The organism is Deinococcus frigens DSM 12807 (genome assembly GCF_000701425.1).
GTDB lineage: Bacteria > Deinococcota > Deinococci > Deinococcales > Deinococcaceae > Deinococcus > Deinococcus frigens.
The window spans coordinates 1-56,190 of sequence record NZ_JNIW01000007.1 but is presented as its reverse complement, the minus strand read 5'-3'; the positions used below and the strand labels follow the sequence as shown (position 1 = coordinate 56,190).

The window sequence follows — 56,190 nt, the reverse complement described above, 5'->3', positions numbered from 1 at the left end:
AGGTCACGCTTAACGCGGCTCTCGGCGTTCTTGGACAGGTCGGCCATGAACTCGTCCAACTTGCCCTGCTCCTGCATGAAGCTCTCGTACTCACTCCATTTGACGCCCTGGCGGCCCAGGTCATCCTTGATCTCCTCCAGCATGGCGTCGCGGCGGCGGTCCAGGAGTGCGGCAGGAATCTCGGCGTCCATATGGTCGGTCAGATGGCCCACGAATTCCTCGCGGCGGGCGTTGTCGCCCTCCTGCGTGGCGCGGCGCTCCAGCTCGGACTTGAGGTCGGTGCGCAGGCGCTCCAGGCTGTCGAAGTTCAGGCTCTTGGCAAAGTCGTCGTCCAGCGCCTGGGTCTTCTTGACCTTGACGTCCTGGATGACCACCGTGACGCGGTGCTCGGGGTGCTCGTGATCGCCGTGCTGGTGCGCGGGAACCGTGATTTCCACGGTGTCGCCCTTGCTCTTGCCCAGCAGCGCTTCACGCACGTGCTCCTCGGCCACGTCCAGGTAGATGGGGTAGGTGCCGCCGTCCTCGCCCTGTTCCTCCACGGTCACCTGATCGCTGGCCTCAATGGTCCGGTCCGCTTCCTCGAAAGTGGCGTTGCGCTCCTGGAGATCGCCCAGGGTGCGCTCCATCACGTCGTCGGTGATTTCGGGAGACTCGGCGCTCAGGCTCAGGTTGCTCCAGTCGGCCAGCTTCACTTTGGGGTAGGTTTCACCCTTGACCGTGAACTCGAAAGCCTGACCGCTGACCACTTCCTGGGGGTCGATGTTGGCGTCCACCAGGCTCAGCTTCAGCTCCTGAGCGGCCTTGCTGTAGTTGGCTTGAAGCAGGCGTTCGCGCACTTCCTGTTCCACATAACCCTTGCCCACGCGGCCCTCGATGACCTTGCGGGGGGCCTTGCCGGGGCGGAAACCGGGGACGCGCACGTCGCGCGCCAGCCCGGACCACACCTGGTCGTACGCCCGGTTTACCTCAGAGGCGGGAACGGAAACCTTGAACTCCACCTTGTTGCCCTGTCTGCTGATCAGTTCTGCCACGTCATTTCTCCCGTTCGCTGTCCCCCGGCCCGGTCCAGTGGGGACCACCGCCAAAGGGGCGCATTCCAGCTTAGATTTCTGCCGTGTCGGTTGCGCTGCCCGCCGCAATGGGGCCAGCGCGCACGCGACATGCCGCCCGGTATCATAGTGCGTCCGGCCCCCCGGCGTACACCCACCCCAGTTGCCCGTCCCCTCATCTGCCACCCCAGGCAGGCCACCACAGGCAGCGGAGCGGCGGCCCTCCCGTGTGGGAAAGAGCCGCCGCGCCGCATCTGGTGCGAGGAAAGGGACTTGAACCCTCACATCCTATGGATACTAGATCCTAAGTCTAGTGCGTCTACCAGTTCCGCCATCCCCGCAGGTCTTTGAAGGTAAAAATCCGGCCCTGGCCTGTCAAGGCGGGGAGCCGGAAAAAAGTGGGGTGGATTAGGGGACTTGAACCCCCGGCCTCCGCTGCCACAGAGCGGCGCTCTAACCAACTGAGCTAAACCCACCGTACGCCGTGTCGCCCAACCTCTGATCTGGCCGCGCTTACAGGCCCACACATCCTAGACGCCCTCAGCCGGGGTGTCAATGACCACTGCGCCATCACTGGCTTCTTCCTCGCCGTGTGCGCGCTGCAACTTGCGCCAGCGCCCCTCCACCCGCGCCTCCCAGCCCTCGCCAGTGGGTTGATACAGGCCCAGGTGAACGCCGTCCGGCAGGTAATGCTGCGCGAAGGAGCCTGCCGGGTCATCGAAGTAATACGCGTAGCCGCCGCCGTAGCCCTGCTGCCGCATCAGGGCGGTGGGCGCGTTGCGGAGGTGCAGCGGGACGGGCAGCGTTTCGCCGTCCCGCACGGCGTCCAACGCCCGTTTCCAGGCCACGTACACGCTGTTGCTCTTGGGGGCCAGCGCCAGATACACCACCGCCTGTGCCAGGGCCAGATCACCCTCCGGGCTGCCCAGAAATTCGGCGGTGTCGCGGGCGGCAATGCACAGCCGCAGCGCCTGCGGGTCCGCCAGGCCGATGTCCTCGGCGGCCATGCGGACAATCCGGCGGGCCACGTACAGCCCGTCCGCGCCGCCCTCCAGCATGCGCGCCAGCCAGTACAGCGCGCCGTCCACATGCGAGGCCCGCACCGACTTGTGCAGCGCAGAGATCAGGTTGTAAAAATCCTCGCCGTTCTTGTCCATCTGCGGCAGGTGGCGGCCAAACGCCTCGGTGACGGCTTCCGGGGTCACCGGGTTGGCCAGCGAGCTGGCGACTTCCAGCGTACTCAGCGCGCGGCGGGCGTCCCCGTCGGCCAGCCGGGCCAGCAGGTCCAGCGCCTGCGATTCGGCCTCCACACCAGGCAGCCCGCGCGGGTCAGCCAGCGCCCGCTCCAGCAGCCCGCGCACCTCCTGCTGACTCAGCGCCTCCAGCACCAGCGTCCGCGCCCGTGAACGCAGCGCCGGATTGACCTCGAAGGACGGATTCTCGGTCGTCGCGCCGATCAAGGTCAGCAACCCGGATTCCACATGCGGCAGCAGCGCGTCCTGCTGGGCCTTGTTGAAGCGGTGAATCTCGTCCAGAAAGAGGATGGTCTTCTGCCCGCGCCCGCGCAGGCGCTCGGCCTCGGCGGTGGCCTCGCGCACGTCTTTGACGCCTGCCGAGACGGCGGACAGCGGAATGAAATGCGCGCCCACCTCCCCGGCCAGCAGCCGCGCCAGCGTGGTTTTGCCCACGCCAGGCGGTCCCCACAGGATCAGCGAACCCAGGCGGCCCGAGGCCAGCACGCGCGACAGCGGTTTACCCGGCCCCAGCAGGTGCGTCTGGCCCATCACCTCGGCGACGGTGCGCGGGCGCAGGCGTTCGGCCAGCGGGGCAGGGGGATCGAACAGGGTCATGGGGCCGAGGATAGTGGGTTGGGCGCGTGGCGTTGTGGACCGGACTCCGATTTATGCTGCACGTATGGACTTTGCCAGGCAAGTGCAACTCGCCCGCTTTCCCGCCGGGGTGGTGGTCACGGTGCGCGGGACTCCGGAAGGACGAATTTTCCAGGCCGCGCAACCGGGGCGCGGGCTGGAACTGCTGCTCACCACCGACGCCGTGAAGATGTACGGCGAGGGACCGACGGTGGCGCTGGCGCTGGAACGCCTGAAGAAGGTTTCGGAAACTGGGCTGCCCGCCGTGGGAGACGACGGCACGTACGTGCGGGCGGTGTTCGTGGGGGACTAAGAAAAGAGTTTTCAGGTCCAGTACACCGGATTGCCCACCTCGCTGGAAGCCGTGAACACTGTTCGCAACGCACCGATGATCCCGGCATATTCAGACGGCTGGACCCGTGCGGGTGCCACCAGCAGGAGGGAGGGCGCGCTCGACCCTTCGCCGATGAGCGACGCGGCGCATCTTCAATGGCCCCGCCGGTGTCCAGATTTTCGAACCGGGCCAACCGCCCGTCCGGCTGTACCTGCTGACGCACCCGCGTTCCGCGAAAGACAATCTGCTCATTCTGGCGCACGAAAAAACCCTGATCATCCAGCCCCAGATAACCGTCTGGCGAGTAGACAAAGACATCTTCCTCGCCGGGAAAGATGCTGTACAACTCCTGCCCACTTTCGCCGTCTGACAGCATGAGGGTAGGCAGCCCTGGCACCAGCGCTTCAAAGCGGTCCAGGTCACGCAGCACCCCGGAATTGTTCTGCACGGGAACATGCCCGCCGTTGAAGGTGGGCAAAACGCGCGCCAGCGTTGGAATCCGTTCACGGCCAATGGTGGCGATGGCCGCCCGCAGTGCGCCCAGCGCGGAGATATTGCCCAGATGCTCGTCGGCCAACCGCATGTTTCGGTGGAGACACGCTGTCTTCTGCCAGGCGTTCACCCTCCAGAAAAGCTCGTCGGTATCAATGGCTGGTTCAGGAACATACATGCCCTCCGCCTCATCCCAGACCACCGTGCAGGGGGGCGGCGCAGCAAGGCCGCCGGGCAGACAGTTGCAACGGACGAAGGCGTCGTATCCCACTGCGCTATTGAAGCATCCTGAGAGGAAGGAATGGACGGGTCTTTCTCCATTCCCCCGCTATCCTGCCCCGCATGACCCCATCCCCTGACATCGCCCAGCGTTACATCCGCCTGGCCCACGCCATCGACGTGCATTCGGGGGGCTTCGTGGACGGCTACGGCGGCCCACAGGAGTGGGCAGACCGGACCCGCCGTGAGCCTGCCGAACTCCAGACTGAGGCCGAGGCCCTGCTCTCGGACGTGCAGGACGTCACTGACGACGCCCGGCGTGAATTTCTGCGCGTGCAGGTGTCGGCCATGCACACCATGACCCGCATCATTGGCGGCGAAACCATCCCATACGAGGAGGAGGTGTGCAGCCTGTACGACATTGACCCGGTGCGGGCTGACACGGCTGAACTGGACGCCGCCCTGGACGCGCTGGAAACGGCGGTGCCGGGCAGTGGGCCGCTGCCGGAACGCATCGAAAAATTGCGGCAGAAAGTCATCGTGCCCAAAGAGGACTTGCTGCGGCTGGCCGGGCCGATTCTGGCCGAACTGCGGCAGCGTACCCAGGAACGCTTCGGCCTCCCGGACGGCGAGGATTTCAGTATCTCGCTGGTCTCGGACAGGCCGTGGGGCGGATATAACTGGCCGCTGGGGAACCTGAAAAGCCGCATCGACATCAACACGGACCTGCCCGTGCCGCTGACCGGGTTGCCCGATCTGCTGGCCCACGAGGGCTATCCCGGCCACCACACCGAACACGCCACCAAAGAAGCCCTGCTGGTGCGCGAGAAGGGCTGGCTGGAACACGGCATTCAACTGATGAACGCCCCCGAATGCGCCGTCTCCGAGGGCGTCGCCACCAACGCCCTGGACGCCGTGATGGACGAGGCCGAGGTCCAGGAATGGCTGTGCGGCGAGCTGGCCGTGCTGGCGGGGCTGGATGGGGGAGACGTGCGTGCCTTTCTGGACGTGACCGGGGCGCAGAAGGGGCTGAAGAATGTTAGCGGCACGGCGGCGCTGATGTTGCACGGTGAGAACCGGCCCGAGGCCGAGGTGCTGGACTTCCTGCGCCGTTATGCCCTGGCCACCCCGGAACGCGCGCGCCAGACGTTGCGTTTCATCGGGCAGCCGCAGTTCCGGGCGTACATTTTCACTTATAGTGTGGGCAGCGATCTGGTGCGGGGCTGGATCAAAAAGCACGGCCCTGGAGGCTTTGGCCGCCTGCTGCGCGAACCGCTGACGCCGGGCCAACTGGCCGCAGACTGAGGGCTATGGGCATTCAGACGTTTTGACCTTCAGACCCCCTGACCCTTCCCCCCACACGCTAGACTTCCTCCCGATATGCCGTTAGAGGTGGGAACACGCTTGGCAGGCCGCTATGACCTGCGTTCCCCGCTGGGCGAGGGTGGCAGCGCCCTGGTGTTCCGCGCCCACGACTCGCTGCTGGACCGCGACGTGGCGGTCAAGATGATGCACGCGCATGTGCCGGACTCCGACAAACAACGCTTTTTGCGCGAGGTCCGCACGCTGGCCCGGCTGACGCATCCAGGGGTGGTGCCGGTGCTGGACCTGGGCGTGGACCCCACCGACGGGCGGCCCTTTTTCACCATGCCCCTGATGACCGGCGGCCCGATCACGGTGCTGGGGCCGCTGGAAGACGCGCCAACCTCGCTGGCCCGCTACCTGACGGCGGCGAGTTTCGCCTCGCGGGCGCTGCACTTCATCCACTCGCGCGGCATTATTCACCGCGACCTGACCCCCGGCAACGTGCTGCTGGACGAGGCGTGGCTGCCGCGCATCATGGACTTTGGGCTGGTGGCGCTGTCGGAACACAGCCAGCAGCTCACGCGCAGCGGCCTGACGCTGGGAACGCCCGCCTACATGGCCCCGGAGCAGGCCAAGGGGATTGGCGTGGGGCCGCTGAGTGACCTGTACGCGCTGGGGGCGGTGCTGTACCGGGTGGCCTGCGGCAGTCCGCCCTTTGTGGGCGACAGCGATCAGAGTGTGCTGTTCCAGCATGTCTACGAGAAGATCACGGACCCGCGCGAGTTGAATCCGGCGGTGCCCGACGCGGTGGCGCGCGTGCTGCTGGCGCTGCTGTCCAAGAAGCCCGAGGACCGCCCCGAGACCGGCGAGGCGCTGACCCACCTGTGGGCGCTGGCGCGGCGCGACATCTGGACCGGCCACGCGCGCGGCCAGTACCGGGGCGGACGCACCCGCACCGGTGAACACCCCGACGGCCCGGCCCGCGTGACGCACCTGAAAGAAGTCTGGAGCGTGCCGTTGCCCGGCGAGGTCACCTGGCCCGCCGCCGTGGTGGGCGAGGGCGATCTGGTGGCGGTGGGGACGCGCGGCGGCCAACTGGTGCTGACCCACGCCTCCGGACGGCCCTTTGCCACCTACGCGGCCCGCGACGAGGTGACGGCCCCGGCGGCCTTCCAGGGCGGGCATATCTTTTTTGGCGCGTGGGACGGCACCCTGCGGCGGGTGGAACTCCAGGGCGGCGCGGAGGTCTGGCGGCATCAGGCCCGCGCCGAGCTGACGGGTGCGCCGACGCTGTGGGCCGGGCGGGTGCTGGCCTCCAGCCGCGACGGCCACCTGCACGCCCTGGACGCCCGCACCGGGGAACTGGCCTGGGCCTACCGCACCGACGGCCCGGTGGCGGCCAGCCCGCTGGTCTGGGCCGGGGCGGCGCTGGTCTGCGACGAGAACGGCTGGCTGCACGCCCTGGACGCCCGCAGCGGTGGCCCGCTGTGGAAGGTGGAGGTGGGTACAGTCCACGGCACCCCGGCGCTGCTGCCCGGTCCCTCCGGCACGGCCACGCTGCTGGTGGCGACCTGGGAGGGCGAGGTTCACGCGCTGGCCCTCAGCGCTGCGTCGGGGCGGGTGGCGCTGGCCGAGGACGAGGCGATCTTGTGGACCTACGATCTGGAAGACGAGGTCTGGGCCTCGCCCGCCGTGACCCACAGCGGGGCCGCCGATACCGGGGTGGCGATTCTGGCGGGCTGGGACGGCACCGTGCGCGCCCTGCGCCTGAACGACGGCGAGGACCTGTGGGCGCACCGCATGGATGGCCGCGTGACCGCCAGCCCGGTGATTAGCGCGGGCCTGGTCTTCCTGGCCTCTGAGAACGGCCAGTTGTGCGCGCTGGACGTGCGCGACGGCGCGGTGCGCTGGACCCAGCAGGAGAGTACCGGTGTCCAGGCCACCCCGCTGGCGGCGGGCGGCACGCTGTACGTGGCCTTTATGGACGGCACCTTGCGCGCCTACCGTCAGCAGGTTCCCGGAGCCATGCTGGGCGCATGATTCGCCCGGTCCGGCCCGCCGACGCCCCTGGGGTCGCCCGGTACCGTTGCCCGGCAGAGGTGGACGCGGCCCAGCGCCCCGTTTATGCGGACTGGGTGGCGGGGGCCATGCATCGTGGCCTGTACCTGGGATTTCTTGCAGTGGAGGGTGAGGTGGTGGCTGGAGCGGGCCTGACCCTGCTGGAGTGGGGACCCACACGCAGCGATCCGCAGCCGTGGCGGGGGCGGATCGTGAATGTCTGGACCCGTCCTGACCATCGGCGGCAAGGTCTGGCGCGTGAACTGCTGGGCTGCTGTCTGGACGCAGCCCGTGAACGCGGCGTGACCCGACTGAGTCTGGGGACCACCTCTGAAGCCAGGCATCTGTACGAGGCTCTGGGTTTCACGGGCAGCGGAACCGAGATGACACTCAAACTCCATCAAGCGGGCCAGTTCACCCGATCAGGAGTCGGCCATCCACACCCTGACCGCGTGGGTTCAGCGCGCGGCAGCCCTGAAAAAGTCTGAACCTCAGCCCTGCGCGGACGTTTTCCCCAGCGCCTTCAAAAATTCTTCCACGAATGCCTCGTCGCTCATGGGGTTCTGGCCGGTGATGAGTTCGCGATCCCGGACCACGTTGCTGGTCCACTTCTCGGCGTTTTGCACGGTCATGCCTGCCGCAGCCAGGGCGTCGGCAGGGTAGTACAGCATGGGCGCTTCAAAGCCGCCCTCGGTGTCTTTTTCCTCGGGCGTGCTGAACACCGTGGCGCGGTAGCCGCTGTACGCGAAGTCCCTGGCGTCGGGCGTTTCACCCGCTTCCAGCGCCCGTTGATACGCTCCGGCGGCGGGCTGGGCGGCCAGCAGGGCCACGGGTGCGTGGCAGATCAGCGCGGTAGGCAGCGAACGCTCGTGGAAGTGCCGGAGTGCGTGGCCCAGATCGTGGTTGTGCATCAGCTCGATCATGGGCGCGTGGCCGCCGGGCAGGAACACGGCATCGAAGGCGTCCAGATTGGTCACTGCGTCGGCCAGCGGCACGATCTCGCCGGACAGCACCTCGTTCACGAATGCCCCGATCTGCTGGTATTCCGCCTCGTCCTTGAAATAATCCTTGCTGTCGCTGCCCGCGTCCAGCGGTGGACGGTTGCCGCGCGGCGTGGCGATGGTCAGGGTGTGGCCTGCCTCCACCAGCCGGTGCGCCGGGACGCCGAACTCGTTGAGGTAAAAGCCGGTGGCGTGCGTCTTGCCGCCCTGCAACGGCAACTCGGAATCGCTGGACATGATGACGAGAATCTTTTTGCTGGTATCGGTCTTGCTGGCGTCGGTCTGGGTCATGCCGGACACCCTAGTCCCGGCCCGTCCCCCGCTCTGTCAGGCGGGACACGCTGGGAGGATGGAACACTGTGGTGGACGGGAACAACGCCATCTTTCCCATTTGTTCATCACCTGGCTGAGCAGACGGCGGCCCTGAAATGCACAGACCCCACCCTCATTCCGAACATGCCCCACTACAGCGGCATATTCCCGTGCTTCTTGTACGGCCTCGTCTCTGCCTTGTCACGCAGCATGGCAAAGGTCTGGATCAGGCGCGCTCTGGTGTCTTCCATCGAGATCACGTCGTCGATGTAGCCTTTGCTGGCGGCCACGTAGGGGTTGTCGAAGGCGTCTTTATAGTCGGCGATCTTCTCGGCGCGGGTGGCCTCGGGGTTGGCGCTGGCGTTGATCTCGCGGCGGTAGACGATGTTGGCGGCTCCCTCCGCGCCCATCACGGCGACGGCGGCGGTGGGCCAGGCGTAGACCACGTCCGCGCCCATGTCGCGGCTGTTCATGGCCAGGTACGCGCCGCCGTAACTCTTGCGGGTGATCAGCGTGATCTTGGGCACGGTCGCCTCGGCGTAGGCGTACAGCATCTTCGCGCCGTGGCGGATGATTCCGGCGTGTTCCTGCGCCACGCCCGGCAGGAAGCCGGTCACGTCCACCAGCGTTAACACGGGGACGTTGTAGCAGTCGCAGGTGCGGATAAAGCGGGCGGCCTTGTCTGAAGCGTCGATGTTCAGCGTTCCGGCCATCACGCGCGGATTGTTGGCGACGATCCCCACGCTCTGTCCGCCCAGACGCGCGAAGCCCACCAGAATGTTCCTGGCCCAGTTCGGCTGGATTTCCAGAAACGCCCCGTCGTCCACCAGTTCGTGAATGACCGCGTGCATGGCGTAGGGCTTGCGCTGATCGGGCAGCACGATGTCCAGCAATTTGTCGTTGCGGCGGGTCACCGGATCGCCCGTCTGGCGCACCGGGGGCTGCTCGTGGGCGTTCTGGGGCAGGTAGCCCAGCAGGTCCCGCACCCCGGCCAGCACCGCCTCGTCGCCGTCGTATTCCAGGTGGGCCACGCCGCTCTTGCGGGTATGCACGTCCGCGCCGCCCAGCGCCTCAAAGGTCACGTCCTCGCGCGTGACGCTCTTGATCACTTCCGGGCCGGTGATGAACATGTAGCTGCTGCCGCCGCTCATCAGAATAAAGTCGGTCAGCGCCGGGGAATACACCGCGCCGCCCGCACAGGGGCCGAGGATGGCGCTGATCTGCGGCACCGCCCCTGAATAGATGGCGTTGCGGTAAAAGATCTCGCCGTAACCCGAGAGCGAGTCCACACCCTCCTGGATGCGCGCCCCTGCCGAGTCGTTCAGGCCGATCACCGGGCAGCCGGTCTTGGCCGCCAGGTCCATGATCTTGGTGATCTTGGCGGCGTTCATCTTGCCCAGGCTGCCGCCCAGCACGGTAAAATCCTGGCTGAAGACGAAGACCTGTCGCCCCTCGATGGTGCCGCGCCCGGTGACGACGCCCTCGCCGGGGGCCTCCACCCCCTGCATCAGGCGTCCGCCCCGGTGTTCCACGAAGGTTCCCATTTCCAGAAAGCTGCCGGGGTCCAGCAGGGCGTCGATGCGCTCGCGGGCCGTGAGCTTGCCGCCGTCACGCTGCTTTTGCTGGCGCTCGTGGCCGCCGCCTGCCTCCACCTTGCTGCGCCGCTGCTCCATCTCGGCGATCAATTCCTGCAACTCCATGCCGGGCTGTGTCATGGGGCGCATCCTATCCAAGCCAGGCGTCGGGAGGCGGGTCTTGCCTTCCTAACGGCTCAGCGCGGCGGCAGATTCGCCAGCAGCGTCCGCGCCTGCTCGGCCACCTCGGCGTCCGACAGGACCACGTAGCGGTCGGCGCGCATGCCGCCAATAGAGGTAAAGTCGCGCCGCCCGCCGCTCAGGGCGTAGCCCACCAGGCCCCAGATCAGGCCAAAAACAGCGCCCAGCACCATGCCGTAAGCCACAGAGAACAGCAGGTTGCCGCCGCCCACGCCCAGCAAGCTGAAGATCAGGCCCACGAACAGACCGATAAACAGCCCCTGCCCGAAGCCCAGGCCCGCCGCGCGGCCCCAGTCCAGGCGGCCCGTGACCTGCTCGACGGTCTTGAGACCCTCACCGACAATCGCGGTGCGTTCTACCGGGAATTTCTGGTCGCTCAGGTAATCCACAGCGCGCTGGGCGTCCAGGTAGTTGGTGTAGGTGGCCACGTTGACACGGGCACTTTGATCGGGAATCAGGGCGGCGCGGGGATCGGGCTGGGTCATGGGGTCACGTCCTTTGCCACAGCTTAGGGCCCGGCCACAGCTCAGGGAACCACAGGACGGCGCGACTGAGGACCGCATCCAGGACAACTGATCTTCGCGCGTTTCCTGTCTTCGCGCGCACCCCGCCCGGCCTCACTGTCCCACCTCCACCACGATCCCCTCCTGCTCGCCCATGCGGACGATGTTGGCGAGGGTATGGATCGGGACGCCCAGATCGGCCAGGTTCTCGCGGCCCGCTTCAAACTGCTTTTCCACCACGCAGCCTAGGCCCAGCAACGTGGCCCCGCTGAGTTCGATCATGTCGGTCAGGGCGCGCAGCGTGCCGCCGGACGCCAGAAAGTCGTCAATGACGATCACGCGGTCACCTGGCCCCAGGAATTCGCTGCTGATGAACAGGTCCACGTTGCCGCCCTTGGTGCGGCTGACCGAGGACGCCGTGAAGGCCGGTTCCTTCATGGTCAGCGGCTTTTTCTTGCGGGCGTAGACCATCGGGACGTTCAGTTCCATCGCCGTGGAAATGGCCGGGGCAATCCCGCTGACCTCGATGGTCAGGACTTTAGTCGGCTCAAGGGGCGCGAACAGTTCCGCGAAGCGCACGCCCATTTCCCGCGTCAGCCCCGGCAGCAGTTGGTGGTTGACCAGCCCGTCCACCTTGAGAAAGCCGCCGGGCAGAATCACGCCCTGCTTACGAATCGCGTCCACCAGTGATTGCATGGGGGCGAGTGTAGCTGCCGGGTGAGCAGTGCGGCGCGGCGAGATTTAGACCAGACTGGGCCGCGTGCCCGCCCTGCCCGATCTGACCCCTGCCGACCTCGCCGCCTTCTCGCAAAAGTATGGGCTGAAGGGAACGCTGGAACGCCTGCCCAGCGTGGGCATCGTCAACCGGGTGTACCGCGCCGCGCGGAATGACAGGGAGGTGGTGCTGCGCGTTCCCCTGCCTGGAGACGACAGGGACGCCCTGACCGAGAGCGTGGCGGCCCCCGCCGCTTACCGTGCCGGAGTGCGGACGCCGGAACTGCTGGTCTTCGACGATGACCGGGGTGTGGTGGCCGCTCCTGTGACCGTGTATGCCTTTGCGCCGGGACGCAGTCTGGAGGGGTACGGCTGGGCCGAGGGCGATCCGCGTCTGTTGCGCGCCTACCGGGAGGCGGGGCGAGAGCTGGCGCGGCTGCATGCGGGGGTGCGGGAGGTGCCGGACCCGCACAGCAGGCTGCAAACCATCGCGCCGCCCAACCTGGTCCGCACCCTGACCCGCGTGACCGAGGGCAAAAAGCTGGGTCTAGCCGACGCCACCTGGGCCACCGAAACCGTCTCGCGCTTGCTGGAAGCTGCGCTGCCTCCGCCTCCGGTCTTCCTGCACAACGATCTGCACGCCGGGAACCTGATGGTCACAGAAGACGGCGCGGTTACAGCGCTGATCGACTGGGGCGACGCGGGCTGGGGCGATCCAGTGCTGGACCTGACCTATGCCGGGCCGCTGGCCGCCCCCGAACTGCTGCGCGGCTACCGCCAGGAGGCCAAACTGGACGACGGAGCCACCCTGCGCCTGCTCGCCTACCTGCTGTCCGACGCTGGCCGCCGCCTGGCCTACGTGCCCGAAGCCCACGAAACAGACCTGTGGTACACCCGCCCCGGCACCGCGCTGATGCAGCTTTTACGGGTGTCGGTGCAGTTTCCAGAATGGAGGGAGTGGCTGGGGGGTCAGGGCTGAGAGCCGCCGAACACGTACCGCACCTGAAGATCTCCGCTGGCCTGCCGAGCGGTCTGTATTTCGATCATCTGTCCGTCGCGGCTCAGGGTGGCGCGGGCGCTGCTGGCGCTGGGGAAGGTGCGTCTTCCCACGTCGAAGCCCTGCAACTGAAGCTGGTTGGTGGCAAAGGCCAGCGCGCTGCGCGCGTCCAGTCCCCTGGGCAGGCGGTAGGTCAGTACAGCGGTTCTGCTGTCTGCGTCGTAGCGCGCTCCCAGCACGCTGGCCCCCGCCGGAACGCCGACGCGCAGGCCCTGCCCTTCCTCCTGCAAGCTGGCGTTGCTCAGGCTGCCCGCATAGATGCCCCAGGACACCCCGGAAGTGGTGCCGCTCAGCACCGCCTCGCCCACGGCCCGCGCCGCGCCAGAGCCGGAAGACAGGGCCACAGCAGCGGCCAGCAGCACAGCTTTCCAGTTCACCGTTCACCGTTGGTCATGGGGATCATCCTAAACGCAAAAGGCTGCTCTTCCCCACGCATCAGCACAGGCGTCCCAGACTGAACTGCACCCGCCCCGCCTGTCCTGCCGCAAACCGCACCCGAGGGCCGTCGGGCGCGCAGCGGACGGGCCGCACATCACGCGGCGGAGCGGGGCGTGTGAGCAGGAATCTCAGCCTCCAACTCTCGCCCATAACGCGCAACGGACCCTGCCCAGTGCAACGCCTGCTCCACCTGCCCCCCTGGGGTAGGGGGCTGGGGGGTGGGGCAAACTGCCAAGGCTCCTGCTTAAAGCTCATTCACTTCCGGCTTGAATCCGACTTCCCGGATGTACCGCAGATACTCGTCCTCGCTCAGCGCTTCTTTCTTGCCGCTCAGGGCAACGAAGAAGGCCTCCAGCACGTTGGTGGCAAAGTTGCGGCTGCCCATGCGCGGCGTCGTGGTGATCAGCCGCGCCACCCCGCGCTCCTTCATCCATTCGCGGTCTGCCTCCGTGATCGTCTGCGTCAGGATGGTCTTGCCCGTTAAATCGCGCGGGGCATAGCGCTTGGCGTAATGCGTGTCCCCGGCGATCACATCGGCCCAGGCGTAATATTTGGTCCCCTTGCCCTCAATGCTGCTTTCCTGTTTTGCGCCCGTGGGGTAAAACCAGTCCTGCGGCAGCTTGGTAATAACCGGCAGCACCACTTTTGCCACGTTCCGCAGAGCGCCCAGCGAGCGCAGCGGGCGGTCAATCCCCAGCCCGAACACCACGTCCCCGAACACGATGTCCGCGCCGTGCTGTGCCAGGGCCTCGGCCATGCCGAAGCGGTCTACGGCGGACACCATCAGGACCTTCTGGGTGCGCCAGTTCAGCAGCGGGTCGAGCTGGGCAATCGCGTCGCGCTCCAGCGTGTTTTTCAGGCCGCTGCCGTCCAGCACGGGGGTTTGTTTGGCGTTCGCCACCAGTTTCTTGACGTTGTTGAACAGGTAGCGCTTGCCGTCCGCGATCACGTACAGGTCCGCGCCGCCCAGCCCGAAGGCGTCCACGCGTCCGTCCAGCGCCCCGAACAGCTCGGCGGCCTTTTTCGCGTCCGCGTCGGTGCCGATGCGCTCCAGGATGAACGGCTGGCCCAGCACCGTGACTTCCTCGCGGGCGTTGCGCTTGCTGCTGCCCAAGCTGACGCTCACCACATGCTTGTGGCCGGAGGGGGCCGGGGTCCAGCCGCTCAGGATGTCACTCATATGGAGAGCATTCTAGGCGCGAAAGGGGCGTCAGGCGTTACCCTGCCCCCATGAAGCGCAGCCTTCCCGAACTTCAGCATTCGCCGCAGCCGCTGGTGATGGTCACCGCCTACGACTACCCCGGCGGACGCCACGCCGAGGCCGCCGGGGTGGACCTGATCCTGGTAGGCGACAGCCTGGGCAACGTGGTGCTGGGCTACGACTCCACCGCTCCGGTCACGCTGGCCGACATGATCCACCACGCCCGCGCCGTGCGTCGGGGTGCGCCGGATACGTTTATGGTGGTTGACCTGCCCTTCGGCACGTACCACACCGGCGTGCAGGACGCCATGCGAAATGCCGTGCGCGTCATTCAGGAGACCGGCGCGGACGCCATCAAAATGGAGGGAGCCTCGCCCGAAATCCTGAGCGTGGTGCAAACGCTGACCCGCAACGGCATCCCCGTGATGGGCCACGTCGGGCTGATGCCCCAGACCGCCACCGCGCAGGGCGGCCTGAAGGTGCAGGGCAAGGACGACGCCAGCGCCCGCGCCACCCTGCAAGGCGCGCAGGCATTGGAGGAGGCCGGGGCCTTTGCCCTGGTGCTGGAAGTGATTCCCGCCCGCCTCGCCAAACTCATCAGCGAGAAACTGACCATTCCCACCATCGGGATCGGCGCGGGCGTGGGGTGCGGCGGACAGGTGCTGGTCACCCACGATCTGCTGGGCGTCTATGAGGGCGAGGAAAAGAAGATCGCCAGACGTTATGCCGAGGTGGGCCAGATTTCCCGCGAGGCCATCGAGCGCTACGCCGCCGAGGTCCGCGCCCGCGAATTCCCGGCCAAGGACAACAGCTTCGTGATGAAGGACGAGGTGCTGGACAAGCTGTACTGAGCGGGTCTGATACGGACTCCGATTGAAAGGTGTTGGGAACACCTGGAAATCCGAGCGAAGCGAGCAGAAGAAAAATGGGTTCCGGACGTGAAGTGGATGAGTCGGCGCTTTCCCGACTCATGCACGAAACAAACGGAATCCGTATGACTATTCCCCGCTGCCCCGGTACGCCCGCCGCAACACCTCGGCCACTTCCGGGCGGGTGAATTCGGGCGGCAGCTTCTCGCCCGCGCGCAGCTTCTCGCGGACCCGTGTGCCGCTGAGGACCAGATGGTGCGCCGAGCCGTGCGGGCAGGTGCGCGGGCTGACCAGTTGGGCGCAGGACTGGCAGTAGAACGTGTGTTCGAACTTCAGGATGCGGATGCCCAGTTCTTCGGCGCTAAAGGCGTTGAAAATCTCCTGGGCGTCATAGGTGCCGTAGTAGCTGCCCACCCCCGCGTGATCGCGCCCCACGATGAAATGGGTGGCCCCGTAGTTGCGCCGCGACAGCGCGTGCGTGATCGCCTCGCGCGGCCCGGCGTAGCGCATGGCGGCGGGGTACACGCTCAGCAGGGTGCGGGCCTGTGGGTAATAGCGGTCCAGCAGCACCTCGTAAGCCTCCACGCGCACGTCGGCGGGAACGTCGTCCCCCTTGGTGGTGCCCACCAGCGGGTGCAGCAGCAGGCCGTCTACCAGTTCCAGCGCTACTTTGTGCAGGTACTCGTGCGCCCGGTGAATGGGGTTGCGGGTCTGGAAGGCGACGGTGGTGCGCCAGCCGCGCGCCTCGATCACGGCGCGGACCTCGGCGGGGGTACGGTGGTGCTGGGGAAAGGCCCCGCGCGGCACCTCGAACAGCGTGACCGGCCCGGCCAGATTGATCTCGCCCTGCGCGTACAGCGCCGCCACGCCGGGATGGGCGACCTCCTCGGTGCGGTAGACCTCGCGGGCCTCCCACAGTTTGCGGGCCTCAAATTGCTCCTGCACGTCGATCAAGCCCACCGCCGCGCCGTCACGGGTCAGGACCACGCGGCCCCGCAGGTCACGGGCCTCGGCGCGGTCCACGGGCAACGTGATGGGCAGGCTCCAGGGTGTGCCGTCCGAGAGGCGCAGGTGTTCAATAACGTGCAGGTAGTCGGCCTCGCCCAGAAAGCCGGTCAGCGGCGAATATGCGCCCGTCGCCAGCAGTTCCAGATCGGCGGCGCTGCGTTCGGACAGTTCCAGACGGGGCAGGCCCCGAAGTTCGGCTTCTGAGACACGGTCCACCTGATGAATCAGCGTACCGCCCAGCGGTGTGGGCAGGGTGGTAACGGGATGCGGCAGGGTAGGCATGGGGGTTCTCCTGAATGAACGAGAAGTAGATAAAAAGACTCAACTATTAGAGGTAAGAAAGATCAGAGCTTGCCATTTCCGGTCCACAGCCCGCATTCGGTCTTGCCCTGCCCGGCCCAGCGTCCGGCGCGGGCGTCCTCGCCGGGGCGCACGGCGCGGGTGCAGGGCCAGCACCCCACCGAGAGGAAACCGTCGGCGTATAGCGGATTGACGGGCAAATCGTGTTCGGCGGCGTGGGCTTCCAGCTCGGCGCGGGTCCACTGGGCCAGCGGATTGATCTTGATTCTTGCGCCGCCTTCCTCGACAAAAGGAATCTGGGCGCGGGTGGCGGCCTGATCGCGGCTGCGGGCGTTCAGCAGCGCCGACGGATTCCGGTGGCGCAGGTAGTCCTGGAGCGGCGCAACCTTGCGGGCCGCGCAGCAGGCGTCGGGGTCTGCCGCGTACAGTTCCGGTGGCGTCTGCCCGTCCTGCGCCGAAGCGCCCGCGTTCAGCGTCACGAACTCCAGTTGCGGGTAGCGCGCTGCCAGCCGGTCACGGGTCTGGAGCGTTTCGGGAAAATGGTAACCCGTGTCCACAAAAACCACCTGGCCCCGGTAGCCCGCCCGCACCGCCAGATCGATCAGCACGACGCCGTTCAGGTTGAAGGCGCTGGGCATCAGCAGCTCGGGGTGGGTCTGGATGGCCCAGGCCAGGAGGTCAGAAGTCTGCTGGGTCTTTTGCTCCCTCCCTCCTGGTGGGGCGGGGCGGGGGAAGGGGGGCAGTTCAGCAGCGAACCCGCTCGACTGCTCCCAGGTCATCCCTTTCCCAGCGCCAGCAGCAACTTCCGCACCCCTTCTTCCACGCTGAGCTGATCGGTTTGCAGGTGCAGGTCCGGCGTTTCGGGAGCCTCGTAGGGGTCGCTGACGCCCGTGAAATGCTGAATCTCGCCAAGGGTGGCTTTCAGGTACAGCCCCTTCACGTCGCGTGCCGTGACCACCTCTAACGGCGCGTCCACGAAGACTTCCAGCGTGCCCGGCAGGTCCGCCAGCACCTCGCGGCGGGTGTCGGCATACGGGCTGATGGCGCTGACCAGCACCGTGACGCCGTGTTTGGCGAGCAGCCCGGCCACGAAGGCAATCCGCCGGACATTGGTATCGCGGTCCAGGCGCGAGAAGCCCAGGCCCTTGCTCAGGTTCTCGCGCACCGCGTCGCCGTCCAGCAGTTCCACCGCCCCTCCGCGCGCCGTTAACTCGGTGTGCAGCGCGGCGGCCAGCGTACTCTTGCCCGCTCCGCTGAGGCCGGTGAACCACACCACGCGGCCCGCCCCCACGTCATGCCCTGTGTCCTGCCCCGTGTCATGACGCTGCACTTCCTCAGCGACAGGGCTGCGCTCCAGCGTAGCGGTCATGCGCCCACCAGTTCCTTTTGCCCGGCCAGCACGGTGTCGGCCAGTGCGGTGTCAGCCAGCACCGCATCCGGCAGGAAGTGTTCGTTGCCCCGGCGGTCCGCGTATTCCACGAAGCTCTCGCCCTCTGATTTGTTGGCCTTGAAATCCGTCAGCACTTTATCGGTGTACTCGGTCAGGCGGACGGCGGGAACGATGCCCTTCAGCTTGGCCCCCGTCCGCTGCGCCTGCCCGATGCTGCCCGCCAGGTGGACGTTATAGACCTCTTCCTCTCCACGCAGCGCGCCCATGAAACCCAGATCGGCCACCTGATAGCGGGTGCAGGCGTTCGAGCAGCCAGTCAGGTTGATCACGAACGGCACGTCCAGATCGCTGTGACGGGGTTCCAGCGTGTCGATCATGCCCGCCACCCGCGCCTTGGTCTCGGTGTGGGCCAGGCGGCAGAACTGCGTGCCGGTGCAGGCGATGGTGGTGCCGCGCAGCGTCGCCTTGGGCGCGAGGTCCAGCGTTTCCAGCTCGGCCACCAGCGCGTCCACATCCTCCGTTTTCACATGCGGGATCATCATGTTCTGAAAGGCGGTGGTCCGCACCACGCCCTTGCCGAAGCGTTCGGCCAACTGCGCCAGCGCCCGCGCCTTGGCCGGGTCAATGCGCCCGACGGTGGTGGTCAGGACCACGTAATTCAGGCCGTCGTGCTGCGGGTTGACGCCCAGCACGTCGCTGCCGCCGAAGCGGGCCACTGGGGCGGGGGGGCCGTCCCGCAACTTGCGGCCCAGGTACTCGGTTTCCACGATCTCGCGGAACCGCTCCACGCCCAGGTCCTTGATCAGGTACTTCAGGCGGGCCTTCTTGCGGTTGACGCGGTAGCCGTGATCGCGGTACGCCCCGGCAATCGCGCGGCCCACCTCCACCACTTCGTCGGGGCAGATAAAGACGCCCAGCCTCTTGGACAGGTGCGCCACCGCGCCCAGGCCGCCGCCCACCCACACGTCGAAGCCGATCTCGCCCTCGACCTCGTGGGCCAGGAAGCCGATGTCGTTGATCAGGTGGATGCCCTCCAGTTCGGGGGTGGCGGTCAGGCTGATCTTGAATTTGCGGGGCAGGTCTTCAAAATCATTGTTGCCGCTCAGGGTGCCTTCCATCGCCAGGGCAAGCGGGCGCACGTCGATGCGTTCGCGGGCGTCCAGCCCGGCCAGCGGCGAGGCGATCACGGCGCGCACGGTGTCGCCGCACGAGCCGCGCGTGTGCAGCCCCACGGTGTCCAGCCGCTCCAGAATCGCCGGAATGTCCTGGATTCGCAGCCAGTGGAACTGGAACGCCTGCCGGTCCGTCACGTCCAACAGGCCGCGCCCGTAGTCCTCGGCAATGCCCGCCACCACGCGCAGGGCGGCGCTGCTCAGCTCGGCGGTGGGCACCTTGACGCGCATCATCAGAAAGCCGTCCTCGGTGGGGCGCTGCGGGTAGACGCCCGCCCATTTCAGCAGATCAATTTTCTCCGGGTCAATCGCTCCGGCGGCGGCGTACTGCGGGATCAGGTCGAAGATCTGGAAGGGCGGCAGCTCTTTTTTCAGGGTTTCGATGTCGGACATTTGAAGACCTCGGTGGTGGGAGAGATGAACGATTCAGCGGCTCAGGACGGCGTAGCGCAGACGGCGGTACTGGAAATACATCAGGCAACCCACGCAGATGCGCTGGCTCAGGTTCAGGCCCGCCAGCGCGATGACCAGCAATCCCAGCCCCAGCCCCAGCAGCGGCAGCCCGGCCAGCCCGCTCAGGCCGGAGGCCAGCAGGAACACGCCGCCCACGCCCTGCGCGAAGTGGTGGGCGCGCGGGTCCTCGTCGACGACTTCGGGCCGCAGGCCCAGCCGCCGCCCGAACATTCGGTAGGCCGCCCGCAACGGCGACAGCTCCGGGCGCACGGCTCCCAGCAGCATGGCCGCCCCCAACAGCAGCGCCAGGGCGAAAAGGCCGGCGATCAGCGCCAGCAGCGTGACGCCGATCACCGTGAACTGGTTGAACTTCAGCGCGCTGAGGTCCGTCTGGCCGGGGGTGGATGGAGCGCGGGCGGGGGCAGAGGCAATCATTGACCAGAAAGGTAATCTTTTATTGATGACAAAACAAGTCAACTATTCAGGAGTGGGCTAGACGGGTGGGGGTTCGGGCACCGGGAGGACTGGGGTAGGGATCGTGCGTTTGCCGTCACACCTGGCCAAAAACCGCACCAATGAACCCGTCAGCTCCGCCCGTGCCAGCAACGACGCCGTTCAGGCCGAACAGAGCAGTTCCCAGCGGGGCGTGACCGAAAGCATTCAGGCCAAAAGCATCCAGACCCTGGTCCCGCCTAATCCAGCCCCTCATTGCCGGGTGCGCGCTTCATCAGCAGTTCGCGCAGCAGCTTCGAGGCGTGGCGCGAGCGCTGGAACTCCTGCCGGCAGCGGGCGGCCTGCTCGTGGCGCTGATCCTTCTCGGCCTGCTGGCACAGTTGCTCCAGCAGCAGCACCTCCTCTTCGAGGGCGCGTGCCGCCGACCACAGCGCTTCCTCGGCGGTCCGGCGCAGGCCGCTGAGCAGGTGGGCCTGGGTAAAGGCGTGGCCGGTGTGGCAGCGGTAGCGGATCAGCGTTCCTTCCCGGAGGCGCACCAGCACGCCGTGGCACTCGGGGCAGGTCAGCGGCGTCAGCGGTTCGCGCTCCAGCAGGGCCAGGGGCAGGCCGCCCGTCCCTGCCGCGACCTGCACTTCCAGCTTCAGGCGGTCCAGATCGAGAAAGGGGTCCAGCCGCCGGCCCAGCTTGCCCGGGGCCGCTGGCTGGGGCGGGCGGCTGACCTGCTCCTGCGCCCAGGCCGCCAGCCACCCGGCAATGGCGTCAGCGGGCAGGATGTCGTCGATTTCCACCTGTTGCAGCGCGCTCAGGAGCAGCGAACTGTATTCGGCGTCGTCGGGGTGCTGCACGATGGCCTGGCCGCCCAGTTGCCGAATGGTCCACAGCCCCGAGACGCCGTCGTTGAGCAGCCCCGAGAGCAGCACGCCCGCGACCTGCCTGTGGCGCGCGGAGGCCGCCGAGCGGAACAGCACGTCAATGCTGGGCCGCGACTGGTTCTCGCGTGGCCCGCGCGTGAGCCGCAGCGCGTCCCCGTCCAGCATCAGGTGGTGGTCCGGCGGGGCCACGTAGATGCGCCCCACTACAGGGGTCTGGCCGTCCACCGCAAAGGCGCAGGGCAGCGGTCCGGCCCGGTCCAGCACCCCGGCAGCACGCTGGGAGAACCGCGCAGCAGGTGCAGCGCCACCAGCACCACCCCCGGAAAGTCGCCGGGCAGCCCCTGGGCGATCTTCAGCAGCGCCGGAAGTGCCCCGGCAGAGCCGCCGATCACCACCACCGGCCCGTGGGTACGTTCCGGCGTCTGCGCGTCCGGGGCGCTCCGGAGCCGTGTGCTGGCTGTGCTGGCTGTTCGTGGGTCAGCGGGAGTCAAGGGCAGTCCTTTGCCCGAACGTCGGGTCTACGGGGCGGCGGGCCAGGGTAAACCCTGGGAGCGCGCGACCGCTGTGCTTCGGCTGGCCGCGCGGCCTCTGGCTGTGCCCCAACATAGTCCCTCTCTCCGGCAGCGTGCGTGCGCCGCAGCGTGCAGGGATGTGGGAGAAGTGGGCGGGCCGGGCGCTAGACTCCGGTGCCAGGTGCTCCCCGCCGCATGCCGAGGCTGTCTCCTTCCTCTTTCCGTATGCAGAGGCCCAATGTGATGGACAATCCTCAGAATACCGGCGAACAGCTTTCCGAGCTGGTCGCCGAGGAACAGACCAGCACAGAGCAGCGCTCTGACCAATCTGCCCTCAGTCCGGCGATGTCCAGTCACCCGGCGAATCTTCCGCAGAATTGCTGCTCCAGAACGGAGCGCAGCCGCAGGACCGCCCGCTGGTGGTGGTGGGTATCGGCGGCTCGGCGGGGGCGCTGGACGGCTACGAGCGTTTCTTTCTGAGCCTGCCGGTCGACAGCGGCATGGCCTACGTGGTGGTGCCGCACCTGGACCCCCGGCACCGGGGCCTGATGCCCGAGATCCTGCAACGCTGCACCAGCATGCCGGTGGTGCAGGTGGAGGACGGCGTGCGCGTGCAACCGGACCACGTGTACGTGATTCCGCCGGGCCACAGCCTGTCGATCATGAACGGCGTGCTGCTCCTGGAGGACCTGGAACTGGCGGGGGCCGGGTGATCGACAGCTTCTTCGAGGCGCTGGCGCGCGATCAGGGCGAGAACGCGGTGGGCGTGATCCTGTCGGGCATGGGCAGCGACGGCACGCGCGGTATCCAGGCCATCAAGGAGGGGTTCGGGCTGGCGCTGGTGCAGGACCCCGCCTCGGCGGAGTACCCGTCGATGCCGCGCAGCGCGGTGGCCACCCAACTGGCCAACGACGTGCTGCCCGCCGAGGACCTCGCGCCGCGCCTGCACAGCTTCGTGACCCGCACCCGCAGCATGCACGCACAGGACTTTCTGGGCGAGGACGGGCGGCCCAGCGCGCCGCTGCAAAAGATCCTGCGGCTGGTGCGGGTGCGGACCGGGCATGACTTCACGCGCTACAAGCGCAGCACGCTGGTCAGGCGCATCGACCGCCGCATGAAGGCCCACCGCACCGAGGACATCTCCGATTACCTGCGCCTGTTGCAGGGCAGCAAGGACGAGCTGGACGCGCTGTTCCGCGACTTCACCATCAACGTGACCAGTTTCTTCCGGGACGTGGACGCCTTCGACGCCCTCAAGGAACAGCTCCGGCGCGCCGTGCTGAACCACACGCAGGACCTGGACAACCTGCGGGTGTGGGTGGCGGGCTGCTCCACCGGCGAGGAAGCCTACTCGGTGGCCATCGTGCTGCGCGAGCTGGCCGAGGAACTCAGCGAGGACCGCACCTTCAAGGTGCAGCTCTTTGCCACCGACATCGACAAGGAGGCGCTGGACCGGGCGCGCTACGGCCTGTACCCGCGCGACATCTCCTACGTGGTGTCTCCGGCCCGGCTGGAACGCTATTTCCAGCTCCACCAGGGCGGCTATCAGGTGCGCCCGGAGATCCGCAACATGGTGGTCTTTGCCCAGCACAACACCTTCGGCGATCCGCCGTTCACCCGGCTGGACCTGCTGTGCTGCCGCAACATGCTGATCTACCTGAGCGCCGAGTTACAGGCCCAGATCATGTCGGTGTTCCAGTACGCCCTGCGCCCCGGCGGGCTGCTGTTCCTGGGGGCCAGCGAGACGGCTGGAACCGAGCGCGACGCCTTTCACACGCTGGACGCCCGCTGGAAGATCTACGGGCGCGGCGACGGCCCGCCTGCACCATTGACGCTGGAGCATTCGCTTGGGGCGGGCGGCGCGGGGCGCGAGGCGGGCTGGAGAACCCTTCCGGCCCAGCACGCGCCCCGCTCCAGCACGCTGATTCAGCAGGCGCAGACGGCGCTGCTGGCCCACTACGCGCCGCCCTCGGTGGTGATCGACCCGTCGGGCGAGATCCTGCTGGTCAACGGTCCCACCGGGCAGTACCTGGAACTGCCGCTGGGCAAGACCCTGACCAACGCCTTCGAGATGGTGCGTGACGGTCTGCGCTATGAACTGCCCGCCGCCGTCGAGCAGGCGCTGGCCGAGGGAGGTGAGGTGGTGCGCCCGCACCTGCGGGTGGACACTGGCCTGCGGACGCGGATGATCGATCTGATCGTGCGCCCGTTGCCGGGAGCGCAGCCGCACCTGCTGATGCTGTTCCGCGAGCACGGCGGCGAGGGCGAGGGGCCGCCGCCCGAGAAGACGGACCATGTGCGGCTGCTGGAGCGCGAACTCCAGCGCAATCGCGAGAGCTTGCAGGCCAACATCGAGGACATGGCGGTGTCCGTCGAGGAACTCAGGAGCACCAACGAGGAACTCCAGACCAGCAACGAGGAGTTGCAGAGCAGCAACGAGGAACTGACCACCTCTAAAGAGGAGTTGCAGTCCCTGAACGAGGAACTGATCACCATCAATGCCGAACACCAGCACGTCATCTACGAGCTGGCGCAGGCCAACAACGACATGAAGAACCTGCTGGACAGCGCGGGCATCGCCACCGTGTTCCTGGGCAACGACCTGACCATCAAGCGCTTCACGCGGGTCATCAACCTGATGGCGGTGGACCTGGGGCGGCCCATCACCGACATCAGCGCGAATCTGCGCTACGAGCACCTGACCCGCGACATCAGCCGGGTGCTGGAGACGCTGGACACGATAGAAATTCAGGTGCAGACCCACGGCGGCCAGTGGTATCTGATGAGGATCAGCCCCTACCGCACCGCCGACAACTTCATCGACGGCGTGGAGGTGGCCTTTACCAACGTGGACGTGATCAAGGGTATGGAGCGGCAACTGCGCGACTCGTTGACCTACGCCGAGGGCGTGCTGAACAGCCTGCAAGATCCGCTGCTGGTGCTGGACGCGGGGGCGCGGGTGGTCTCGGCCAACCGTTCCTTCCACCATCTGCTTCAGCTCGACGCCCAGCAGGTGAATGGCGCGGACCTGTACGCCCTGGCCCACGGCGTCTTCGATCAGCCCGAACTGCGCGCCCGCCTGAGCGAGGTCATGACCGGCGGGCAGGCCCTGAGCAATTTTGTGATCGATCTGGACGCGCCGCAGCAGGGCACACGCAAGATGAAGGCCGAGGCCAACCCGGTCTTCGATCAGGACGGCCAGCACGCCCTGACGCTGTTCAAGATGGAAGACGTGACCGAGCTGCTGCGCCGCGCCGCCGAGGACGGCGAGGACATCAGCGGCTAGGGCTGGAGGGTGTCCCGCCCGCTGGGCAAAAAATCACTGTCCTGAGCAGGCGGCGAGATGCCGGTCTGCCCCCTCTTCTCGCCTGGGCAATGGGGCAATTCGGCAGCGGACCCGTCCAGCACAGAGATTTAGAGCATCTGTCCAGACTACAGCATCGGAAAAAAGGACAACCGATGCTGCCATCCTCTCCTGCGGAGCTATGCCAGTCCCACATACCCGGCAACATTCACTCACGGTCCTGGGCAGAACAGACGGTTGTCATGAATAGACGCCCATGAGGCCGCTGCTCCTCCCCATGTGGACGCTGGCCCACCCGTTCGGTCAACAGACGAGCAACCCTTTTAACACATGCTCCGACCTCTGCTCAGTGCGGTCCCGCATCCTCTTTGGGCAGGGCCAGCCAGAAGCAACTGCCCTGGCCGTCCCCGCCCTCGGCCCAGACGCGGCCCCCTGACGCAGGGCTGCGCGGCGCACGCGGGCCAGGCCGATGCCCAGGCCGGAAAACTCGCGCTCGCTGTGCAGGCGCTGAAAGACGCCGAACAGGCGCTGTTGCTGGTGGGGATTGAAGCCCACGCCGTTGTCGCGCACGCCGATCAGGTACTCGCCCGGGTTCTCGCGGGCCAGGACGGTGATCTCGCTGTGCCCCCGGCCCGCGCTGAACTTGACGGCGTTGTCCAGTAGGGCGGCGAAGATCTCCTTGAGGGTCTGGGGATCGCCGGTCACGGTGGGCAGCGGGTCCTGTCGCCAGACCACCTCGCGGCCCTGGAGCTGGGGCTGCAAGTCACGTTTCACCTCCTCCAGCACACGCTCCAGACTCACGTTCATCTTTCTGGAGAGCGGGCGACCGCTGCGGAAGTAATCGGCCAGCGCCGACACCAGCGCGTTCATGCGGTCTGCGCTGCCCAGCATCTCCTGAAGGTAATAGCGGGTTTGTGGATCGCCCTCTTGAACGGCGGGAGCCGCGCCGTCCGGCAGCTTGCGGCGGCGCAGCAGTTCGGCCAGGCTGCTGAACTGCCGCAGCGGGGTCTGGAGGTGTTGGGTCACGGCCTGCACGAAGGCTTCCAGCTCGTCGCTCAGCTTGCGGATGCGGGCGGTGCGGTCCTGCACGCGCTGTTCCAGGGTCGCGTTCAGCTCGGTCACGTCCTGCTGCGCCCGCTTGAGCGCCGAGATGTCGGTCACGGCGGCGCGCAGGTACGGCGAACCCCTGCCCGCCTCGGCCACCGCGTCGAGCTGAATGTGCGTCCCGCCGCCCGGCAGCGCCAGCGTCAACTCGGTCTGGCACGGCCCACCGCTGGCAAAGGCCCGGCGCAGCAGCAGGGCGAAGGGCACGCTGCTGGCCTCGTCCAGGTACGCCGAGAAGCGCTGGCGCAGCAGTGTGCCCCGCTCGGCCCCCAGAAGCTGGCACCCGGCCCGGTTGACCTCCAGCATCCTGCCGTCCTCGCTGAGGGTGAAGTAGCCCACCGGCGTCAGGTCGTACAGATCGCGGTAGACGTCGCGCATCCGCCCCAGCTCGGCGTTGTTGCGCTGCAACTCCTCCATTTGCAGGGACAGCTCGATCTGGTGGACTTGCAGTTCGTGCTGCTGGAGCTGGTAATCCAGGGCCAGCGTTCCGGCGTCGGTCGGCGGCGTGCTGGCGGCGAAGCGCCTGGCCACCTGACCCTCGGCCTGCGTTCTCAGGGCGGCAGGTGTGGATACGGGCGATGTGGGGCGGCCTTCATCGAAGGGCATGGGCGGTCTCCTCGTGCCGGGCGCTTAACCAGGCTGGTGTTGAGAGGGTGGCGTTTGTCCGTGATTCGGGGCGGGGGCGGTGCGCCACGCCTTCCACGGTCAATGCCTCAGCCGCCGGGGCAGCCAGGTTGCAAGGGGAGCGGTTTAGCCACGATAGCAATTCAGGACGCAGTGTTGGGTAACAACTGTTCCGGTTGCCGGTTCAGGCTCAGGTCCAGTCGCCAGCTCAGGGTGCCAGTTCCGGTTGCCGGTTCAGGCGTGGTCCGCCCCCCTGGGCAGGCCGGGGCATTACACTCTGAGCCGTGAAGACGCACAACGTACAGGTCGGCGACGTCAGCCGCGAGTTGCCCATCGTGGAGGTCGCGCCCGGCGTCAATGTGGCGCTGTTCAACATGCTGGGCGACACCGAGGTCACCGAGGCCGCCGGCAAGGCGCTGGCCCGGCTGCTGCCAGGGGACATCGACGTGCTGGTCACGCCGGAAGTCAAGGCGCTGTCGCTGGCGCATGTGATCAGCCGCGAGACGGGCAAACCGTACATCGTGATCCGCAAGACCCAGAAACCGTACATGGTGGACCCGGTGGCGCGCGAGGTGGTCAGCATTACCACCGGCATTCCGCAACTGCTGGTGCTGGACGGCTTCGACGTGCCCAAGGTCAAGGGCCGCCGGGTCGCCATCGTGGACGACGTGGTGTCCAGCGGCGGCACCCTGCACTCGCTGCGCCAGATCATCGACGAGGTGGGCGGCGAGGTGGCCGCCGTGCTGGCCGTCTTTACCGAGGGCGAGGAGCGAAGTGAGGTCACGGCGCTGGGGCACCTGCCGCTGTTTCCCGGCTCCTGATCCTGTGTTTCTCAGCGCCTGATCCTGTTGGGCTTGAGCCGGGCACACGGGCCGGCCTGAATGCGGCGGCGGGCTAAGCTGGGGCCATGACCCAGGCCAGACCGGAAGTGACCGTGAAGATCGGCGGCGTGACCCGCATCCTGCCCAGTGCGCGGGCGGGCAGCATGGGCCGCGTGCCGCTGGTGGAATTTATCGGCGACAGCGAATTTACCAAGGCGGTGGCCGAGGAGATGCTGGTGATGATCCCCGGGGGCACCGAGGTGCTGCTGACGGTGGTGACCAACGCCCTGCCGCTGGCCCACGAGCTGAGCCACCTGAGCGGCCTGCCCTACGAGTGCGTGCGAAAAAAGCGCCGCCCCTACATGCAGGACCCGATCATCCAGGATGCCCCCAGCATGACCCTGGGCGTGGCCGAGACCTTCTGGCTGGACAGCCCGCACGCCGCCCGCCTCAAGGGCAAAAAGGTGGCCATCGTGCAGGACGTGATCTCCAGCGGCGGCACCGCCCAGACCCTGGCGCGCATCGCCGAACGCGCGGGCGGCACAGTGACCGGCTACCTGGCCGCCTTTCGCCAGGGCGAGAGTGCCCTGAGTCTGCCCTTCAAGTACCTGGAAAAGCTGCCCGCCCACATCTGAAACTGATTCCGGTTGAATCGGTTGCGAGACTGGTTCATTCAGGCGGCTGCGAGAAGCAGCGAGGCGTGTTCGGGGCCTGGAGTTCACGGACCGGCGCTTTCCTGGCCCGTGAACGAAACAGACGGGGTCCGTCTGACACGGCCCTCACCGCTTCGCCGCCTCACCTCTGGTATAGGCCCGGTAGCCGCTGGGCGTCAATCCCACCGCTCCCTTGAAGGCGCGGGCGAAGGCGCTGTGGTCAAAGTAGCCGCAGTCCACGGCGATCTGCGCCACCGAGAGATGTGACCCGGCCAGCAGACGGGTGGCCGCCTCGATGCGGGTGCGGGTCAGCAGTTGCGTGGGCGTCAGGCCGTACACGCGCCTGATCTGCCGCTCGAAGGTGGTCACGCTCAGGCGGGCGGCGCGGGCCAGTTCCGGCACGGTCAGCGGCGCGGCGTACCCGCTTTCGATGCGGGCGGCGGCGGCGGCCAGCCCGAAAGCCTGCGGACGCGGCAGATGCAGGTCACGCGACAGGCCCAGCAGTCCGGCGGGGGCGTCCGGCTCGCCCAGAAGCCGTTTGGTGGTCAGGCACCAGCCCGCCGCGCCCCCCGGATACAGGTGCAGTTCCAGATGCTCGGTCAGGCGTTGCCCCGCCAGCACCGCCGCGTCCTGCCGGGAGTAGGCGCTTCCCAGCGACGCCGGAAAGACCTCGCTGGCCTGCAAGCCCGCCACGCTGGCCCGGCCCAGCCGTTCCAGCAGGGTGCGGTTGGCGTACAGATAGCGCCCCTGTGCGTCTTTCACAAAAGCCACGGTGTCCGGCAGGTAGTCCAGCACGTCCAGCAGCGCGTTCAGTCCCAGCCGCCGAATGGCCTCTGGTAAATCCTTAACTTCTTTCCGGGGCGGCGGCGACACCCCGAATTGTGCCGGATTCGGCGCGGTGGCTGCTGAAGATGTCCAAGACAACTGGCCCCCCGGTGGCGTAGCGTGGGGTATGTCGCCCGCTCCCTCGTTCGTCTCCGGGGTCACGCACCGCCTCCCCTTCGTGGATTCACATTCGGCAGGCGAGCCGACGCGCGTGGTGCTGGGCGGCTTTCCCGAGTTGCCGGGCGAGACGCTGGCGCAGCAGCGGAGAGCTTTGAGCCGCGACTTTGACCGCTGGCGCACTCTGGTCAACCTGGAGCCGCGCGGCAACGAGGTGCTGGTGGGCGCGCTGCTGCTGCCGCCGAAAGCCCCGGACTGCGTGGCGGGCGTCATCTACTTCAACAACGCCGGGCCGCTGGGCATGTGCGGCCACGGCACCATGGGCCTGGTGTCCACGCTGGCGTATCTGGGGCGCATCGGCCCCGGCGAACACCGCATCGATACCCCGGTGGGCGTGGTCACGGCCACCCTGCACGACGATGGCCGCGTCAGCGTGGCGAACGTTCCCGCCTACCGTCACCTTCAGAATGTATCGGTAACGGTGAAAGGGCTGGGCGAGGTGCGCGGCGACGTGGCCTGGGGCGGCAACTGGTTTTTTCTGGTGGAGGTGGGGGACAGGCGGCTCGGCCTGGACGACATCGCCCAACTGAGTGACGAGACCCTGCGAATCCGCCGCGCGCTGAAGGCGGCGGGCGTCACGGGCGCGGGCGGCGCGGAGATCGACCACATCGAACTGTCCAGCACTATGCAAGATAAGAATGGGGGCGGCGTCCACCGCAATTTCGTGATGTGTCCCGGCGGCGCGTATGACCGCAGCCCCTGCGGCACGGGAACCAGCGCCAAGCTGGCCTGTCTGGCGGCGGACGGCAAATTGCAACCCGGCCAGGTCTGGCGGCAGGAAAGCGTGATCGGCAGCGTGTTTGAGGGGCAGTATTCCTGGCAGGGCGGTCAGGTGCATCCGGTCATCACCGGGCGGGCGTTTATCACGGTGCAGGGCGAATTGATCGTGCAGCCGGGCGATCCCTTCGCCTGGGGCATCGGCGTGGCGGCGGAATGAAGGCCCTCGTGATCGGCGGCGGGCTGGTGGGCGCGGCCTGTGCGGACGCCCTGGCCCGGCACAGCGCTTTGAATGGGCAGCGCGTGCGGGTCACGGTGCTGGAGCCGGGGCCGGTGGGCGGCGGCGCGACGGCGGCGGGCATGGGCCATCTGGTGGTCATGGACGACAGCCCCGCGCAACTGGCCCTGACCGCCCGTAGCCTGCACCTGTGGGAGGCGCTGGCCCCGGCGCTGCCCAGACAGGCCGACTACCACGGCTGCGGCACGCTGTGGGTGGCCAGCGACGACGGGGAGCTGGCCGCCGTGGAGCCAAAACGCCGGGCGTATCTGGCGGCGGGCCGCGAGGCCACCTGGCTGGACGCCGCCGAGCTGGCCCGCGCCGAACCGAATCTGCGCCCCGGACTGGCCGGAGCCTTGCGCGTTCCCGGCGACAGCGTGGTGTATGCCCCGGTGGTGGCCCAGTTCCTGCTGGAGCGGGCGGGCGCGGCGGTGCGGCGCGGGGCAGTAACGGAACTGCGAGACGGCGGCGTGCGGCTGGCCAGTGGCGAAACCCTGCGCGCTGACCTGGTGGTGGTGGCAAATGGCATCGGGGCGGTGTCCCTGCTGCCCGACTTGCCCCTCCGTCAGCGCAAGGGCCATCTGCTGATCACCGAACGCGGTCCCGTGCACGTCCGCCACCAACTCGTGGAACTCGGCTACCTGAAAAGCGCCCACGGCGGCGACGAGGACAGCGTGGCCTTCAACGTCCAGCCGCGTCCCACCGGACAATTGCTGATCGGCTCCAGCCGCCAGTTTGAGCAACCAGACCGCGAAATAGACTGGCTCCTGCTGCGGCGAATGCTGCGCCGCGCCGCCGAATTTCTGCCTGCTCTGGAGCAAATCGCCGCTCTGAGAATCTGGACCGGGCAACGCTGCGCCACCCCGGACCACCTGCCGCTGATCGGGCCACATCCTGAGCTGGACGGCGTGTTCCTCGCCACCGGGCATGAGGGGCTGGGCATCACCACGGCGCTGGGAACGGCGGAACTGCTCTCGGCGCAGGTGTTTGGAACGCCGTCTGGACTGCTGCAATACGACTTCACCCCCGCCCGCTTTGACCGCGTGCCGGAACCCGCCCATGCCTGAGCTGACGCTGGAAGGCGTGCGGGCCACGGTCCCGCCCGGAACCACCGTGCTGGCCGCCCTCCAGAACGCCGGCCTCTCGCCGCTGCGCCACAGCCTGAGCGGCGGGGCGCGCGGGGCGCTGTGCGGCATGGGAAGCTGTTATGAATGCCGCGCGGTGGTGGATGGACTGACGGTGCGGAGCTGCCTGACGCCCGTGCGGGAGGGCCAGGACGTGTGGCGGCTGGAGGTGAACTGTGACGGCTGAATGGGAGGCTGTGGTGGTGGGCGCTGGCCCCGCTGGACTGATGGCCGCGTTGACGGCGGCGCAGGGCGGCCTGCGCGTGCTGTTGCTGGACGCCCAGCCAGCAGCGGGCGGCCAGATCTGGCGTGGCGCGGCGGCGGGGCAGCGGGGGAAGGCGGGCGAGTTGCTGCGCGGGGTGGCCTCCCATGCTGGAATTACCGTACTGAGCGGCGCGGAGGTCATCGCGGCAGAGGCGGGCGGGCAGTCCCACACGCTGACCGTGAGCGCTGAGGCTGGCCTGAGCCACATTCACGCCGCCCGCGTCATTCTCGCCACCGGGGCCACCGAGCGTTTTCTTCCCTTTGACGGCTGGACGCTGCCCGGCGTCGTCGGTGCGGGTGGGTTGCAGGCCATGAGCAAGGGCGGCCTGGACCTGCGCGGCGTGCGGGTGGTGGTGGCGGGGTCCGGGCCGTTGCTGCTGGCCGTGGCGGCGGGACTGCGGCAAAAGGGCGCGCGGGTGCTGGCGGTGGCGGAACAGGCGGGTTTGCCGGGCGTGGCTGCGTTCGGTGTGGCGGCGGCGCGGCTCCCCGGCAAGGCGCGTGAGGCGCTGGAGCTGGCCGCCGGATTGCGGGGCATTCCCTACTGGACGGACGCGGCCCTGGTGCGGGCGAATGGCGATGGGCAGCTCCAGAGCGTCACCCTGCGGCGTGGACGGCGCGAGATCACGCTCGCTTGCGACTTTCTGGCAGTGGGCTTCGGCCTGGTCCCGGAAACCCGCGTGGCGGCGCTGCTGGGCTGCCCGGTCACCGATGCGGGCGCGGTGAATGTCAACGCCTGGCAGGCGACGGGCGTTTCAGGCATTTACGCTGCCGGGGAGGTCTGCGGCATCGGCGGCGTGGACGGCGCGTTGCTAGAAGGCCTGGTGGCCGGATGCGCTGCCAGCGGTCAGATCGAGCGTTTGCACGACAGCCCGCGCCGGGCCGAGACTCAGCGGCGCTTCCAAGCCACGCTGGAACGCTCGTTCGCCCTGCGCCCGGACCGTCTCCCCTCGCCCTCGCCCGCAACCATCGTCTGCCGCTGCGAGGATGTGCGGCACGGGCAGTTGCAGGGCTTCACGAACTGGACCGCCGCCAAGCTCCAGACCCGCTGTGGCATGGGCGCGTGCCAGGGCCGGGTGTGTGGCCCCGCCTGCCAAACCCTGTACGGCTGGCGCTTCGGGGGCGTCCGCGCCCCGCTCGCGCCGCTGCCGCTGTCACAACTGCTGGCCGAACCGAATACCCTCAGTCCGCCGTAAAAGCTGACAATAGAGAAGCCCTCAGACCCTTAGACTTTTAGCCCTCTCACCAAAGGAGCCATACATGACCACTTCCAACCCCCACCCCTTCCAGGGCGTTTTTCCCGCCATTACCACGCCCTTTAATGCCGACGGCAGCGTGGATCACGGCTTTCTGCGCGAACATGCCCGCTGGATGATGGCCGCTGGCTGCGACGGCATGATTCCGCTGGGTTCGCTGGGCGAGACCAACACGCTGGAAATGGACGAGAAGCTGGCGGTGCTGGACACCCTGGTAGACGCGCTGGACGGCAAGCCGGTGATTCCCGGCATCGCCAGCCTCAGCACGGCGGGCGGGGTGCGGCTGGCCCGCTCGGCGCGGGACGCGGGCTGCGGCGGCCTGATGGCGCTGCCGCCCTATGTGTACACGAGCGACTGGCGCGAGATGAAGGTGCACATGGCCGCGCTGGTGGGAGCCACCGAGCTGCCCGTGATCCTGTACAACAACCCCGGCGCGTACCGCACCGATTTTCTGGCCCCGCAAATTGCTGAGCTGGCCGGGGACCACGCCAACCTCCGTGGCGTCAAGGAAAGCAGCGGGGACGTGCGCCGCGTGACCGCCCTGCGCGCCGCGTTGCCCGAGTCGGTGGACGTGCTGGTGGGTCTGGACGACGCCATCGTGGAGGGCGTCGCGGCGGGCGCAACCGGCTGGGTGGCGGGCCTGATCAACGCCTACCCCGCCGAGAGCGTGCGCCTGTTCCATCTGGCACGGGACGGCAAGACGCGGGAGGCCGCCGAGCTGTACCGTTGGTTCCTGCCGCTCTTGCGTCTGGACGTGGTAAACAAGTTCGTGCAACTCATTAAATTCGTGCAGGAAGAAACCGGGCACGGCAGCGCCCGCGTTCGCGCCCCCCGGCTGGAACTCACCGACGCCGAGAAGGCCGAGGTCGGCGAGCTTCTCAAAGCCGCTTCCGGGCGCGTGCCTGCCGGAGTGGGCGCATGACCGCCCGCACCTTCCAGGCGACGAATCCGGCCACGGGGCAACCTCTGGCCCCCGCGTTTGACGTGACCACGCCGCAGGAACTGGAGACGCTGGTGGCGGCAGCAAGGGACGCGGCGCGCGGTTTTGCGTCCAGCACGCCCACGCAACGCGCCGATTTCCTGAACGCCGCCGCTGCCGGAATTGAGGCGCGGGCCGACGCCTTTGTTGAGGCGGCGATGGCGGAGGCTGGTCTGCCCGAACCCCGCTTGCGCGGCGAGGTGGGCCGCACCGCCAATCAACTGCGGCTGTTCGCACGCGTGGCGGCAGACGGTTCGTGGGTGGACGCCCGCATTGACCACGGCGACCTGGCCCGCAAGCCGGTTAAACCCGATGTCCGCAGTCTGCGCGTTCCGCTGGGGCCGGTGGCCGTCTTTGGGGCCAGCAACTTTCCGCTGGCCTTCAGCGTGGCTGGGGGCGACACCGCCTCCGCGCTGGCGGCGGGCTGTCCGGTGGTGGTCAAGGCGCACCCGGCGCACCCGGCGACATCCAAGCTGGCGGCACAAGCGATCAGCGAGGCGGCGGCGGGGTGTGGCCTGCCCGCAGGCGTGTTCGGCATTGTCTACGAGGATGGCTACGAGCTGGGCGTGAAGCTGGTCCAGCATCCCGACATTCACGCCGTCGGCTTCACCGGCTCCCGCGCGGGCGGACTGGCGCTGGTGGCGGCGGCCCAGGCGCGCGAGGTGCCCATTCCCGTCTATGCCGAGATGAGCAGCGTCAATCCCAGCGTGTTCACGGCGGAGGCTCTGGCGGCGAACGGCGCGGCGCTGGCAAAAGGTCTGGCCGCCAGCATCAGCGGTTCGGGCGGTCAGCTCTGCACCCAGCCGGGGCTGCTGTTCGTGCCGGTGAGCAAGGCGGGCGATCAATTCCTGAAGGATGTGGCCGCCAAACTGGACGCGACTCCGGCCTGCACGCTGCTCACGGGCGGCATTCTGAACGCCTATCAGGTGGGTGCGGCGCGGCATCTGGGGACGGCGGGCGTCGAGCGTCTGACCCAGGGTTTGGAACCGGAAAGAGGCGCACAGCCCCAGCTTCTCAGCGTGCCCATCGCTCAATTCACCCCCAAGCTGGCCGATGAAGTGTTCGGCCCCCTCAGCGTGGCGGTGCGTTACGACCGGCTGGCCGAGGTTACGCCCGTGCTGGCCGGACTGGAAGGCCAGTTGACCGCCACCCTGCACGCCACGGACGCCGAACTGGACGGACTTTCTGACCTGTTGCACGTCATGGGCGTGCGGGCCGGGCGACTGGTCCTGAACGGCTTCCCCACCGGGGTGGAGGTGGGCCACGCGATGGTCCACGGCGGCCCCTTCCCGGCCACCAGCGACGGCGGGCGCAGCACCAGCGTGGGCAGCCTCGCCATCACGCGGTTTACCCGCCTGCGCGCGTATCAGGACTTTCCGGACCGCGCCCTGCCGCCTGAATTGCAGGACGCCAACCCGCACGGCCTCTGGCGGCTGGTGGACGGCGAACAGATGCGCTGAGCCAGGGCGCGGCAACGGGCAGAGATGGGGGAGGACACCCCCCAATGCCCCCGCCTGCTCTTCCACACGGCTGCCCGGTGGGGCGATAGCATGCCCCATGCGAACAACCCTTCTGCTTGGCGCGCTGCTGGCGACGGCGGGCGCATCGGCACAGACCGGTGCCCCCCTGTCCTCCTTCGAGGGGCAGGTGATCTATCAGGTCATGCCGGACCGATTTTTCGATGGCAACGCGGCCAACAACGCGGGCGTCGACCGGGCGGACCCGCGCGCGTGGCACGGCGGCGATCTGGCGGGCCTGACCGCGAAGCTGCCGTACATCCAGAAGCTGGGGGCCACGGCGGTGTGGCTCACGCCGGTCTATCAGCAGCAGGCGCAGAATTCCTTTGATACCGCGCCGTACCACGGCTACTGGCCCGCCGACTTCCGCAAGGTGGACCCGAACTTTGGAACGCTGGCCGATTTCGGAGCCTTCACGAGGGCCGCGCAGGCGGGCGGGATGCGGGTGGTCCTGGATCAGGTCATCAACCACTACGGCTACCTGGCCCCCGCCGTCCGGGAGCATCCGGCGTGGTTCAACGGCAAGGCCGAGTGCGACGCCTCGCGCCAGAAGGACGCCGACTGCCCGCTAGCCGGGCTGCCGGACCTGAAACAGAGCAGTCCCCAGGTGCGCGATCTGCTGATGGGCAACGCCCGCTTCTGGCGCGATCAGGGCGCGTCTGCATTCCGCTACGACGCCATCAAGAACGTGGACGGGCTGTTCCTGGGCGATCTGCTGTCCAGTGACCGCGCCGCCGGAATCTGGACGCTGGGCGAGTGGTACAACGCCGACAGCGGCACGGTGGCCGAGTGGCAGCGCCGGGGCTTCGACAGCCTGTTCCTGTTCAGCCTCCAGGCCGCCATGCAGGGCAGCATCATGGCCGGGCAGGGCCTCGGCGCGGTGGCCGCCGTGCTGTCGCGTCAGGGCGAACTGCCGCGCCCCGGCGAGGTCGCGCTGTTCCTGGACAACCACGACGTGCCGCGTTTCGCGCAGGGTTCCCTGTTCGAGGACGTGGGCCAGGCGCGGACCAAGTACGGCCTGCGCGCCCTGATGACCCTGCGCGGCGTTCCCGTGATCTGGCAGGGCACCGAGATCGCCATGCGCGGCGGCGCGGACCCCGACAACCGCCGCGACATGCGCTTCGAGGCCCAGTGGACCCCCCAGGAAAAGGCCGTGTTCGAGGTGGCTCGCGACGCCATCGCCGTGCGGCAGGCCAGTCCCGCCCTGAGCCGGGGAATCTTGAAGCTACTCAGGACGCCCGCCAGCGTCGCGGACCGCCTGCTGCTGTTCACGCGCGAACAGGGCGGGCAGCGGGTGGTCGTCGCCTGGCACGGTGGCAAGGAGCGCCGCAGCTACTCGTTGAAACTCAGCAGCCTGGGCCTGAACGTGGTTGGCCTTGACCTGAAGGCCGGGACCAGTCCGGTCCTCCAGACCCTGTTTGCCGGACAGGACGCCAAGATCAGGATCAGCAACGGTTTTTTACACCTCAGCCTGCCCCCGGAAGATGCGGCGGCCTTCAAGCTGAACTGAGCGCCTGAGTTTCACGCCGTCCAGTCCACCACCACCGACACCGGGCGCGGTGGCTGCCGCAGCCGGGCAAAGGTGGCGGGCAAGTCATCCGGCGTGATGGTTTCTGCGAACAGCCGTTCCAGAACGGGATCGGCGTGTTCCCACAGCCACCCGGCATAGGTCGCGTAATCCTCGCCGTCGCTGGACGCCACCACACTCAGCTCGCGGGTGTGGAAGGCGGGCGGCAGGGTCAGCGCCCCCCAGTTGCCATCCGACAGCACGCAGCAGCGCCCGCCAGGTTTCAGATGGGAGAGCAGTTCCACGAATCCTGCCGGGGATGCGCTGCATTCCAGGCCCAGATCGTAGGCATCGTGCGGGAGGTGGCCGGACGCGCAGGCTGAAGCTGCGCCGAAGGCCAGGGCCAGTTCTCGCCGCTCCGCGTCCGGTTCCAGCACGGTCACTTTTTCTATTCCCCGGCGGGTCAGGTTAAACACGCTCAGCAGCCCCAGCAGGCCCGCGCCCGCCACTAGCACGCGCTCCTGCGGCTGCGGCGCGACTTTGCGAACGCCCTTATGGGTTTCCTCGCCCAGCAGGACCGCCAGCGCCTGCCGGTCTGGGATGTGGTCTGGGACGGGGATCACCTTCCCGGCCCGGTGGATGCCCGCGCTGGCGTGGCCTAGAGCTGTGAAGACCCGCTGTCCCGCCTCAAGCTCCACAGCCGCGCCCACCGCCTCCAGCACGCCCAGCGTCTGATACCCCAGCCGCGCAGGGAACGGCCCATCCCGCATCACACTCAATTCCGAGGCGACGCTGACGGCACTCAGACGCGTCCTGACGAGGACTTCAGCGGGGCCGGGCGGCAGCAGGTTCACCTCCTCCCAGCAAAATTTGTTGGGCGCGGTGACGGTGAGGCGGCGTTTCATGCTCCCATTCTGACCCCTTGACCCTCACGCGACGTCAGCCATTACGCTGCTGTTTATGGAGGCCATAAGCGCGACGACAGAACAGACCTGGACCGTGGGCGAGGTGGCGCTGCTGACCCGCCTGAGCGTCCGCACGCTGCACCACTACGACGCCACCGGGCTGCTCCGGCCCGGCGCGCGCACGGAGGCGGGTTACCGCCTGTATACCCCCGCCGATCTGGCGCGGCTGTGGCGCGTGCTGAGCTACCGCGAACTGGGCTTCCCGCTGGCCGAGATCGCCCGCGTGCTGGACGCCCCGCCCGGCGACGAGGTGGCGGCGTTGCGAACGCAGGTGGCCCTGCTGCGCGAGAAACAGCGCCGCACCCAGTCCACGCTGGACGCCGCCCTGGCCTACCTGCAAGCCGCCGAACGCGGCGAGGGAGTTCCGAAGATGACCAACGCCGAACTGAAAGACCTCTTTGACGGCTTCGATCCTGCCGAGCATGAGCAGGAGGCCCGCCAGCGCTGGGGCGACACCGATGCCTACAGGCAGAGCGCCCGTTGGACCAGCAGGTACACCAGAGCCGACTGGGAGGCGGTCAGGGCCGAGATGAACGCCATCTACGCCCGTTACCTGGCCCTGATGCGCGCCGGAACGCCCCCCGATTCTGCCGGGGCCAGGGCGGTGGCCGCCGATCATCACGACCATATTTCCGCCCGCTACTACGACGCCCCGCCCACAATGATGCGCGGTCTGGCCGAGATGTGGGTGGCCGACGAACGCTTCAGGACCAGCATTGACAGCGTGGGCGGGGGGCTGGCGGCGTATTCGAGCGCGGCGGTGCTGGCGTGGGCGCAGGAAGTTGATGGGTAACGGACGATGGGTGATGGGGCGGCGGCGCTTAGACTTTCAGACCTCCCCACATCTTCAGATTCCTCGCCGCTCCGGCCCCGCCTGCCCGCGCCCCAGCCGCCGCTCAAACGGGCGCACCACACGGGTCAGCGTGAAGGTCGGCAGGAACTAGAGCATTTGTCAAAAGAGTTCTCCACTTTTGACCGAACGGAGTGAGTGAATTTCGCAGAGTATTTGGGAGAATGGAAGCATCGGGAGTCTCCTTTCCCGATGCTGTAATTCGGACAAATGCTCTAGACCAGCGCCAGCAGCGCTGCTGGACAGCCAGCGTGACGCCCAGCCGCCTCCAGCGGCGGCACCCGGAAGACCCGCAGCACACCCAGCAGCGTTCCCAGCACCACCGACACGCCCAGCGCATGTGGGCTGAAGACCCAGCCCCGACAGCAACAGGCCCGGGTAGCCGCCTGAAAGAATGGTGCGGAACCCCTCGGCAAGATCGGCGGTGCGCTGGGTCATGTAGGGCGTCGGGAAGCAGACTGGGGGGGTTCGCCTCCCACCTTGCCCACCTTTTCACCCGATTACGCCCTGCACAGAACGCGCTATCCTGGCAGGAATGTCCCTTGTCCAGCCTCAACCTGATACCGACGCCCGCGCCCTGGAAGTCCTGAGCCGGGTCTGGGGCTACAGTCAGTTCCGGGACGTGCAGGCCGACATCGTGCGGACGGTGGTGGGTGGGGGCAACGCGCTGGTGCTGATGCCCACCGGCGGCGGCAAAAGCCTGTGCTATCAGGTGCCCAGCCTGCTGCGCCCCGGCACCGGCATTGTGGTGTCGCCGTTGATTGCGCTGATGAAGGATCAGGTGGACGCGCTGCGCCAGTTTGGTGTGCGGGCCGCCTTTCTCAACTCCAGCCTGCCTCTCCAGAGTGTGCGGGAGGTGGAGGCCGCGCTGCTGGCCGGAACGTTAGACCTGCTGTACGTGGCCCCCGAACGCCTGTTGCTGCCGCGCACGCTAGAGCTGCTCCGAAGCGCCCCGGTGGCGCTGTTCGCCATCGACGAGGCGCACTGTGTCTCGCAGTGGGGGCATGACTTCCGGCCCGAATACGGGCAACTGGGTGTGCTGCCGCAGCGTTTCCCCGACATTCCGCGCGTGGCCCTGACCGCCACCGCCGATGACCGCACGCGCGCCGACATCCTGCGCGTGCTGGAGCTGGGCGGCGCGGCGCAGTTCATCTCCAGCTTTGACCGCCCCAACATCCAGTACCGGGTGGCGAACAAAGAGGGGCCGAAGACCCAACTGCTGGACTTCGTCCATGCCGAACACCGGGGCGACGCGGGCATCGTGTACTGCCTGTCGCGCAAGTCGGTGGAGCAGACCGCGCAGTGGCTGGCGACGCAGGGCGTGGACGCCGTGCCGTACCACGCGGGCCTCTCGCCGCGTGAACGCAACCACGCCCAGGAACGCTTTCTGAACGATGAGGGCGTGGTGGTGGTGGCAACGGTGGCCTTTGGCATGGGCATCGACAAGCCCAACGTGCGCTTCGTGGCGCATCTGGACCTGCCCAAGAGCATGGAGGGCTACTACCAGGAAACGGGCCGCGCCGGGCGCGACGGCCTGCCCAGCACCGCCTGGATGGTCTACGGTCTGGCCGATGTGGTGAACGTGAAGCGGATGCTCTCGCAAAGCGACGCGCCCGAGGACGTGAAGCGCGTGGAGGCTGCCAAGCTGGACGCCCTGCTGACGTACTGTGAGGCCGCCACCTGCCGCCGCCAACTGCTCCTTGCTTATTTTGGAGAACAGCGCGACGAACCCTGCGGCAACTGCGATATCTGCCTGAACCCGCCCAAAGTGCGCGACGCCACCCGCGAGGCGCAGATGGCCCTGAGCGCCGCCATTCGCACCGGGAACTGTTTCGGCGCGGCGCACCTGACCGACGTGCTGCTGGGCCAGCCCACCGAGAAAGTCGTGGGTATGGGCCACCACCTGCTGCCCACCTTCGGCGTCGGCAAGGGCCACGACGAGAAGATGTGGCGCGGGCTGATTCGCCAACTGGTCAGCCTGGGCCACCTCGCGGCGGGCGAACACTACGGCCTGAGCGCCACCGGCAAATCCCGCCCGCTCCTGAAAGGCGAGACGACACTGATGCTGCGCGAGGATAGTCTCGTTCCCCGCGAAAAGGTCAGGAAGCGTGACCGGGACGCCTCCCGCAGCAGCCGCGCCCCGGTGGACGCCCAGGACGCCCCACTGTTCGAGGCATTGCGCGCGTGGCGACTCCAGCTTGCCCGGCAAAAGTCTGTGCCGCCCTACGCCATTTTCAGCGACGCCACCCTCAAGGCCATCTGCGAGCTGCGCCCCGGCAGCGCGTCCACGCTGGGAACCGTCAGTGGCGTGGGCCAGCGCAAACTGGCCGATTACGGCGAGGCGGTGCTGGACATCGTGCGCGAACATTCGGGCAGTGGGGGGCGGGAGGCGGCGCGGCCCGCCTTGCCCGCCGAACGTGGAGCGCGGGCGAACAGCGCCGTGCTGGGCATGCTGCGCGGGCAGGAGCAGGAGCGGACGCCGTCCCAGCCGGTGCGCGGGCCTGCCCCATCGCTGTTCTCAGCCCCAGCCCAGGCAGGGGAAACCGCGCCCGCTCCTGCCCACACCGAAGTCGCCGACGCCCTGCGCGAGCTGCGCCGCGAGTTGACCCGCGAAACCGGCCACAGCGCTTTTGTGATCTTCCCGAACGCCACCCTTGAGGCCCTCGCCGACGCCTGCCCACGCACCCTGGCTGACCTGGAGGGCCTGTCCGGCATGGGACCAAAGCGCATCGAGAACTACGGCGAACGCATTGTGGACGTGGTCCTGACGGCGCTGGACGAATAGTCTTCCCGGCTCCCTTCGAGGGGGTCAAGCCGGCGGGAGCGTGGTAAACCACCTGAACCCTACGCGCTCCTGTCCACTTTTAACTTCCCCCTCTCCCGGTTATTCGCGTCGATCTCCCGTTCCAGAAAGTAGTTCAGCGCCGTGCGGATCAGCGCGATGGCCCCCAGCTTGCCGATGTCCTCCCAGGTGGGGGCGATGGCGGTCAGCAGAATGTCGGCGGCCAGCAAAAATTCCAGGGCAATGGCCAGCCAGCGGCCCAGTTGCAGGCGCAGATTTTGTTTGGCCTCGTCGTTGGCGGCGCTGTCGCGCGGCAGGAACAGCGCCCGCACCGAGCGCCACAGCGCCTGCACAATCGCGGCGGCGATGATCACTGCCGCCGAGAACTCCGCGATGGAGGCAATTGCCCGCGCGCCGATCTGAACGGTTCCTTCAACAGTTGCCAGCATGGTCACGGCGACTCTAGCGCCTACAGCGTCAGCGCCAACTGCACGGCTTCCATCAAACCTCCATCATCCACATGGCCCACCGTGTAGCGCGCGGCGGCGCGGGCGGGCGGGTCCGCGTTGCCCATCGCCACTGGATGGCCCACAGCGCGCATGGCGCTCACGTCGTTCTCGCCGTCGCCCACCATCATCACGCGGTCCATGCTCAGCCCGTATTCCGAGGCAATGCGCCGCACCGCGCTGCCCTTGCTGACACCCGCGCGCGTGATGCTGATGAACATGGCGTCCGGCATGGCCGGGCTGCCCGCCGGGTGCAGGTCCAGCCCCGGATGAGGCTCCGCCGTCACCGCCGTTTCCTGCTCGCGCGGGACCACCCACTGCGCCCGCACCCGCGTTCCCACCAGACTTTCAGGCGTGCGCGGGCTGTACGGCACGCCCAGCAGTGCGGCGTGCCGCTCGGCCAGCCTGCCAGATTTGGTCACGCCAAATTCGGTGTCGGTGTAGATTTCCAGCAGGCGGTCCTCGGCGTGGGCGCGGGCGATCAGCAGGGGCAGCGCGCCGCCGGGCAGGGCCTCGGAGAGGCTCTCGCCAGAATCCACCTTGACCACACTGGCCCCGTTCTGAAAGACGTGCCAGCCGTCCGCGTCCAGCCGCCGCGCGTAGCCCAGCGCGTTCCCGATGGCTGGCCGCCCGCTACACAGCGCGATGCGGACCCCCTCCGCTCTGGCCGCCGCCAGCGCCGCCCACACGTCGTCGCGCACGGCATTGCCCGTGCCGATCAGGGTTCCGTCCACATCCACACAAATCAGTCCCAGCATGCGCCGGAGTCTAGGGGTTGGTTGTCGGGTGGGGGCGGGGGAAGATAGACGGCTCTTGGAAATACAGGTGTAGCTCAACTGACTTCGCAAGTCGCTCAATCTTTCCCATCAATCCCGCTTCCAGACCCCCTCCCGCTCCAGCACCGCGCAGCCGCCGACATGGACGGCCACCACGGCGTCGCCGCGCATCTCCACCTCCACCTCCACTTCGCCGGGGGTGCCCAGCGCGTGGCCCTGGTAGATCACGCCGCAGGCCCGCCCGGCGCGCACCGGCAGGCGGCCTCCGTGCGCCAGCAGGGCCAGCAGGGCACCGCCCGCGCTGCCGGTCACAGGGTCCTCGGGAATGCCCAGCGCCGGGGCGAAGTCGCGCGCCGCAAACCGGTTGACGCCCATCGGCGCGTAGGCGTAGACGCTGCCCACCTCCAGCGCCGCGCTGAGCCGGGCAATCCGCTCCAGATCGGGTTCCACCGCGTCCAGAATCAGCGGGTCCAGCAGCGGCACAAACGCACTCCACAGGCCCGTGCTGGCGGCGGCCATCGGCAGCCCTCTGTGGATCATGCGGGCGTCGATGCCCAGCGCCTCGGCCAGTTCGGCGCGCAGGCTGCCAGGCAGGGCGCGGACCTCATGGCGTTGCTGGCGCATCCAGACCTGGTGCGGCACGCCCGCCTCGCTGATCAGCCGCAGCGGCACCCGGCCCGCCAGGGTTTCGAGTTCCAGCGCCTCGCCGCGCCACAGCCCCGCCTGGGCCAGCATCAGCCCCAGCGCCAGCGTGGCGTGGCCGCAGAACTCGACCTCCTGCGTGGGGGTGAAGTAACGCACCCGCACGGCGGAGCGGCCCAGGCGGGTCACGAACACGGTCTCGGGCGCGCCCAGAAAGGCGGCCAGCTCGCGCATCTCGGCCCCCGACAGCGCGGCGGCGTCCAGCACCACCCCGGCGCGGTTGCCCAGGCCCGGCGTGCGCGTGAAGGCGCTGACCTCGCTGTAGGCGATCATGGGCCTCAATTTAGCGTGTGGAGATGGAGAAGTCGAAAGCTCTCAATATCAAAAGGTCTGAACGCAGGAGATCAATACTCCTGTCTTGCGTTCAGACCTTCAAACTCCCAGACCTTTCGACTGGCTCGGCGCTTACTTCAGCCCGGCCAGCGTCTTCTTCGCCGCTTCCAGATCACGCTTTTGCCAGAAGGTGTCGGCGGGCATGGCGACGGCCTTTTGCAACTGCGCGGCGGCCTCCGTCCTGTTCTTCTGGAGGATCAGGGCGTTGGCGTACTCGATGCGGTGGACGGCCACGTTCGGCTCCAGCGCAAAGGCCTTGTCGAAGTTGGGGGCGATCTGGTTCTTGTCGGCCCCGGTGGCGCGGCGGGCGATGAAGCCCTTCTCGTCCAGATTGGCGTGCCACAGCCCCAGCGCCACGTAGGCCCCGGCCAGCCTGGGGTTCAGGGCAATCGCCTGATCCAGGTTCTTCTTCATGTCCCCGGCCAGCCCCAGGCTTTGCAGGATGCCGGAAAACTGCGCCAGACGGCCCTGCGCGCGGGCCAGCTCGAAGTAGGCGTCGGCAGCAGGTCCCCTAGAAATTTCATTAAATGTTTTACATTCAGTTGTCGTTGTCTGCGCGCCCGTTTGAGTAATACATTTCGTTATTAGACCAGGATTAGCAAGTTTAATTGCTGCATTAGCGTAGTCCTGCGCCTTCTGGAACAGCGCTTTTTTCTGGCCGTCGGGGACCATGCCCGCCCCGGCGGTGGTGGCCTCGGCGGCCAGGGCCAGGCCCGCGCTGGTGTTCAGGGCGGCGGCGGCGGCGGCGGCTTCCTGCCACTTACCCATATCGTACAGGGCCTGGGCTGCTCCCTGGTTCTGAGCAGAGGCGGCGGTGGCCACGAGGGCGGCGGTCAGGGCGGCGGTCAGCATCGGTTTACGCATGGGGATTCTCCAGGGGCCGTGGGAATGGCCAAGACGGTGTTAGCCGAGGATGGGGGAATTGGATTGAAGGCTGTGCCAAGTATACACAGCCCCGCCCCGGCTTGCTGGTGAACGCGTTAGGAACGCTGCCCCCGCTTTGTTCTGCACCGGGTCTATTTTGCTGCGGGTGCTACCCTGGGAACCATCGTGGACTACAAGGCGGTGCTGGCCGATCTGCGCGCCCACCTGCCCCCGGATGCTGGCGGCGGGGGTGCAGGGGTGCGGCGCGGCAGCCTGCGCTGGCTGGAAACCCAGATGCGTTCACGGGGGGCCGGAGGCGCGGCGGTCAGGAACATCATCTACCGCGACATCGGCACGGCGGCGGACCGCGAGACCCTGCGCGTCATCCTGGCCGAGCTTGCTGTCGAGACAGGCCGTCCGTTGCCCGAAACGCCGACGGTTTCCGCGCCCGCCCCGCTGCCCGCCGAGCTGGAACTGCTGGGCCGCAGCAAGAAGCGGGCCTACCGCCAGTTCCTGGCCGGAGTGCGGGCGGGGCGGGCGCCAAAATTGATCGTGACAGGCCGGGTTGGGGCGGGCAAGACCGTGCTGCTGGACAGCCTGGACGCGGCCCTGCGCGAGGCTGGACTGCCCGTAAGGAGGCTGTTTCTGTCTGGCGAGGTCAGCGCCCTGCTGGAGCTGGAGGCCGCGCCCGGCACGGCCTACGCACAGCTCGCGGCGGCACAGATGGAGGCCGCGCGGCGTCAGCTTGCGGCATCTGGCACCTTGCTGGTGCGGGTCACCGCTGACCTGAGCTTCGCGGGCGGCCCACCCCGCAGCGCCGACGGTTCGGCGGTGTCTGCGGCGCGCTGGGCCGCCGAGCACCTGTTGCACGCTGCGCCGCCGGGACTGGCCGTGCTGCTGGCGTTAGAACAAGCCACCGCCGCAGATTTCGCCCCGCAAACGCCCGAACTGATCGCCCTGCATCCACCCACCCCCGCCGAGGCGCGCGGCTACCTGATGGCCCGCCTGGGCATTCCCCGCGCCGAGGCCGATCTGCTGGTGGCCGAGACCGGACGCCACCTGGACCGCCTGAGCCTGCTGGTGCGGCTGCGTGGGGGTGAGGCCGGGGCAGACCTGCCGAACCTGCTGGCGGACCCCGACATCCGGCGGCTGGCCGGGGCGACGGCGGCGCTGGAGGCCAGCACGCCGCATGCGCCCGCCGCCGCCTGGCCGCCCGAACTGCTGCGGGCCGCGCTGGGACGGGAATTCCGGCAGCTTCCGCCGCATGCCCGCGCCCTGCTGGCCGGTTCGGACGCGCTGGGCTGGACCGCCACGCCTGCGCTGCGCGCCGCCTGGAGGGGGGTGAATGCCAAGGACCGTGCTGGGGCGCTGCGCCGACTGGCCGAACTGACCTCCGGGGCGTTCAGGCCCGTCCAGCTTGCCGCTCTGGTGGTGCTTGAGGACTGGGCAGCGCTGGCCGCCCAGATCCACGCGCAGCCCGACGACGCGCGCTGGCTGCCGCCGTTGTGGCCGTCCATCCGTCACGGCGCGGCGGGCGAGACCCGCGAAGATCTGGCCGGGGCGGTGGTGCGGCACCACGCGGGCCGGGGCGACTACCACGACTCGGGGCTGCGGGGCGCGCTGTCCACGCTGCTGGAGGCCGCCCGCCTGCCCGTGCGGGCCTGGGCGCGCGTCAAGCTGGCCGAGAGCAGCCTGGAAGCCGGAAACATGGCGGCGGCGGCAGAACAACTGGCCCACGCCGAAGTTTCCGGAGTGCTGAAAGCCGCCGTCCCCCGTGACCCCTGGGCGGTGGCCGCCTGCGCCGACGCGTTGCTGGTGCAGGCGGCCCTGGCGCGCTGGGCGGGTGATCTGGAAGCGGCCACCCACGCCGTTTCTGACCCGCGTGCGGCGGTGGGCGGCCCCCGTGCGGGGCTATGGCGTGGCCTGATCGCCAAGGACGCCGGACGCTGGGACGAGGCGCTGGACGCGCTGGCCTCGGTGCCCACCTCCAGCCCGCTGCTCTCGGCCCGCGCCCGCTATCAGGAGGGAGACCTGCGCCTGCGGCTGGGCCAGCCTGCCGCAGCGCTCGCGGCCCTGCGCGACGCGGTGGCCCGGCTGGAAACGGCGGGTGCGGGCGAGGAGGAACGCGCCCGCGTCCTGGCCCGCAGCGCCACTGCCCTGCGCCGCCTGGGGTGGGTGGCCGAGGCCCACGCCACCCTGACCCGCGCCCTGGCCCTGCTCCCCCCCGATCCGCGCCGCCATGCCGATGGGGTGCCCCGCGCCCGCCTGCTTTCGGAAGGTCTGCCGGTGCTGCTGGCGCTGGGCCGCCCGGACGACGCGCTGGCGGCCTCGGCCCAGGCGCTGGCCCTGCTGGAAGGCCGCAGCGCCCGCCCCGCCGAGGTCCAGTACCGCCAGCGCCGCACCCGCTACCGCGTGGCCCTGGCCTACCTGACGCGCGGGCTGGGCAGCGCGTACCTGCAACCCCTGCTCGGCCCGGCGCGGGACCATCCCGATTTGCGGCAGGCCCGCGAGCTGCTGGACCGCCTGATAGCCCAGCCGGGAAAGGGCAGTTCGGGAAAGGGCAGTGACCGCGACAGCATTCTGCTGTTCGACATGCACCTAAGCCGGGCGCTGGCCGAACCCGGTCCGGCAAAAGCCCTGGCCAGCGTGGACCGCGCCCTGGCACTGGCCGCCCACCCCTACGAGGAAGCCCAGGCCCGCGCCCTGCGCGCCGAGGTGCAGTTGCGCGCGGGCCGCCCTGCCGACGCCCTAGCCGATCTGAACCGCGCCCACGCCCTGCTGCGCCGCGTGCAGCCCGGGCCGGTCAATGGACCAGGCGACGTGCCCGATCCCGGCTTGCAGGCGCAACTGCTGACGCTGGAGGCCACCGTGACCCTGGGCGACGGCGTGCCGACGGTCCACTGGCTGCGTGCCGCCCTGGCAGACCCGGCCCTGGCCCCCTTCCGCGCGGGCATATGGCGGGCGCTGGGGCGGGTGCTGGAAGAGGGTAGAGAGGGCTGGACGCTGCTGCACCGGCTCCACGGCCCGCGCGCTGAGGCTCTGGCCCACCTGCGCCCCGGCGACGCCCTGTGGCTGCTGGAAGCGGGGGAGGAGGGGGTGGCCCAGCTTGAGCCGTCTCTACCGTGAGATTGAACATCTCTGAGCAAGCGGTTTTTGTCGGCTGGGCGCAAAGTAGGGGGGGCTATTTGGTAGAAGATTTGAGGCAATGTAGCGCTGCCGTAGCACCTTCGGGGAGTTGGGCTACGGCGGCGCTGGGATGGGGTTTTTAGGCGCTCAGGCTTCCGCTTTCGGCGGTTGAGAGATGGGTGGTAGCACCTCGGTAGCACCACAGCGGGGAAACAGAACCATCCCGTCTCAAGGGGAGCTGCTCATTGCTACGCGTCCAAGGGGTGTGATCTCCAGAGCAGCGAGGGGAACTGATAAGATGTAGAAATCCCCCTTGTTTAGCACAAGACCACTCGATTCAATCATGATTAGACCATCGATAGAAATGCGAAGGTAATGAAGATTATCTTCCTCATCAACATCTTCAATCAGCCCGATAATGCGATTTTCACCACCTACTACAGACATTCGATAAATTCCATTCGTCGTTTTGATCGGATTAAGTTTTTCGATATGAAGATCTATGTCTATTTCGATATCGTATTGCTCAAATTCAACAGGAACTACAGTAGACTTCCATATGCCGCCTAACTGACTTTCTACTCGGAATAAACGAACAAAATTTTCTCCCGACTCGTAGTGTGTACTGCGGATAGACCACTTCATTTCGGTATCCTTTGCAGAACATTTGACACTTGGCTTGGAGACCAAGTTTCAAAGTGGAAATGGTATAGATTGGGCCTGCTATTCATCTCGTGATGCTAGTGTATCGCTTTACTATATCCACATATTCGCTACATAGACTTTTCTGTTGATCTTGTGCGATAGATTGCACCTCATTTGTATCTTTATCACAGTATTCGAGAACCCTGTTTCTCAAACTTCGATATGCTGTCATTATCTGAGACTGCTCTATCTCGCTCTCTGTAGCGTGGTCCTTCTTTAGTTCATGCTCTTGAGCTATGTAATCAGATACATTGAGAAAGGATATATCCATGTATTTAATTTTATCTTTATCTCCATCGGATAAATACTCGATGAAGTATTGAGCAACATGAAGGCTGAATTCAGCCGCATTATCACCAATTTCTATTACAGAATTAAGTAATAATCCTATATCATCCTCTAAAGATTTTAGTGCCGGTACCCCTATAATAGTCTTGTTATCGGTTAGAGCCTTCAGTATTAAATGCAGTTTTTGAGCATTTTTCTCATCCAGTACAAAAAACATTTCTAGATATGATGAAGTAGCGCAGATCAGAATCCTACCATAAGACTCTATACAACCATTAGATTTTGAGTCAATCATCTTGTGAATCGCTTCATCTTTGTATAAATTAAGCACTATTTACCAACCTTAAGTGGACTTGTAGGAGTAACTCCATAACTCTTTTGATATGCCGCACAGGAGGGACAAATAGGGCGTGATGCTGCCTGACGAGTTGGCAACCATCCCCAGTCCACTGCATTATCGATTCCCGTAACTTCAGCATGACCAAGACCTGTGCCTTCAATCTCATTGGGTCCCAAAGCTTGTCTTTGCGCTGGCGTCAGACGAGGGCGACTGCTTGAAACTATGTACCTCGTATTTCCGTTACCATCAAGAGCCTCTGTAACCGATGTGGTACTCATACCTTGCGCTTTGCCAGGGGGTTGCAGTTTTTGTATCTGCTGGGCGCGCGCTTCAAGCGAGCAGGCGATATTAGCATTATGAACGAGCCACCCATCCTCCCCTACATAATATGTGTGGGCCTGACTGACCGTGAGATTGAACATCTCCTGGGTCTGCCGACGAATCTGATTCTACTCTGCGGTTCAGTGGCGCCCCGCGCCGCCCAGCCCGCAGATTGAAAGCGCGCCCCTCACGCCCGCCACCTGCGGGGCCTTACGCTGGGGCGTGCCACTCAACCGCTCCCTCCGCGCGCCCCTTCCGGCCCTGCTGCTCGTCCTGAGCATGGCGGGGGCCAGTCCGGCCAGCGATCTGTTTCGCTCGGCCACGCAGCAGGTGGCGCGTGAGTATTACGGCTGGTCCACGGCGGATCTGGGGGCGCTGAGCGAGAAATACGACGCCCTGCTGCGGGTGCGGTGTTCGGATCAGGGCGAGGCGTGTTCCTACGCCACGGGCCGCGACGTGTTGCAGGACCTGTTCAAGGAATTTGGCGACGCCCACACCAATGTCCGCGACCCGGAGGGGGCCGAGCGGCTGCGCGAGGTCACGCAGGATCTGGCTGTCCAGCGCACCGGCGCGCGGCTCTCACGGGCCGAGGGCGGCCTGCTGGTGGTGTCGATCATCCCCGGCAGTCCCGCTGAAGCCGAGGGCCTGCGCGTGTTCGATCTGGTGACCACCGTGGACGGTCAGGCTGCGGGCAAGCGCGGCGGCGAGAACGCACCCATTGGCCCCAACGAATTTATCCGCCTGGAACGGGCGGCCCGGCCCATCCGCGTGACCATCAAGCGGCCCGCCAGCCCGGAGCTGACCCTCAATCTGACCACTGCCTCGCTGCTGGCCCGTGACGTACCCACCCTGTCCTGGACGGGTGCGGACGGCAAGGTGGCGGTGATCTCATACCCCACCTTTTTGCCCAGCGACGCCTCCCAGCTTTTTCTGGACCGGCTCAGGGAGGCTCAGGTGGCGGGGGCGCGCGAGCTGATCGTGGACCTGCGCTACAACGGTGGCGGCAGCCTGACCGAGTGCGTGGCCGCTGCCAGCGTCTTTGCCCCGGTGGAGTACAGATCCCAGACCCGCGTAGGCGGCACGCTGTCCACCTACAGCTACACCGGTGTTAACGGCACGCGCGGCCACTTCCTGAACATGAAGACGGTGCCCCCCGGCAGCGCGGTCTGGAAGGGACCCACCGCCGTGCTGGTGGGGCCGAGTACCGCCTCGTGCGCCGAGGTCTTTACCTACTACGCGCAGCGGGCCGGGGCCATCGCCGTGGGCGAGAGGACGCGCGGCGTGGGCAACAGCGGCGTGGTCTTTGATCCGCTGCCCGATGGCGGTGTGGTCTCGGTGACGGTGCTGCGCGCCTTTAACGGGCAGGGCGAGCCGTTGCCCGACACCATCACGCCCGACGTGCTGGCTCCCGGCGACATCGTGGCCCTGGCCGAGGGGGGCCGCGACGTGACGCTGGAGGCGGCGTTGCAGGCGCTGGAGGCGCGGGCGGCGCGGTGAGGATGTCTGAAAGTCTGAATGATCGTTTCAGGGCTGGAAGCTCCTGCGCTCAGGCGGCCAGACTCACCGCGTCCAGCGCCGCAAGAGCGAGACCAGCTTCTGCGGCGTCACGTTGGAATAGTCCTGACCGCCCACCCGCACCAGCGGAGCGTCCTCGGCGTTCACGCCTGCGCCGCACTGCGACAGGGCCAGTTCCACGTTGCCGTCTGCGGTGACCATGCCGGGGCTGATGCGTAGGTGTTCCCACACGGCGTCCAGCAGGGCCTCGCGCTGATCGACGGACAGGTGTTCGTTGCAGATTTCCAGACGGGTGACGGGCATGGGGGACTCCTTATTCGGGTGCGGCATTCGGGTGCGGCGATGATGGGAACTGCGGACCGGGTGCCGGAGCATGCTAGCGGCTGAGGCTGCGGCGAATCTGGGGCGTATGCTCGGTTTCGTGACGGCTCCCCTCCCATCTGCCCCCGCTTCCGCGTCCGAGCGGCTGGCCCTACTGGGCGTACTGCTGACCGTGTTCCTGTGGGGCGCGAACGTGGTGGCCCTGAAAGCCGTGCTGGGCGTCCTGAACGCCGAAACCACCAACACCGTGCGGGTGTTGATCGCGGGCAGCGTACTTGTGGCGCTGGCTGTCCGCGCCGACGGCTGGCCGCGCTGGGACGCCCGGACCTGGCTGGCGGTGGTCGGGGTGGGCCTGCTGGGCAACACGCTGTTTCAGGCGTTCTTCCTGACCGGAATCAACCTGAACCCGGCGGGCGTGGCGGGACTGGTCAACGGGCTGGTGCCGGTGCTGGTGCTGCCGCTGGGGTTGCTGCTGGGGCAGGGCTTTACGCGCCGCCAGGGGCTGGGCGTGGCGGTGGCCTTTGCCGGGCTGCTGGGCCTGCTGGCGCTCACGCGCGTGCCAGGGGTGTCGGTCACACCCACGGGGCTGCTGTGGCTGCTGGCCGCCGGGGTGGTCTGGGCGCTGTACACGCTGTTTAACCGTCCGCTGTCGGCGCGGCTAGGGACGCTGCCCTTCGTGGCCTTTAGCCTGGCGCTGGGCAGCGTGCCGTACCTGCTGTACGCGCTGCCCCACCTCCACTTCTCGGGCGAGTCAGGAACGGGTGTGCCGCCTGCCGTGTGGCTGGGCATCGGCTTCAGCGCGCTGGGGGCCAATGTGGTTGCTTACCTGGCCTGGGCGGGCGGCGCGCGGGTGCTGGGGGCGGCCCGCATCAGCGTGTGGCAGGCGCTGGCCCCGGTGATCGCCCTGGTCCTCAGCGCCGCGCTGCTCCACGAGCGGCTGCCCGCCAGCGTGTGGGGCCTGGCCGCCGTGATCCTGATCGGGGCGACGCTGGCGAACTGGCCGGAATCCGGGCGGGTGGGCAGACCAATGCGGAAGAGGGACACGGTTCAGGGCGTCAATGAAAAATCCCCTCCCCTGCGATGAGGTGAGGAGGAGAGACCCAGCGCGTGGTCAGCGCGGCCTGACCCCGTCCAGATAGACCGCCAGCAAGGCCCGCGCCGTGCCCCGTGGATCGGCGGGCGGCGTGCCCGTGACCAGCGGGTAGATCAGCGCCAGAAATGCCCGCGTCAGCATCTGCGGCGGCAGATCGCTCCTCAGTTCCCCGCGCGCCGAGGCAGCCTCGAACAGGGCGCTCAGGCCGCCCATCCAGACCTGACGGTACTCGGTTTCAAAGGCCTTGCGGCGTTCTGGCGAAACGTGCCGCAGTTCGGAGGCCAGTTGCAGGCCCACACGCTGTGCGGGGGCGCTGTCGGCCAGCTCGCCCACCAGTGTGTCCAGTTGTGCGGGCAGGCCGCTCTGTGCCGAGGCATGCTCGATCAGCCGCGCCAGGCCCGCCAGCGCGCCGTCCAGCATCGCCAGGAACAGCGATTCCTTGTCGGCGTAGTGGTGGTACAGCGCGGGCTTGGTTACGCCCACCGCCTCGGCCACCTCACGCATGGAGACGCCGTGGTAGCCACTCGCCACGAACAGTCGCGCCGCCTCCTGCCCGATGCGAACGCGGGTGGTGTCGGGGGTGGGGGCAGAAGTGGGCGGCAGAGGGACGGTCACGCCCCGCATGATACCTGCCTGTCTAAAAGGAAGTGACGGGAAGGCTTGATTGGCTGGTACGGACTCCGACCGCAAGGCACCGGAAACACCTGGACATCCGAGCGGACGTCCAGGCGTCCTCATGGTCGCTGCTCTGGACGAGACAGCGAGCAGGAGGACAAACGGAATCCGTTTGAGGTGAACCTGGCACGCTCTCACGAAAACCCCTCAGTCTGCTTCGCAGTCAGCCCTCCCAGAACGGAGCCGAAAAACGCGGCTGGCTGGGCAAGTGCGCGATTCTCGCCTCCCTTTTGAGAAAAGGTGCCCGGCAAGGGCGGAGGGGTTGGGCGGGCCGGGCAAGCGTAAACCCGTTGTTGTCCACGTCTTCTCCAACCAGAAAAAGGCCCGGACACTCAACGCATCCGGGCCTCTTTTTTATTCAACTCCGAACTTCAGGGGCTTAAGCCTGGGTGTCCTCGGTCTTGTTTTCGGTGCTGCTGTCAGCGGATTCGGCGTTGGCCACTTCCGTCGTGGCAACGTCATCCTTCTTGTCGCCGCCCAGACCGAACTGCGCGAACAGGTCGGCGTACACGTCGCCCAGCTTGGTGCTGATCTTGCCGCCCTGAGAAGCGTCCTTGGCGTTGTAGTTGTAGTCGGCTCCGCCGCCACGCCCACCACGTCCACCGCCACCGGTGCGTCCGCCGCCGGGTGCGCCGCCGTAACGGTCGCTGCGGCTGCCGCCACCCTGGCTGACGTAATCGCGCTGGCCACCGCCCGCAGCGGGGGGTGCGCCTCCGCCCAGGAAGCGGCGACGGCTCAGGCTGGCGCGCTGCTCGACGGGGTCAATGTTCAGGATCATGGCCTCGATCTCGTCGCCCTTCTTGAACAGGTCCGCCGGGTTGTTGACGCGCGCGGTGTCGAGTTCGCTGATGTGGATCAGGCCCTCGATGCCTTCCTCGATCTCCATGAACACGCCGAAATCGGTCATGCCGGTGATCTTGCCCTTGACCGGCGTGCCGGGCGGGTAACGGTCCGGCAGCGCGCTCCAGGGATCGTCGGTGGTCTGACGGATGCCCAGGCTGATGCGGCGGTCCTTGGGATCAATCCGCAAGATGACGGCTTCCACCTCGTCGCCTTCCTTCATGACCTCGTTGGGGTGACGCACGCGCTTGGTCCAGCTCATTTCAGACACGTGGACCAGACCTTCCAGACCGGACTCCAGCTCCACGAAGGCCCCGAAGTTGGTCAGGTTGGTGACCTTGCCCTTGACGCGCTGGCCCACGCTGTAACGGTCAATCGCACCTTCCCAGGGGTCCTGGGTCAGCGACTTCATGGACAGGTTGATGCGCTCACGGCCCTCGTCCACGTCGATAACCTGAACCTGGACCTTGTCCCCAACCGCCACCACGTCGCGGGGGTGGTTGAAGCGCCCGTAGGTCAGTTCACTACGGTGCACCAGACCGTCGATGCCGCCGAGGTTGACGAACACGCCAAAATCGGTGATCTCGACCACTTCGCCCTCGAACTGCGCGCCGGGTTCCAACTGGCCGACCGTCTCTTCACGGGCCTTGGCTTTCTGGGCTTCCATGATGGCGCGGTGGCTGATGATCACGCGGTTGCGCTTGCGATTCAACTCGATCAGCTTGACCATCAACGGCTTGGCCACGTAGGGGTCCAGGTCGTTGACCCGGCGGGTATCGACCTGCGACGCGGGCAGGAACGCACGGATGCCCTCGACCTGGGCCACCAGACCGCCGCGCACCTTCTCCAGCACCTCGACTTCAAAGGCCTCGTCGGCCTCCTGCATCTTTTCCAGCACGCGCCAGCCCTTGTCCTGATCGGCCCGTTTCTTGCTCAGCACGATCTGGCTGTTGGACAGGTCCACGCGCACCACATACGCCTCGATCTGCTCGCCAGGCTTGTACATGGCCTGGGCCTCTTCCAGCGTCACCGGCTCATCGCCGAGCTGGTTAAGAGGAATGATGCCCTCCACCTTCGAGCCGATGTCCACGGCGATGCCTTCCTGGCCGATGAACACGATCTGGCCGTCCACAATGTCACCGCGCGTCACGCTCTGGGGTTCCTGCGCCTCACTGGCGAGGATGTCCTCCATGGTCATGGCCGGGTACTCGCGTTCCTCAGGAGCAACGGGGGCGCTGCTGGGTTGAGGGACAGCCTGCTGGGGGACCGGAGCTTCCTCCGCAGGGGCTGCTGGAGCCTGGGCTGCCGGAGCCTGTACCTCGGCGGTTTGCGCTTCCGTGGGTTGCGCTTCCGTGGGTTGCGCTTCCGTAGGCTGGGCTTCCGTCGGCTGCGCCTCCGTGGCCTCGGCGCTGGTGGTCTCCACCTCACGGGCGACAGCGGTCATGCCCTCCGCCTGGGTGTCGGTGGCCGTCTCGGTGCCCGTCGTGGGCTGAGTCCCGTTTTGCGTCACGGGGGTCTGGGTGTTGTCTTCCATGAACTCCTGTCCTCCTGGGCTTGCAAAACTCCTGCCTGCAAGCCAGCTTCTGTAAACCTGCTACCGCGCGTCCTTCGGCCCCAATCCCCCCAGAATGTCTATTCCCCAAAGGTTCCAGAACACGGACGCAACGGCCCGGCAACATCGATCAGTGTACCAGAGTCCAGGCGGGCGCGGCAAGCACGCTCTGAACGCAGTCCATTCATTTCTGACCGAATGCTGAAGACAGCCCGCCCGTACGCCCTTGGCCCCGAGACCTTGACGCATTCAGGAGGCCCCGGTATACTTCCTGTCGCCTTCCTCGTGTGGGAAAGCAATCCCTTTTCTGCTGGGGCATCGTCTAATGGCAGGACAACAGTCTCTGACACTGTCGATCAAGGTTCGAGTCCTTGTGCCCCAACCAGAACTGCAAACCTCGTCTCACGGCGGGGTTTTTTGTTGTCCCCTCAGTCACCTGGGTCCAGCCACGCCACCATGTCGATCCGGTCCTGGCCCGGCCCATAACCGTCCGGCGTGCGCCGCAGCTCCTGAAAGCCGTGGCGCACAAAGAAGGGAGACGACTGGGGCGTGGTGTCCAGATGGACCCTTTTCACGCCCAGTTCGCGCAGCCGCTCCAGCCGGGCGAGCAGCAGCGCAGAGCCGAAGCCCTGTCGCTGGCGGTCACGTGAGACCATGCCCCAAGCGAGTCCCGCGCCGTTCTCCTCCTGCCACACGCCGCCGCAGGCCACCACGGAACCGTCCGCATCCTCCATGACCAGATAATCACTGGGCGCGTCCAACCGCTCGTGATCCAACCACTGAGTGAATTCGTCCCGCTCGTAAGGCAGGAAGAAGTCCGGGGTATTGCTGTCGAACAACGTCAGGCAGGCGCTACGGTCAGCGACGCGGTAAGGGCGAAGGATTGGAGACATGGCCTGAGTTTGACAGTCTAGGGCTTACGCGAAACTCAGAGATGGGTTTTTGAGCTGCTGGCGCATGTAGTCATCAAGAAGACCGAATTTTAGCGCGTATATCGTTTTCTTCGCCTCTTTGGCCTGCTGGTTCAATCGAATCCAGACCAGCATGGCAGTGCCGATGTGATTGCGTTGAGATCGCCCCAGACGGCATTGACAGTCTTCGGTCCCGGTGATCTGCTTCAATTCGCGGTGAAAGA

The 56,190-nt window shown here is 67.2% G+C and carries 50 protein-coding genes, 3 tRNA genes and 1 pseudogene (1 of these 54 only partly in view); 23 read left to right on the top strand and 31 right to left on the bottom strand.

Translation table 11 applies throughout. The features are described from left to right. From tig to Q322_RS0104085, 4 genes are all read right to left on the bottom strand, one after another. A protein-coding gene (tig, locus tag Q322_RS0104100; RefSeq protein WP_029476202.1) for a trigger factor crosses the window boundary here: on the bottom strand, positions 1–1,031 show its 5' portion. Its footprint begins 355 nt before the window's first position; only the first 1,031 of its 1,386 coding nucleotides appear in the window; it begins with the start codon at positions 1,029–1,031; the stop codon falls past the left edge of the window. Between the two features lie 273 nt (positions 1,032–1,304). Then, positions 1,305–1,390 (bottom strand) — tRNA-Leu (locus Q322_RS0104095). Between the two features lie 58 nt (positions 1,391–1,448). Next, a tRNA-His gene (locus Q322_RS0104090) sits at positions 1,449–1,525 on the bottom strand. Positions 1,526–1,579: 54 nt separating this feature from the next. After that, positions 1,580–2,899, bottom strand: a complete 1,320-nt coding sequence (locus tag Q322_RS0104085) for a replication-associated recombination protein A (protein WP_051668154.1) — start codon at positions 2,897–2,899, stop codon at positions 1,580–1,582. A 64-nt stretch (positions 2,900–2,963) separates the two neighbouring features. Between Q322_RS0104085 and Q322_RS0104080 the strand changes: the two genes are divergently transcribed. The 4 genes from Q322_RS0104080 to Q322_RS20585 all read left to right on the top strand — a co-directional run bounded on the left by Q322_RS0104080 (position 2,964) and on the right by Q322_RS20585 (position 7,813). After that, a complete protein-coding gene (locus tag Q322_RS0104080) occupies positions 2,964–3,230 on the top strand; it encodes a hypothetical protein (RefSeq protein ID WP_029476198.1) in 267 nt (88 codons plus the stop codon). Between the two features lie 855 nt (positions 3,231–4,085). Beyond that, positions 4,086–5,267 carry a DUF885 domain-containing protein gene (locus Q322_RS0104075; RefSeq protein WP_029476197.1) on the top strand — a complete coding sequence of 394 codons (1,182 nt, stop codon included), beginning with the start codon at positions 4,086–4,088 and terminating at the stop codon, positions 5,265–5,267. Positions 5,268–5,342: 75 nt separating this feature from the next. Next, the gene (locus Q322_RS0104070) at positions 5,343–7,307 is read left to right on the top strand and encodes a serine/threonine-protein kinase (protein WP_029476196.1); all 1,965 of its coding nucleotides are present in this window, start codon (positions 5,343–5,345) and stop codon (positions 7,305–7,307) included. Continuing rightward, positions 7,304–7,813 (top strand): GNAT family N-acetyltransferase, encoded by a 510-nt coding sequence (locus Q322_RS20585; protein ID WP_162176580.1) that lies wholly within the window; start codon positions 7,304–7,306, stop codon positions 7,811–7,813. Before Q322_RS0104070 ends, Q322_RS20585 begins: the two co-directional genes overlap by 4 nt. Positions 7,814–7,816: 3 nt before the next feature. Here Q322_RS20585 and Q322_RS0104060 read toward each other — a convergent pair whose 3' ends face one another. The 4 genes from Q322_RS0104060 to xpt form a co-directional block, all read right to left on the bottom strand. Further along, positions 7,817–8,617 (bottom strand): type 1 glutamine amidotransferase domain-containing protein, encoded by an 801-nt coding sequence (locus Q322_RS0104060; protein WP_034417528.1) that lies wholly within the window; start codon positions 8,615–8,617, stop codon positions 7,817–7,819. Between the two features lie 173 nt (positions 8,618–8,790). After that, on the bottom strand, positions 8,791–10,353 hold the full coding sequence (locus tag Q322_RS0104055) for an acyl-CoA carboxylase subunit beta (protein WP_029476190.1): 1,563 nt from the start codon (positions 10,351–10,353) through the stop codon (positions 8,791–8,793). A 56-nt stretch (positions 10,354–10,409) separates the two neighbouring features. Continuing rightward, positions 10,410–10,898 (bottom strand): YflT domain-containing protein, encoded by a 489-nt coding sequence (locus Q322_RS0104050; protein ID WP_029476188.1) that lies wholly within the window; start codon positions 10,896–10,898, stop codon positions 10,410–10,412. Between the two features lie 132 nt (positions 10,899–11,030). Continuing rightward, complete coding sequence (gene xpt, locus Q322_RS0104045) at positions 11,031–11,612, bottom strand: xanthine phosphoribosyltransferase (RefSeq protein WP_029476185.1); 582 nt, start codon at positions 11,610–11,612, stop codon at positions 11,031–11,033. A gap of 64 nt (positions 11,613–11,676) precedes the next feature. On the opposite strand from xpt, the gene Q322_RS0104040 reads away from it, so the two are divergent. Continuing rightward, positions 11,677–12,609 carry a phosphotransferase family protein gene (locus Q322_RS0104040; RefSeq protein WP_029476183.1) on the top strand — a complete coding sequence of 311 codons (933 nt, stop codon included), beginning with the start codon at positions 11,677–11,679 and terminating at the stop codon, positions 12,607–12,609. Here Q322_RS0104040 and Q322_RS0104035 read toward each other — a convergent pair. Next, on the bottom strand, positions 12,600–13,064 hold the full coding sequence (locus Q322_RS0104035; protein ID WP_156952873.1) for a hypothetical protein: 465 nt from the start codon (positions 13,062–13,064) through the stop codon (positions 12,600–12,602). The two genes, Q322_RS0104040 and Q322_RS0104035, sit on opposite strands and share 10 nt — an antisense overlap. Before the next feature lie 305 nt (positions 13,065–13,369). Beyond that, positions 13,370–14,305: a hypothetical protein gene (locus Q322_RS0104030; RefSeq protein ID WP_029476178.1), complete on the bottom strand. Its 936-nt coding sequence runs from the start codon at positions 14,303–14,305 to the stop codon at positions 13,370–13,372. Positions 14,306–14,355: 50 nt separating this feature from the next. Here Q322_RS0104030 and panB point away from each other — a divergent pair, with 50 nt between their 5' ends. Next, on the top strand, positions 14,356–15,177 hold the full coding sequence (gene panB / locus Q322_RS0104025) for a 3-methyl-2-oxobutanoate hydroxymethyltransferase (protein WP_029476176.1): 822 nt from the start codon (positions 14,356–14,358) through the stop codon (positions 15,175–15,177). Positions 15,178–15,324: 147 nt separating this feature from the next. Here panB and sat read toward each other — a convergent pair whose 3' ends face one another. From sat to Q322_RS24895, 7 genes are all read right to left on the bottom strand, one after another. Next, positions 15,325–16,485: a sulfate adenylyltransferase gene (gene sat, locus Q322_RS0104020; protein ID WP_029476175.1), complete on the bottom strand. Its 1,161-nt coding sequence runs from the start codon at positions 16,483–16,485 to the stop codon at positions 15,325–15,327. Between the two features lie 62 nt (positions 16,486–16,547). Then, positions 16,548–17,282, bottom strand: coding sequence for a phosphoadenylyl-sulfate reductase (locus Q322_RS0104015; protein ID WP_084147778.1), 735 nt, complete (start codon positions 17,280–17,282; stop codon positions 16,548–16,550). Continuing rightward, positions 17,279–17,872, bottom strand: a complete 594-nt coding sequence (gene cysC / locus Q322_RS0104010; protein WP_084147777.1) for an adenylyl-sulfate kinase — start codon at positions 17,870–17,872, stop codon at positions 17,279–17,281. Before cysC ends, Q322_RS0104015 begins: the two co-directional genes overlap by 4 nt. Further along, positions 17,869–19,458, bottom strand: a complete 1,590-nt coding sequence (locus Q322_RS0104005; protein ID WP_029476169.1) for a nitrite/sulfite reductase — start codon at positions 19,456–19,458, stop codon at positions 17,869–17,871. The genes cysC and Q322_RS0104005 overlap by 4 nt, the downstream gene beginning before the upstream one ends. A gap of 33 nt (positions 19,459–19,491) precedes the next feature. Continuing rightward, positions 19,492–19,953: a DUF4395 family protein gene (locus Q322_RS0104000; RefSeq protein WP_029476166.1), complete on the bottom strand. Its 462-nt coding sequence runs from the start codon at positions 19,951–19,953 to the stop codon at positions 19,492–19,494. Between the two features lie 257 nt (positions 19,954–20,210). Further along, positions 20,211–21,107, bottom strand: coding sequence for a chemotaxis protein CheB (locus Q322_RS20580; RefSeq protein WP_084147776.1), 897 nt, complete (start codon positions 21,105–21,107; stop codon positions 20,211–20,213). Further along, positions 21,047–21,334 (bottom strand): chemotaxis protein CheB, encoded by a 288-nt coding sequence (locus tag Q322_RS24895; RefSeq protein WP_162176579.1) that lies wholly within the window; start codon positions 21,332–21,334, stop codon positions 21,047–21,049. Before Q322_RS24895 ends, Q322_RS20580 begins: the two co-directional genes overlap by 61 nt. A gap of 398 nt (positions 21,335–21,732) precedes the next feature. Between Q322_RS24895 and Q322_RS24750 the strand changes: the two genes are divergently transcribed. Beyond that, positions 21,733–22,068 carry a chemotaxis protein CheB gene (locus tag Q322_RS24750; RefSeq protein WP_051668148.1) on the top strand — a complete coding sequence of 112 codons (336 nt, stop codon included), beginning with the start codon at positions 21,733–21,735 and terminating at the stop codon, positions 22,066–22,068. Then, positions 22,065–24,641: a CheR family methyltransferase gene (locus Q322_RS20575; protein ID WP_051668146.1), complete on the top strand. Its 2,577-nt coding sequence runs from the start codon at positions 22,065–22,067 to the stop codon at positions 24,639–24,641. Before Q322_RS24750 ends, Q322_RS20575 begins: the two co-directional genes overlap by 4 nt. A gap of 321 nt (positions 24,642–24,962) precedes the next feature. On the opposite strand, the gene Q322_RS0103985 is transcribed toward Q322_RS20575, so the two are convergent. Then, positions 24,963–26,369 (bottom strand): sensor histidine kinase, encoded by a 1,407-nt coding sequence (locus tag Q322_RS0103985; protein WP_029476164.1) that lies wholly within the window; start codon positions 26,367–26,369, stop codon positions 24,963–24,965. A 302-nt stretch (positions 26,370–26,671) separates the two neighbouring features. On the opposite strand from Q322_RS0103985, the gene Q322_RS0103980 reads away from it, so the two are divergent. Together Q322_RS0103980 and Q322_RS0103975 are read left to right on the top strand one after the other, a co-directional pair. Next, a complete protein-coding gene (locus Q322_RS0103980) occupies positions 26,672–27,208 on the top strand; it encodes a phosphoribosyltransferase family protein (RefSeq protein WP_029476162.1) in 537 nt (178 codons plus the stop codon). 86 nt (positions 27,209–27,294) lie between these two features. Beyond that, positions 27,295–27,843, top strand: coding sequence for a type I phosphoribosyltransferase (locus tag Q322_RS0103975; protein ID WP_029476159.1), 549 nt, complete (start codon positions 27,295–27,297; stop codon positions 27,841–27,843). A 144-nt stretch (positions 27,844–27,987) separates the two neighbouring features. Here Q322_RS0103975 and Q322_RS0103970 read toward each other — a convergent pair whose 3' ends face one another. After that, on the bottom strand, positions 27,988–28,734 hold the full coding sequence (locus Q322_RS0103970) for an AraC family transcriptional regulator (RefSeq protein ID WP_051668144.1): 747 nt from the start codon (positions 28,732–28,734) through the stop codon (positions 27,988–27,990). 79 nt (positions 28,735–28,813) lie between these two features. Between Q322_RS0103970 and Q322_RS0103965 the strand changes: the two genes are divergently transcribed. From Q322_RS0103965 to Q322_RS0103935, 7 genes are all read left to right on the top strand, one after another. Then, on the top strand, positions 28,814–29,800 hold the full coding sequence (locus tag Q322_RS0103965) for a proline racemase family protein (RefSeq protein ID WP_051668142.1): 987 nt from the start codon (positions 28,814–28,816) through the stop codon (positions 29,798–29,800). Continuing rightward, positions 29,797–30,924 (top strand): NAD(P)/FAD-dependent oxidoreductase, encoded by a 1,128-nt coding sequence (locus Q322_RS0103960; protein ID WP_029476154.1) that lies wholly within the window; start codon positions 29,797–29,799, stop codon positions 30,922–30,924. Before Q322_RS0103965 ends, Q322_RS0103960 begins: the two co-directional genes overlap by 4 nt. Further along, a complete protein-coding gene (locus Q322_RS0103955; protein ID WP_029476152.1) occupies positions 30,917–31,168 on the top strand; it encodes a (2Fe-2S)-binding protein in 252 nt (83 codons plus the stop codon). The genes Q322_RS0103960 and Q322_RS0103955 overlap by 8 nt, the downstream gene beginning before the upstream one ends. Then, positions 31,158–32,438 (top strand): FAD-dependent oxidoreductase, encoded by a 1,281-nt coding sequence (locus Q322_RS0103950; RefSeq protein ID WP_029476151.1) that lies wholly within the window; start codon positions 31,158–31,160, stop codon positions 32,436–32,438. The genes Q322_RS0103955 and Q322_RS0103950 overlap by 11 nt, the downstream gene beginning before the upstream one ends. Before the next feature lie 64 nt (positions 32,439–32,502). After that, positions 32,503–33,420, top strand: a complete 918-nt coding sequence (locus tag Q322_RS0103945) for a dihydrodipicolinate synthase family protein (RefSeq protein WP_029476149.1) — start codon at positions 32,503–32,505, stop codon at positions 33,418–33,420. Next, on the top strand, positions 33,417–34,937 hold the full coding sequence (locus Q322_RS0103940) for an aldehyde dehydrogenase (NADP(+)) (protein ID WP_051668140.1): 1,521 nt from the start codon (positions 33,417–33,419) through the stop codon (positions 34,935–34,937). The genes Q322_RS0103945 and Q322_RS0103940 overlap by 4 nt, the downstream gene beginning before the upstream one ends. 97 nt (positions 34,938–35,034) lie before the next feature. Then, on the top strand, positions 35,035–36,504 hold the full coding sequence (locus tag Q322_RS0103935; protein ID WP_029476145.1) for an alpha-amylase family glycosyl hydrolase: 1,470 nt from the start codon (positions 35,035–35,037) through the stop codon (positions 36,502–36,504). 11 nt (positions 36,505–36,515) lie between these two features. On the opposite strand, the gene Q322_RS0103930 is transcribed toward Q322_RS0103935, so the two are convergent. After that, positions 36,516–37,406: a zinc-dependent alcohol dehydrogenase gene (locus Q322_RS0103930; protein WP_029476143.1), complete on the bottom strand. Its 891-nt coding sequence runs from the start codon at positions 37,404–37,406 to the stop codon at positions 36,516–36,518. Between the two features lie 55 nt (positions 37,407–37,461). Here Q322_RS0103930 and Q322_RS0103925 point away from each other — a divergent pair, with 55 nt between their 5' ends. Together Q322_RS0103925 and recQ are read left to right on the top strand one after the other, a co-directional pair. Next, positions 37,462–38,259, top strand: a complete 798-nt coding sequence (locus Q322_RS0103925; protein ID WP_034417526.1) for a MerR family transcriptional regulator — start codon at positions 37,462–37,464, stop codon at positions 38,257–38,259. A 592-nt stretch (positions 38,260–38,851) separates the two neighbouring features. After that, a complete protein-coding gene (recQ, locus tag Q322_RS0103915) occupies positions 38,852–41,101 on the top strand; it encodes a DNA helicase RecQ (RefSeq protein ID WP_029476139.1) in 2,250 nt (749 codons plus the stop codon). Positions 41,102–41,160: 59 nt separating this feature from the next. Here recQ and Q322_RS0103910 read toward each other — a convergent pair whose 3' ends face one another. The 4 genes from Q322_RS0103910 to Q322_RS0103895 all read right to left on the bottom strand — a co-directional run bounded on the left by Q322_RS0103910 (position 41,161) and on the right by Q322_RS0103895 (position 44,279). Then, positions 41,161–41,547 carry a DUF1622 domain-containing protein gene (locus tag Q322_RS0103910; protein ID WP_029476137.1) on the bottom strand — a complete coding sequence of 129 codons (387 nt, stop codon included), beginning with the start codon at positions 41,545–41,547 and terminating at the stop codon, positions 41,161–41,163. Between the two features lie 20 nt (positions 41,548–41,567). Beyond that, positions 41,568–42,362: a Cof-type HAD-IIB family hydrolase gene (locus tag Q322_RS0103905; protein ID WP_029476134.1), complete on the bottom strand. Its 795-nt coding sequence runs from the start codon at positions 42,360–42,362 to the stop codon at positions 41,568–41,570. A gap of 108 nt (positions 42,363–42,470) precedes the next feature. Next, the gene (locus Q322_RS0103900) at positions 42,471–43,355 is read right to left on the bottom strand and encodes a PhzF family phenazine biosynthesis isomerase (protein WP_029476132.1); all 885 of its coding nucleotides are present in this window, start codon (positions 43,353–43,355) and stop codon (positions 42,471–42,473) included. Positions 43,356–43,487: 132 nt separating this feature from the next. Continuing rightward, the gene (locus Q322_RS0103895) at positions 43,488–44,279 is read right to left on the bottom strand and encodes a hypothetical protein (RefSeq protein WP_029476129.1); all 792 of its coding nucleotides are present in this window, start codon (positions 44,277–44,279) and stop codon (positions 43,488–43,490) included. 186 nt (positions 44,280–44,465) lie between these two features. On the opposite strand from Q322_RS0103895, the gene Q322_RS0103890 reads away from it, so the two are divergent. Then, entirely contained in the window at positions 44,466–47,405 is a 2,940-nt protein-coding gene (locus Q322_RS0103890) for a hypothetical protein (protein ID WP_034417524.1), read from the top strand. Between the two features lie 228 nt (positions 47,406–47,633). Here Q322_RS0103890 and Q322_RS23060 read toward each other — a convergent pair whose 3' ends face one another. Further along, positions 47,634–48,050 carry a hypothetical protein gene (locus Q322_RS23060; protein ID WP_156952870.1) on the bottom strand — a complete coding sequence of 139 codons (417 nt, stop codon included), beginning with the start codon at positions 48,048–48,050 and terminating at the stop codon, positions 47,634–47,636. Between the two features lie 82 nt (positions 48,051–48,132). Further along, a complete protein-coding gene (locus Q322_RS23055; RefSeq protein ID WP_156952869.1) occupies positions 48,133–48,729 on the bottom strand; it encodes a hypothetical protein in 597 nt (198 codons plus the stop codon). A 552-nt stretch (positions 48,730–49,281) separates the two neighbouring features. Between Q322_RS23055 and Q322_RS0103875 the strand changes: the two genes are divergently transcribed. Continuing rightward, positions 49,282–50,556, top strand: coding sequence for a S41 family peptidase (locus Q322_RS0103875; RefSeq protein WP_245593130.1), 1,275 nt, complete (start codon positions 49,282–49,284; stop codon positions 50,554–50,556). Positions 50,557–50,619: 63 nt separating this feature from the next. Here the strand turns inward: Q322_RS0103875 and Q322_RS0103870 are convergent, their stop codons facing one another. Further along, positions 50,620–50,877 carry an NAD(P)H-dependent oxidoreductase subunit E gene (locus Q322_RS0103870; protein ID WP_029476120.1) on the bottom strand — a complete coding sequence of 86 codons (258 nt, stop codon included), beginning with the start codon at positions 50,875–50,877 and terminating at the stop codon, positions 50,620–50,622. Positions 50,878–50,995: 118 nt separating this feature from the next. Here Q322_RS0103870 and Q322_RS0103865 point away from each other — a divergent pair, with 118 nt between their 5' ends. After that, positions 50,996–51,979 carry a DMT family transporter gene (locus Q322_RS0103865; RefSeq protein ID WP_245593129.1) on the top strand — a complete coding sequence of 328 codons (984 nt, stop codon included), beginning with the start codon at positions 50,996–50,998 and terminating at the stop codon, positions 51,977–51,979. Between the two features lie 27 nt (positions 51,980–52,006). Here the strand turns inward: Q322_RS0103865 and Q322_RS0103860 are convergent, their stop codons facing one another. Next, entirely contained in the window at positions 52,007–52,612 is a 606-nt protein-coding gene (locus Q322_RS0103860) for a TetR/AcrR family transcriptional regulator (RefSeq protein WP_051668136.1), read from the bottom strand. A gap of 430 nt (positions 52,613–53,042) precedes the next feature. Then, the gene (locus Q322_RS0103855) at positions 53,043–55,037 is read right to left on the bottom strand and encodes a 30S ribosomal protein S1 (RefSeq protein WP_034417517.1); all 1,995 of its coding nucleotides are present in this window, start codon (positions 55,035–55,037) and stop codon (positions 53,043–53,045) included. A gap of 329 nt (positions 55,038–55,366) precedes the next feature. Between Q322_RS0103855 and Q322_RS0103850 the strand changes: the two genes are divergently transcribed. After that, a tRNA-Gln gene (locus tag Q322_RS0103850) sits at positions 55,367–55,440 on the top strand. A 43-nt stretch (positions 55,441–55,483) separates the two neighbouring features. Here the strand turns inward: Q322_RS0103850 and Q322_RS0103845 are convergent. Both Q322_RS0103845 and Q322_RS24095 read right to left on the bottom strand, forming a co-directional pair. After that, positions 55,484–55,948, bottom strand: a complete 465-nt coding sequence (locus Q322_RS0103845; protein WP_029476113.1) for a GNAT family N-acetyltransferase — start codon at positions 55,946–55,948, stop codon at positions 55,484–55,486. Positions 55,949–55,972: 24 nt separating this feature from the next. Further along, positions 55,973–56,190: pseudogene (locus Q322_RS24095) on the bottom strand (IS701-like element ISPlag1 family transposase); the annotation flags it as partial.

Bases quoted from the DNA above. Each gene is read 5' to 3' on its own strand.
- Q322_RS0103900 (WP_029476132.1), bottom strand. From the start codon at position 43,355: ATGATCGCCTACAGCGAGGTCAGCGCCTTCACGCGCACGCCGGGCCTG.
- Q322_RS0103960 (WP_029476154.1), top strand. From the start codon at position 29,797: ATGAAGGCCCTCGTGATCGGCGGCGGGCTGGTGGGCGCGGCCTGTGCG.
- Q322_RS0104080 (WP_029476198.1), top strand. From the start codon at position 2,964: ATGGACTTTGCCAGGCAAGTGCAACTCGCCCGCTTTCCCGCCGGGGTG.
- Q322_RS0103895 (WP_029476129.1), bottom strand. From the start codon at position 44,279: ATGCGTAAACCGATGCTGACCGCCGCCCTGACCGCCGCCCTCGTGGCC.
- Q322_RS0103955 (WP_029476152.1), top strand. From the start codon at position 30,917: ATGCCTGAGCTGACGCTGGAAGGCGTGCGGGCCACGGTCCCGCCCGGA.
- Q322_RS0103860 (WP_051668136.1), bottom strand. From the start codon at position 52,612: ATGCGGGGCGTGACCGTCCCTCTGCCGCCCACTTCTGCCCCCACCCCC.
- Q322_RS0103905 (WP_029476134.1), bottom strand. From the start codon at position 42,362: ATGCTGGGACTGATTTGTGTGGATGTGGACGGAACCCTGATCGGCACG.
- panB (WP_029476176.1), top strand. From the start codon at position 14,356: ATGAAGCGCAGCCTTCCCGAACTTCAGCATTCGCCGCAGCCGCTGGTG.
- cysC (WP_084147777.1), bottom strand. From the start codon at position 17,872: ATGACCGCTACGCTGGAGCGCAGCCCTGTCGCTGAGGAAGTGCAGCGT.
- Q322_RS0104075 (WP_029476197.1), top strand. From the start codon at position 4,086: ATGACCCCATCCCCTGACATCGCCCAGCGTTACATCCGCCTGGCCCAC.
- Q322_RS23060 (WP_156952870.1), bottom strand. From the start codon at position 48,050: ATGAAGTGGTCTATCCGCAGTACACACTACGAGTCGGGAGAAAATTTT.
- Q322_RS0103940 (WP_051668140.1), top strand. From the start codon at position 33,417: ATGACCGCCCGCACCTTCCAGGCGACGAATCCGGCCACGGGGCAACCT.
- Q322_RS0104055 (WP_029476190.1), bottom strand. From the start codon at position 10,353: ATGACACAGCCCGGCATGGAGTTGCAGGAATTGATCGCCGAGATGGAG.
- Q322_RS0104015 (WP_084147778.1), bottom strand. From the start codon at position 17,282: ATGACCTGGGAGCAGTCGAGCGGGTTCGCTGCTGAACTGCCCCCCTTC.
- Q322_RS0104050 (WP_029476188.1), bottom strand. From the start codon at position 10,898: ATGACCCAGCCCGATCCCCGCGCCGCCCTGATTCCCGATCAAAGTGCC.
- Q322_RS0104060 (WP_034417528.1), bottom strand. From the start codon at position 8,617: ATGACCCAGACCGACGCCAGCAAGACCGATACCAGCAAAAAGATTCTC.
- recQ (WP_029476139.1), top strand. From the start codon at position 38,852: ATGTCCCTTGTCCAGCCTCAACCTGATACCGACGCCCGCGCCCTGGAA.
- Q322_RS0103985 (WP_029476164.1), bottom strand. From the start codon at position 26,369: ATGCCCTTCGATGAAGGCCGCCCCACATCGCCCGTATCCACACCTGCC.
- Q322_RS0103945 (WP_029476149.1), top strand. From the start codon at position 32,503: ATGACCACTTCCAACCCCCACCCCTTCCAGGGCGTTTTTCCCGCCATT.
- Q322_RS0103845 (WP_029476113.1), bottom strand. From the start codon at position 55,948: ATGTCTCCAATCCTTCGCCCTTACCGCGTCGCTGACCGTAGCGCCTGC.
- Q322_RS0103935 (WP_029476145.1), top strand. From the start codon at position 35,035: ATGCGAACAACCCTTCTGCTTGGCGCGCTGCTGGCGACGGCGGGCGCA.
- Q322_RS0104085 (WP_051668154.1), bottom strand. From the start codon at position 2,899: ATGACCCTGTTCGATCCCCCTGCCCCGCTGGCCGAACGCCTGCGCCCG.
- Q322_RS0103930 (WP_029476143.1), bottom strand. From the start codon at position 37,406: ATGAAACGCCGCCTCACCGTCACCGCGCCCAACAAATTTTGCTGGGAG.
- Q322_RS0103925 (WP_034417526.1), top strand. From the start codon at position 37,462: ATGGAGGCCATAAGCGCGACGACAGAACAGACCTGGACCGTGGGCGAG.
- xpt (WP_029476185.1), bottom strand. From the start codon at position 11,612: ATGCAATCACTGGTGGACGCGATTCGTAAGCAGGGCGTGATTCTGCCC.
- Q322_RS20585 (WP_162176580.1), top strand. From the start codon at position 7,304: ATGATTCGCCCGGTCCGGCCCGCCGACGCCCCTGGGGTCGCCCGGTAC.
- Q322_RS0103975 (WP_029476159.1), top strand. From the start codon at position 27,295: ATGACCCAGGCCAGACCGGAAGTGACCGTGAAGATCGGCGGCGTGACC.
- Q322_RS0103855 (WP_034417517.1), bottom strand. From the start codon at position 55,037: ATGGAAGACAACACCCAGACCCCCGTGACGCAAAACGGGACTCAGCCC.
- Q322_RS0103965 (WP_051668142.1), top strand. From the start codon at position 28,814: ATGTCGCCCGCTCCCTCGTTCGTCTCCGGGGTCACGCACCGCCTCCCC.
- Q322_RS0104000 (WP_029476166.1), bottom strand. From the start codon at position 19,953: ATGATTGCCTCTGCCCCCGCCCGCGCTCCATCCACCCCCGGCCAGACG.
- sat (WP_029476175.1), bottom strand. From the start codon at position 16,485: ATGCCTACCCTGCCGCATCCCGTTACCACCCTGCCCACACCGCTGGGC.
- Q322_RS0104070 (WP_029476196.1), top strand. From the start codon at position 5,343: ATGCCGTTAGAGGTGGGAACACGCTTGGCAGGCCGCTATGACCTGCGT.
- Q322_RS0103870 (WP_029476120.1), bottom strand. From the start codon at position 50,877: ATGCCCGTCACCCGTCTGGAAATCTGCAACGAACACCTGTCCGTCGAT.
- Q322_RS0104005 (WP_029476169.1), bottom strand. From the start codon at position 19,458: ATGTCCGACATCGAAACCCTGAAAAAAGAGCTGCCGCCCTTCCAGATC.
- Q322_RS0103910 (WP_029476137.1), bottom strand. From the start codon at position 41,547: ATGCTGGCAACTGTTGAAGGAACCGTTCAGATCGGCGCGCGGGCAATT.
- Q322_RS0104030 (WP_029476178.1), bottom strand. From the start codon at position 14,305: ATGAGTGACATCCTGAGCGGCTGGACCCCGGCCCCCTCCGGCCACAAG.